Genomic DNA, 56,725 nt, shown 5'->3' with positions numbered 1-56,725 from the left:
AGCGGCAGCCAGCCAGGAAGCCACCACCAGCGCCAGCGGAGAAGCGGTACACCTCAGCCAGGAGGCACAGCAGTTGCAGAAGATCAGCGACAAGCTGCGCGACGAGCCGGTGGTCAACAGTGCCCGTGTGGCCCAGTTGAAGCAGGCGATCGCCGACGGCAGCTACCAGGTCGATGCCGGCCGGGTCGCCAGTAAACTGCTCGATTTCGAAGCCCAGCGCTGACCGTTCGGCGCGCTGACTTCACGGACGCTAGAAAAGCCAAGAGTTAGCCATGCACGACACCACCTTGCTGCAACTGATCGAAGATGACATCGCCCCGATGCAGGAACTGCTCGACCTCTTGCAGAAGGAGGCCGTGGCACTGCATGGGCGCGACATGGCGTTGCTGGAGACCATCCTCGCCCGCAAGCAGTCCTTGATCGTGTTGCTGGAGCAGCAAGGCACGCGGCGCAACAACCTGCTCACCAGCCTGGGCCTGAGCGCCAACCGCGCCGGGGTGGAAGCGCTGGCAGCGCAATCGCCGAACGGTGCACTGCTGCTGCAGCAACTCGACGTGATCAGCCAGTTGATGCAAGCCTGCCAGCAGCTCAACGAGACCAATGGGCGGATCATCCAGGTGCAGCAGAACGCCACCAACAACCAGATCCGCATCCTCATGGGCGGCGACTCTCCGTCGCTCTACGACAGCCGCGGCAGTACCTCGCCGCTGGTCAAGCCACGGGCGCTCAGCCAGGTTTGATTTTTTCTATCAAGGCACGGAACATACTGGCAAAATGCCGTTAATTGCGTGTGTCGCTTTTGCCTGGAGAACGATAAAGCCGTGTTCAATGAATCCGATGCCCCGCAGCCGCCAAAGGTGCTGAACACCCCTTTGGAGATTGCGGCCAACTTGCGGCAGTTGCAGGAAAGCCATGACCCCCTGATCATCACCTTCCACGACCGTAGCCAGCGTTTCCAGAGCTACGTGGTGCACGTGGACCGTGACAGCAACACCCTGGCGCTGGACGAGATGATTCCCCGCGACGGCGAGAAGTACATCGAGAACGGCGAACACTTCCGCGTCGAAGGTTTTCACGATGGCGTGCGCATTGCCTGGGAGTGCACCCACGCCCTGCGGATCAGCGAAGTCGATGGCCACCGCTGCTACCGCGGCGCCATGCCCCTGGAAATGACCTACCACCAGCGCCGCAACGCATTCCGCGCCGCGCTGAAGCTGTCGCAGTTGGTCGACATCATCCTCGATGGTACCCACCTCAAGGGCAATGGCGCGCTGCGCGGCAAGCTGCTGGATATCTCTGCCACCGGCTGCAAGCTGCGCTTCGACGGCAATGTCGAGGAGCGCCTGCAACTGGGCCAGGTGTACGAGCGTTTCAAGGCGGGCAACCCGCTGGGCCTGGTGGATACCATGGTCGAACTGCGCCACCTGCATTATGAAGAGCGGATCAATACCACGTTCGCCGGCATACGCTTCCATAACCTCAGCGGGCAGGCCCAGCGCAAGATCGAGAGCTTCGTGTACCAGTTGCAACGCGAGGCGCGGCGGTTCGACAAGGACGACTATTGATCGTCGGCTGCAAGACAACAACGCCACCTTTCGAGGTGGCGTTTTCATTTGTGTTCTTACAGCGCCGGCCTCTTCGCGGGCGCGCCCGCTCCCACCGGGACGGCGCAGCCCTCAGGCTTGATGCGGTCCTTGTGGGAGCGGGCATGCCCGCGAAGAGGCCAGCACTGGCTTACACCGACTTGCTGACCTCTTGCGGCTCAGCCGCCGGTTGCCCGGTCCCATTCTCTTCCGCCTCGGTGTCCTCCGCGGCCACCGGTGCCTGCATCACGTCCTGCACGGTCTGCTCATCCACCCGTGGGTCGAGTGCCGCCGACAACGGCGAACCGGCCGCCGGCATCGCCACGTGGCCCAACGGCGCATCCTGTACCTGGTGCAACCCGGTGACCGCTTTCGGCCGGATGCGCCATACCAGCACCAGCGCGAAGAACACGAAGAAGGCATACAGCATCTGCGCCCCCAGCAGCTTCATCAGCACCCCCGCCGCCAGCGGCCCGATGCACGCCCCCACGCCATAGGTCACCAGCAGCATCGCGGTCAACGACACCCGCCGCTCGCTCTCCACATGGTCGTTGGAAAACGCCACCGCCAGCGGGTACAGGCAGAACTGCAGCAACGAGATCAGGAAGCCCACGCCAAACAGCAATTCCAGCGGCACGCTGGGCAGTACCGCCAGCGGTGCCGAAGCCAGCGCCAGGCCCACCGCCACGCTACGGATCAGCACCGCCCGGTCGTAGCGGTCGGACAACCAGCCCAGCGGCCACTGCACCAGCAGGCCGGCGAAAATGCAGCTACCCATGAACAGGCCGATCTGCTCGGTGCTCAGCCCCTGGCTGGAGGCATACAACGGCGCCAGGCCATAGAACGAGCCGACGATCAGGCCCGAGCCCAGCACCGTGCTGAGCGACTGCGGCACCCGCTTGAGGAAGAACTTCGGCTCCATCGGCGCCGGGCGCAAGGGCGCCGGGTGGATCCGCCGGGTCATCGCCACCGGTACCAGGCACAGGGCAAAGCACATGGCCACCAGCATCAGCAATTCGGGGCCCAGTTGCGGGTGCACCACCAGGATCAGCTGGCCGAGCACCAGGCCCAGGTAAGAGGCGATCATGTAGCCGCTGAACACTGCGCCGCGATGCTTCACATCGGCCTGCTCGTTGAGCCAGCTTTCGATGACCATGTACTGGCACATCATCCCCAAGCCGACGATCATCCGCAGCCCGACCCAGGCCGGCAACCAATTGGTCAGGCCGTGGCCGAGCACTGCCGCGCCGACGATACCGGCGCAGGTGGCATAGGCACGGATGTGCCCGACCCGGCCAATCAGGCGGTGGCCGACCTTGCCGCCGACCGCCAGGCCAAAGTAGTTGGCCGCCATCAACGCACCTACCCACAGGCTGTCGACGTGGTCAGCCGCCAGGCGCAGGGCCAGGTAGGTACTGAGCAGGCCCGAGCCGATCAACATCATCAGCGCGGCGAAATACAACGACTGAAACGGCTTCCATATATTTCGCATACGTACCGTAAAGCTCCCTGGTCAGGTGACGATTGGGTGCAAGAAGCATAAGGGCAAAAACTGCCTGGCGCAGGCCCCGATAGCGATTTTGCCGCTACGGGGCGTGTCCAGTGTCGGTTGTGTCGCGATCAGGCCTGTGCCGCCAGCACTCGGCGCTCCCAGGGCGTGATCTCATCGAGGAAATCGGTCAGCTCGAGGGTCTTGCTGGCAATGTAGCCTTCGATGAACTCGCTGCCGAACAGTTCCCGTGCCAACGCGCTGCGCTTGAGCCGCTCCAGCGCGGCATGCAAGGTGCACGGCAGGGCCAGGTGCTCCGGCACGGCGAACTCGCCCTGGATCGCTGGCGACGGCTGCAGGCACTGCTGGATGCCGTGCAGCCCGGCGGCCAGGCTCGCGGCAATGGCCAGGTACGGGTTGGCGTCGGCGCCGGGCAGGCGGTTTTCCACCCGCCGCGCCAGCGGCGCACTGGCCGGGATGCGCAGGCCTGCGGCGCGGTTGTCTTCGGACCAGCAGGCATTGTTCGGTGAGGCATAGGGGTGGCACAGGCGCTGGTACGAATTGACGTTGGGTGCAAACAGCGCAGTGAAGTCGGCCAGGCAGGCCTGCTGGCCGCCGATGAAGTGGTAGAAGGTTGCGCTGGGCTGGCCTTGCTCATCGCTGAACACGTTACGCCCGCTGGCCACTTCCACCAGGCTCTGGTGAATATGCATGGAACTGCCCGGCGTGCGCGCCAGCGGCTTGGCCATGCACACCACGGTCAGGCCGTGCTTGAGCGCCACCTCCTTGAGCAGGTGCTTGAACAGCATGGTCTGGTCGGCCAGCAGCAGCGGGTCGCCGTGCAGCAGGTTGATCTCGAACTGGCTGACGCCCATTTCATGCATGAAGGTGTCACGCGGCAGGCCCAGCGCGACCATGCACTGGTCTACCTCCTTGAAGAATGGGCGCAGGCCGTTGTTGGAACTGACACTGAATGCCGAATGGCCGAGTTCGCGGCGGCCATCGCTGCCGACCGGCGGCTGGAACGGCTGCTGCGGATCGGGGTTGGGCGCGAAGACGAAGAATTCGAGCTCGGTCGCCACTACCGGTGCCAGGCCCAGCGCTGCGTAGCGGGCGAGCACTGCCTTGAGCTGGCCGCGGGTGGACAATGGCGAAGGCCGACCGTCCAGTTCGTTGGCATCGCATATGGCCAGGGCGCGGCCATCGTCGCTCCACGGCAGGCGGTGGACCTGGCTGGGGTCGGCTACCAGCACCAGGTCGCCATCGTCACTGCCATAGTACCTGGCCGGCGGGTAGCCCCCCATGATGCATTGCAACAGTACCCCCCGGGCCATCTGCAGGCGACGGCCTTCGAGAAAGCCCTCGGCGGTCATCACCTTGCCGCGCGGAACGCCATTGAGGTCGGGGGTGACGCATTCGATCTGCTCGATGCCTTGAAGGCGTTCGGCAGCCGAGTGGTGGGCGGTGGTACTCATGACGTTTGTCCTTGTTGTAACAGGCTGGCACCAACATAGGCTGTGGGTGTTTAAAATATCAAGCACATTGCTTGTCCCCCCCGGCGGACCGCCACCGCACATGCAGTTGCCCAGCCAGGGCTGGCGGAAACAACCAGGCCTTCAGCAAGCGCTTCCAGACGCTTTCCCAGCGATCGCTAGCTTAGGGTGACAGCTCATTCCTTCGAGCTGGAGCTCTCATGATTCACGCCAATTTCACTGCCGAACTGCATTGCCGCCATGGCCAGGTCGTTATCGCGGACACTTCGTTTTCCACGCACCCGTTCACCAGTGCCGACGAGGACGGTTGGTTGAGCACCGAGGCTGCGCGTACCCGTGATGGACGAAACGAGTTCAAACCGGTGCGTTTCCATTTTGCGTTCATCAAGCATGACGCAAATCGTACGCTCTACTACATCAACAGCGCCGAACACTGGGATTACACAGGCGCGCGACTCGAACGCAACAGCGATGGATGGCTGGGGCTCTATGGAACCCATGTGCTCGGAAGGGTCATAGACAGCGTGAACCCGGTGAACCTATTCAGTGCCACGCAATACTGGAAGATAGAAACGCTGTCGCCTTGGGATGGCGAGCTGCAGAGCGCCGAAAGCACTGCTTTTTACCTGCGCGACCAATACGGACATCGGGTAGCGCACACCCGGCCACCGGCTGATAACGTCGCCCTCAACCGGGGCCATTTCCTCAACGCCAGCGAGCTGCCGGGCGAGGTGCTGGAGTTCCGGCTGCGCAACATTCAGCTGGGCTGACACGCGCACCGGCCCTGAACCTGATGGTTGCTGGCGGCATCGCACTCGCTTGCCGCTCAGCAAACATCAACGCCCCCTTGCTACTCGCGCAGCGTCAGACCATTGGCGGGCAATGGCAGAGCTGTCTTGTAGCGAACCTGTTTCAAGGCGAAGCTGGAGCGGATGTTCGCCACCCCCGGCAACCGCGTCAGGTAATCGAGAAACCGCTCCAGCGCCTGGATGCTCGGCAACAGCACCCGCAGCAGGTAATCGGGGTCGCCGGTCATCAGGTAGCACTCCATCACCTCGGGCCGTTCGGCAATTTCTTCCTCGAAGCGGTGCAGCGCCTGCTCTACCTGCTTTTCCAGGCTCACATGGATGAACACGTTGACGTCCAGCCCCAGCACCTCGGGCGACAGCAAGGTCACCTGCTGGCGTATCACCCCCAGTTCTTCCATGGCCCGCACCCGGTTGAAACAGGGCGTCGGCGACAGGTTCACCGAGCGCGCCAGTTCGGCGTTGGTGATGCGGGCATTTTCCTGCAGGCTGTTGAGAATGCCGATATCGGTACGATCGAGTTTGCGCATGAGACAAAATCACCGGTTTTTTGTGTTTATGCGGAATGTTTATCTGCCCCGCTCGGCAAAGGCAATCAACTTGAGAGAAAAATTCTCCTGCCGGCCCACTAAGATGTAGGGGACGCTGACTTACCAGTCACAAGCCGGTACTCAGCGGCGGCCGCTTCAAAGCTCACAAAAACAAATACCCGAGCGAGCGTAAAAAGCATGAACGAGTACGCCCCCCTGCGTTTGCATGTGCCCGAGCCTACCGGCCGGCCAGGCTGCCAGACCGATTTTTCCTACCTGCGCCTGAACGATGCAGGCCAAGTCCGTAAACCGCCTGTCGATGTCGACGCTGCCGACACTGCCGATCTTTCCTACAGCCTGATCCGCGTGCTCGATGAGCAAGGCAACGCGCAAGGCCCATGGGCTGAAGACATCGACCCGCAAGTCCTTCGCCAAGGCATGCGCGCCATGCTCAAGACGCGGATCTTCGACAGCCGCATGGTGGTTGCCCAGCGCCAGAAGAAAATGTCCTTCTACATGCAGAGCCTGGGTGAAGAAGCCATCGGCAGCGCCCAGGCCCTGGCGCTGAACCGCAGCGACATGTGCTTCCCGACCTACCGCCAGCAGAGCATCCTGATGGCCCGCGACGTATCGCTGGTCGACATGATCTGCCAACTGCTGTCCAACGAGCGCGACCCGCTCAAGGGCCGTCAGCTGCCGATCATGTACTCGGTGCGCGATGCCGGCTTCTTCACCATCAGCGGCAACCTGGCGACCCAGTTCGTGCAGGCGGTCGGCTGGGCCATGGCCTCGGCCATCAAGGGTGACACCAAGATCGCCTCGGCATGGATCGGCGACGGTGCCACCGCCGAGTCGGACTTCCACACCGCACTCACCTTCGCCCACGTGTACCGCGCCCCGGTGATCCTCAACGTGGTCAACAACCAGTGGGCGATTTCCACCTTCCAGGCCATCGCCGGTGGCGAGTCGACCACCTTCGCCGGCCGTGGCGTGGGTTGCGGTATCGCCTCGCTGCGGGTAGACGGCAACGACTTCGTCGCCGTGTACGCCGCCTCGCGCTGGGCCGCCGAGCGCGCCCGCCGTGGCCTCGGCCCGAGCCTGATCGAGTGGGTCACCTACCGTGCCGGCCCGCACTCGACCTCGGACGACCCGTCCAAGTACCGCCCTGCCGACGACTGGAGCCACTTCCCGCTGGGTGACCCTATCGCTCGCCTGAAGCAGCACCTGATCAAGATCGGCCACTGGTCCGAGGAAGAACACCAGGCCACTACTGCCGAACTCGAAACCGCGGTCATCGCCGCGCAGAAGGAAGCCGAGCAGTACGGCACCCTGGCCAACGGGCACATCCCCAGTGCCGCCTCGATGTTCGAGGACGTGTACAAGGAAATGCCCGATCACCTGCGCCGTCAGCGCCAGGAACTGGGGGTTTGAGATGAACGACCATAACAACAGCATCAAACCGGAAACCGCCATGGCCACCACTACCATGACCATGATCCAGGCCCTGCGCTCGGCCATGGATGTCATGCTCGAGCGCGACGACAATGTGGTGATCTACGGCCAGGACGTCGGTTACTTCGGCGGGGTGTTCCGCTGCACCGAAGGCCTGCAGAACAAGTACGGCAAGTCCCGCGTGTTCGACGCGCCGATCTCCGAAAGCGGCATCGTCGGCACCGCCGTGGGCATGGGTGCCTACGGTCTGCGCCCGGTGGTGGAAATCCAGTTCGCCGACTATTTCTACCCGGCCTCCGACCAGATCGTCTCGGAAATGGCGCGCCTGCGTTACCGTTCGGCCGGCGAGTTCATCGCCCCGCTGACCCTGCGCATGCCCTGCGGTGGCGGTATCTATGGTGGCCAGACCCACAGCCAGAGCCCTGAAGCGATGTTCACCCAGGTGTGCGGCCTGCGCACCGTGATGCCGTCCAACCCCTATGACGCCAAAGGCCTGCTGATCGCCTCGATCGAATGCGACGACCCGGTGATCTTCCTCGAGCCCAAGCGCCTGTACAACGGCCCGTTCGACGGCCACCACGACCGCCCTGTCACCCCCTGGTCGAAACACCCGCAAAGCGCCGTGCCCGATGGCTACTACACCGTACCGCTGGACAAGGCCGCCATTACCCGCCCCGGCAACGACGTGACCGTGCTGACCTACGGCACCACGGTGTACGTGGCCCAGGTGGCCGCCGAAGAAACCGGCGTCGATGCCGAAGTGATCGACCTGCGCAGCCTGTGGCCGCTGGACCTCGACACCATCGTCGAGTCGGTGAAGAAGACCGGCCGCTGCGTGGTGGTGCACGAGGCCACCCGCACCTGCGGCTTCGGCGCCGAACTGGTGTCGCTGGTGCAGGAACACTGCTTCCACCACCTGGAGGCGCCGATCGAGCGCGTCACCGGCTGGGACACCCCCTACCCTCACGCGCAGGAATGGGCTTACTTCCCAGGGCCATCGCGGGTAGGTGCGGCATTGAAAAAGGTCATGGAGGTCTGAATGGGCACGCACGTCATCAAGATGCCGGACATTGGCGAAGGCATCGCGCAGGTCGAGTTGGTGGAATGGTTCGTCAAAGTCGGTGACATGATCGCCGAGGACCAGGTCGTGGCCGACGTCATGACCGACAAGGCCACCGTGGAAATCCCCTCGCCGGTCAGCGGCAAGGTGCTGGCCCTGGGCGGCCAGCCGGGCGAAGTGATGGCGGTCGGCAGCGAGCTGATCCGCATCGAGGTGGAAGGCAGCGGCAACCATGTGGATGTGCCGCAGGCGAAACCGCTCGAGGCACCCGCCGCCCCAGTGGTCAGCAAACCGGAACCCCAGCAGCAAGCAGCACCAGCAGCGTACCAGGCGCCCGCCCACCACGAGGCAGCCCCGATCGTGCCGCGCCAGCCAGGCGACAAGCCGCTGGCTTCGCCAGCAGTGCGCAAGCGCGCCCTGGATGCCGGTATCGAACTGCGTTACGTGCATGGCAGCGGCCCGGCCGGGCGCATCCTGCACGAAGACCTCGACGCCTTCATGAGCAAGCCGCAGAGCGCTGCCGGACAAGCGCCGAATGGCTACGCCAAGCGCACCGACAGCGAGCAGGTGGCGGTGATCGGCCTGCGCCGCAAGATCGCCCAGCGCATGCAGGACGCCAAGCGCCGCGTCGCGCACTTCAGCTATGTGGAAGAGATCGACGTCACTGCCCTGGAAGCCCTGCGCCAGCAACTCAACAGCAAGCACGGCGACAGCCGTGGCAAGCTGACCCTGCTGCCGTTCCTGGTTCGTGCGCTGGTCGTGGCGCTGCGCGACTTCCCGCAGATCAACGCCACTTATGACGACGAAGCCCAGGTCATCACCCGCCATGGCGCGGTGCATGTGGGCATTGCCACCCAGGGCGACAATGGCCTGATGGTACCGGTGCTGCGCCATGCCGAAGCAGGCAGCCTGTGGGCCAATGCCAGCGAAATTTCGCGCCTGGCCAACGCTGCGCGCAACAACAAGGCCAGCCGCGAGGAACTGTCGGGCTCGACCATCACCCTGACCAGCCTGGGCGCCCTCGGCGGTATCGTCAGCACGCCGGTGGTCAACACCCCGGAAGTGGCGATCGTCGGCGTCAACCGCATGGTCGAGCGACCGGTGGTGATCGACGGCCAGATCGTCGTGCGCAAGATGATGAACCTGTCCAGCTCGTTCGACCACCGCGTGGTCGATGGCATGGACGCCGCGCTGTTCATCCAGGCCGTGCGCGGCCTGCTCGAACAACCCGCCTGCCTGTTCGTGGAGTGAGCATGCAACAGACTATCCAGACTACCCTGTTGATCATCGGCGGCGGCCCTGGCGGCTACGTGGCGGCCATCCGCGCCGGGCAACTGGGCATCCCCACCGTGCTGGTGGAAGGCCAGGCGCTGGGCGGTACCTGCCTGAACATCGGCTGCATCCCGTCCAAGGCGTTGATCCATGTGGCCGAACAGTTCCACCAGACTTCACGCTTTACCGAACCATCGCCGCTAGGCATCAGCGTTGCCTCGCCGCGCCTGGACATCGGCCAGAGCGTGGCCTGGAAGGACGGCATCGTCGACCGCCTGACCACCGGCGTGGCCGCCTTGCTGAAAAAGCATGGGGTCAAGGTGATTCATGGCTGGGCAAAGGTCCTCGACGGCAAGCAGGTCGAGGTCGATGGCCAACGTATCCAGTGCGAGCACCTGTTGCTGGCCACCGGCTCCAGCAGTGTCGAACTGCCGATGCTGCCGCTGGGCGGGCCGATCATTTCCTCGACCGAAGCCCTGGCGCCGAAAACCCTGCCGCAGCACCTGGTGGTGGTGGGCGGTGGCTATATCGGCCTGGAATTGGGCATTGCCTACCGCAAACTGGGCGTGCGGGTCAGCGTGGTGGAAGCGCGCGAGCGCATCCTGCCGACCTACGACAGTGAGTTGACGGCGCCGGTTGCCGAGTCGCTGAAGAAGCTGGGCATCGCCCTGCACCTGGGCCATAGCGTCGAAGGCTACGAAGGCGGCTGCCTGCTGGCCCGGGATGGCCAGGGCGGGCAGCTGCGCCTGGAAGCCGACCAGGTGCTGGTGGCCGTCGGCCGCCGACCGCGCACGCAAGGCTTCAACCTGGAATGCCTGGACCTGAAGATGAACGGCGCAGCCATCGCCATCGACGAACGCTGCCAGACCAGCATGCGCAACGTATGGGCCATCGGCGACGTGGCTGGCGAGCCGATGCTGGCGCACCGGGCCATGGCCCAGGGCGAGATGGTCGCCGAGATCATCGCCGGCAAGGCCCGCCGCTTCGAGCCCAGCGCGATTGCCGCGGTGTGCTTCACCGACCCGGAAGTGGTGGTGGTCGGCAAGACCCCGGAACAGGCCAGCCAGCAAGGGTTGGACTGCATCGTCGCGCAGTTCCCGTTCGCCGCCAACGGCCGGGCCATGAGCCTGGAATCGAAGAGCGGTTTCGTGCGGGTTGTCGCGCGCCGTGACAACCACCTGATCCTCGGTTGGCAGGCCGTTGGCGTGGCGGTATCCGAGCTGTCGACGGCGTTTGCCCAGTCGCTGGAGATGGGCGCCTGCCTGGAAGATGTGGCCGGTACCATCCATGCCCACCCGACGCTGGGGGAAGCGGTACAGGAAGCGGCATTGCGCGCCCTGGGCCACGCCCTGCACATCTGACACTGAAGCGGCCGAGGCCGACTTGGCCCGCTGCGCCCCGAGGCGCCGCGGGTCTTTTTTCGTGCCAGAACCGGCCCTGTCGCCGGCACGCTGGCGACAGGGCCGGTTCTGGCAAAGCCGGTTACTCGGCTATGGCATTCTTGCCGGCATCCTTGGCCCGGTACAGCGCCTGGTCGGCACGCGCCAGCAGTGCATGCTGATCTTCTCCCAGCTGCCACTGCACCACGCCATAGCTGATGGTCAGCCGGCAATCGCCCACCGGCTCCACCTGGGCCACCACATGGCGTAACCGTGCGGCCAGCTCCAGGCCCTGCGCCAATGCAGTCTGTGGCAGCACGATGACGAACTCGTCGCCACCCCAGCGTGCCAGCAGGTCGCGCTCACGCAGGCAACTGCGCAGGCTGTCGGCCACCCGCACCAGCGCGGCATCACCCTGGGCATGACCGTAGCGGTCATTGATTGGCTTGAAATCGTCCAGGTCCATGGCTATCAGGGCCAATGGTTGGCGAAAGCGCTGCGCCCGCTCGCATTCCAGTCGCAGGGTCTTCTCCAGCCGGTAGCGGTTGGCAACGCGGGTCAACGCATCGCGCTCTGCCAGCTCGCGGTTCTCCTCCAGTTGGCGCTGCAACTGCTGGTTCACCCAGGACAGCTCACGGGTACGCTCGGCCACCTGGCTTTCCAGCGACAGGTTCCTTTGCTCCAGCTGCGCCACCAGGCGCTTGCCGGCATCGATATTGCGGTGGGCGCCGAGCATGCGCGCCACCGAGCCGTCTTCGTTACGGGCAATGATGTAGCCGCTGTCTTCGATCCACAGGTAGCTGCCATCGTGGCAGCGGCAGCGGTACTCAACCAGGTAACGCTCGTTGCGCTGGTTGATGTACGCCTCGAAATGCGCCATTACCCGTGAATAATCCTCCGGGTGAATCACGCTTTCCCAGGTGAGTACCGAATTGGACAGGGAATGGCTGGGGTAGCCGAGCATGGCGTACCAGCCCGGGTTGCGATAGACGTAGCCGGTGTTGGCATCCCAGTCCCAGATACCGTCGCTGACCAGATCGAACAAGGTGTGCAACTGTTGCTCACTGAAGCCGGCAGGTACCGGCCCGGTTTGCTGACTCATCGAAGCTCTCCCTGATGCCCAGCAACTGCGCTCCGACCAAGGGGCTGCCGACCACGTGGTAATTGCCGCAAGCGGCAAGGTCATTTCTGTGACGAGCAGCATAGGCCCTGCGTGCTGCCATCGGAATAGCACTCAGGTTGGATTTTTTATCGAGTTGACGACTGACATGGCTGCTATGACGCAAGCCGATAGCCAACGCTGCAATACAGCTTCAGAGGGGAAGGAGAAATGGCGTCCCAGGCAGGAATTGAACCTGCAACCTTCCCCTTAGGAGGGGGATGCTCTATCCAATTGAGCTACTGAGACGCTGGCACCGGCAGCGAGCGCTGCACAGCGGGACGGCCAGCATGTTAACCAGCATGCTGGCGTTTGTCATGCCTCAAGCAGGCTTTTTCGCGTAATCCTTTTCTGCCCATGCTACACCTGCGGCAGCACACCTTCATCACGCAACAGCGCGAACAACGCTTCTACCGTTGACGCCAGGGCGGTGGAGTTGTCCAGCACGTGCAGCGATGGATCGGTCACCGCCTGCAAGCGGGCATTACGAGCCAGGCGCTGCTCGATTTCCTCAGCGCTTTCCCGGCCGCGAGCCAGCAAGCGCTGGCGCAACACCTCGGGCCGGACCTGAACCAGCACCGCCAGAAGGCCCGGATAGCGCTGGCGTGCCTCGGCCAGATACGCGCGCGAGCCGTTCACCAGCACCGCCCTGCCCTGCGCCAGCCAGTCGTCCACCTGCCGAGGGATGCCGTAATCCAGGCCATTGGCTTGCCAGTGCATGGCAAACCCGCCCTGCGCACGCAACGCCTCGAACTGCTCGGCCGTGACCCCGTGGGCAGCTTCGCCCTTGGCTTCGGCCGAACGGGTAATGACCCGGCGGGCGACTTCCACCCCGGCAGCAGCCAGTCGCTCACGTGAAGCGTCGATCAGGGAATCTTTCCCGGAACCCGACGGTCCTATCAGGTATATCAGCCGGCCGGTCCCTGATCGGCGGTCGCTTGCGTCATGTTGCATAGCCACTATGCTCTATGAAAGGAAACCGGCGCATTCTAGGGCTTTTCTCCGGCTTTTGCTGCGTTTTACCAGTTTTTGACGGCAAAAGACTGACAGTTTGAATAGCCTGTGCATGTAAAACTTTTCAAACCAGTGCTCATTTCTGATAATTGGTACTGGCATAAAGCCTTTATCCAGATCAGTATTTGTCACAGAATTGACGCCAAGGAAACGGCGACCATGAGGCAAGATGAGCATCCATTTTTCACTGGCGGTTGAACATTTTGTCGTCGCCACGGTCGTACTTCCACCCCGTGCGGCCAATTTGAGAACCGCTTCCCCTGAACCAAAATCCGGTCAATTTATATGCGCCCAATGAAACAGGCTATTTATTCGAGCCGCACCGCTGACAAGTTCGTCGTCCGCCTGCCAGACGGGATGCGTGAGCGCATTGCCGAGGTAGCGCGCAACCATCACCGCAGCATGAACTCCGAGATCATCGCACGCCTGGAACAGAGCCTTATCCAGGAAGGTGCGCTGGGTGACGAGTTGAGCATGCGCATGGACAGCCCAGAACTGTCCCTGCATGAGCGCGAGCTGCTGCAACGCTTCCGCCAGCTGTCCCACCGCCAGCAGAATGCGCTGGTCGCCCTCATCGCTCACGATGTGGAAATGGCCGCCGACGCCTCCTGAGGCGCTCGGCGAACATGAAAAAAAGCCAGCGTAAGCTGGCTTTTTTGTGGGCGCATGATCCTGCAAGAGATGCGGTCTTTGTAGGAGCGGCCTTGTGTCGCGATGGGCCGCAAAGCGGCCCCAAAAATCCATGCAGCGCCGCTGAAGTCCTGGGCCGCTTTGCGGCCCATCGCGACACAAGGCCGCTCCTACAGGATCGCGTAGGCCGCAAAGAGCGGGTTACAGCAGGAACAGCGTGGCCAGGCCGAGGAAGATAAAGAAGCCACCACTGTCGGTAACCGCAGTGATCATCACACTGGAGCCCATTGCCGGGTCGCGGCCCAGGCGCGTCAAGGTCATTGGAATCAACACCCCCATCAAGGCTGCCAGCAACAGATTCAAGGTCATTGCCGCGGTCATCACCAGGCCCAGCGACCAGCTACCATACAGCCAGAACGCCACCACCCCGATCACCCCACCCCAGATCAGGCCGTTGAGCAGCGATACCGCCAGCTCCTTGCGCATCAGGCGGCTGGTGTTGCCGGGCGACACCTGGTCCAGCGCCATGGCGCGCACGATCATGGTGATGGTCTGATTGCCGGAGTTGCCACCGATACCCGCCACGATCGGCATCAGGGCGGCCAGCGCCACCAGTTTCTCGATCGACCCTTCGAACAGGCCGATCACCCGCGAAGCGACAAAGGCGGTAATCAGGTTGATCGCCAGCCAGGCCCAGCGGTTGCGCAGCGAACGCCAGACCGAGGCGAAGATGTCCTCCTCCTCGCGCAGACCGGCCATGTTCAGCACTTCGCTTTCGCTTTCTTCACGAATCAGGTCGACCATTTCGTCGATGGTCAGACGGCCGATCAGGCGCTCGTTCTTGTCCACTACCGGCGCAGACACCAGGTCATAACGCTCGAAGGCTTGTGCCGCATCGTAGGCATCTTCCTCGGGGTGGAAGGACACCGGGTCGGTCGCCATGACCTCCGCCACCTTCTTCTCCGGGTCGTTGACCAGCAGGCGCTTGATCGGCAACACGCCCTTGAGGATGCCGTCATAGTCGACCACGAACAGCTTGTCGGTGTGGTTCGGCAACTCTTTCAGGCGGCGCAGGTAGCGCAACACCACTTCCAGGCTGACGTCTTCGCGGATGGTGACCATCTCGAAGTCCATCAACGCACCGACCTGCTCCTCGTCGTAGCTCAATGCCGAACGCACGCGCTCGCGCTGCTGGGCATCGAGGGTTTCCATCAACTCGTGGATAACGTCACGCGGCAGCTCTGGCGCCAGGTCGGCCAGCTCGTCGGCGTCCATTTCCTTGGCGGCGGCGAGCAGCTCGTGATCGTCCATGTCGGCGATCAGCGATTGCCGCACGGCGTCGGAAACTTCCAGGAGGATGTCGCCATCGCGATCCGAGCGCACCAGCTGCCAGACCGTCAGGCGGTCTTCCAGGGGCAAGGCTTCGAGGATGTAGGCGATGTCGGCGGGGTGCAGGTCATCGAGCTTGCGCTGCAGCTCGACAAGGTTCTGACGGTGAACGAGGTTTTCCACCAGGTCGTGGTGGGCACCTTCCTGACGGTGCGTCAGGTCTTCGACCACGCGCTGGCGTTGCAGCAGTTCGACCACCTGGGCCAGGCGGTCCTGCAGGCTTTCCTGCGCTTTTTTTACTTCTACTTCAGTCATAGGCGAACTCCACTCCCAGCAGCGGAGCACGCCGGGAGAATCAATCGGTCAGATCTTTCTGTACGAATCTTGTTAGCGAGTAACTACTGGGTAAGTCCATGGTGGTTTTCCACAAGCCCCGGCGGGGCTGACGGGCGCAATCATACACTGCTAAAGCTGTCAGATCGCTGAAAATTTTGGCCAGAACAATCGTTTGCGTGATAAAGCTGGGACAACGCTCGAAGCTATCAGTGCGACGGTGGGTCTGGCGGTTAAAGCACATTTGTTGTGCCTGGATGTGTATGCCTGGCGGGGTTGATCTCCGGCCCTACCCGGCCGCAAAGCCAAACGCCACATCTACAGGAGAGCTTAGATCGACATCACCAACAATTCATTGGTGAAGAAAACAAAAAGCCCGCTCAATTGAGCGGGCTTCTTGATGGGGTGTGGCGGACTCAGGAGGATTCGAACCTCCGACCGCTCGGTTCGTAGCCGAGTACTCTATCCAGCTGAGCTATGAGTCCGTGGTGGTATTTTTAGACCAGGTTACCACTGGTGGTTGAAGTAGCTTTGCAAGCAGAGCCACTTCAAAAGTGGCGGACTCAGGAGGATTCGAACCTCCGACCGCTCGGTTCGTAGCCGAGTACTCTATCCAGCTGAGCTATGAGTCCGTGGTTGGTATTTTTAGACCAGGTTACCACTGGTGATTTGAAGCAGCCTTGCAATCAAAGCCACTTCAAAAGTGGCGGACTCAGGAGGATTCGAACCTCCGACCGCTCGGTTCGTAGCCGAGTACTCTATCCAGCTGAGCTATGAGTCCGTGTCTTGCCGCGCATTATAGGTCGCTGAAACATTTTTGCAAGAACTTTTTCGTTTAAAATCAACTACTTAGCGTTCTTACTGTTTGCAGCGCCCTAAGCGAATAATGGCGGTGAAGGGGGGATTCGAACCCCCGATACCCTTATGAGGTATACTCCCTTAGCAGGGGAGCGCCTTCGGCCACTCGGCCACCTCACCGCAACACGAGGCGAATATTAAACACAGCCTTCCTCGTTTGCAACCCTTTTTTTGAAAAAAACTTCAAAAAAATTAAAGGCTTGGCTCCTCGTCCTTCTCCTTCTTGATCCGCAGGTAGATTTCCTCGCGGTGAACGGCCACTTCTTTCGGGGCGCTGACGCCGATACGCACCTGGTTGCCTTTGACGCCGAGCACCGTCACGGTGATCTCGCCGTCTCCAATGATCAGGCTCTCGGCGCACCGACGAGTCAGAATCAACATAGCTTTCTCCTTACGCGAAACATACAGGGATAACAGTCTTGGGTGTCGCGGCCTGGCCGTGGACGACGGCTCGGGCCTTGGTTGCCCGCCACGCAGGCTTGGACAGGGCCTGCGTGGCAAGCAGAAACGCGAAGGGCGCGGCAAGCCGCGCCCTTCCAGGCAGCGATTTACTCGCTCTGTCGTGCCGGAGCGTCGAGTTCGAACGCGGTGTGCAGCGCGCGCACGGCCAGCTCCAGGTACTTCTCTTCGATCACCACCGAAACCTTGATCTCGGAGGTGGAGATCATCTGGATGTTGATGCCCTCCTTGGCCAGGGCTTCGAACATGCGGCTGGCAACACCGGCGTGCGAACGCATGCCTACGCCAACGATCGAGACCTTGGCGATCTTGGTATCGCCAATCACTTCACGGGCACCGATTTCACGCGCGGTGTTTTCCAGCACGCTCTGGGCCTTCTCGTACTCGTTGCGGTGTACGGTGAAGGTGAAGTCGGTGGTGTTATCGTGGGCAACGTTCTGCACGATCATGTCGACCTCGATGTTCGAGGCGCTGATCGGGCCGAGGATCTTGAAGGCCACGCCCGGAGTGTCCGGCACGCCGCGAATGGTCAGCTTGGCTTCATCACGGTTGAAGGCGATACCGGAAATGATCGGCTGTTCCATGGATTCCTCTTCATCAATGGTAATGAGGGTACCCGGACCCTCCTTGAAGCTGTGCAGCACGCGCAGCGGAACGTTGTACTTGCCGGCGAACTCCACCGAACGGATCTGCAGCACCTTGGAACCGAGGCTGGCCATTTCCAGCATCTCTTCGAAGGTGATCTTCTCCAGGCGACGGGCCTGCGGCACGACGCGCGGGTCGGTGGTGTAGACGCCGTCGACGTCGGTGTAGATCTGGCACTCGTCGGCCTTCAGCGCCGCCGCCAGGGCCACGCCGGTGGTGTCGGAGCCGCCACGGCCCAGGGTGGTGATGTTGCCGTGCTCGTCGACGCCCTGGAAGCCCGCTACCACGACCACGCGGCCTTGCTTGAGGTCGGCACGGATCTTCTGGTCGTCGATCTGCAGGATGCGCGCCTTGTTGTGCGCGCTGTCGGTGAGGATGCGCACCTGGTTGCCGGTGTAGGACACTGCTGGCACACCACGCTTGATCAGGGCCATGGCCAGCAGGGCAATGGTGACCTGCTCACCGGTCGACACGATCACGTCCAGCTCGCGGGGAACCGGCTGATCGCTGATCTGCTTGGCCAGGTCGATCAGGCGATTGGTTTCACCGCTCATGGCCGACAACACAACCACCAGGTCGTCGCCCGCCTCACGGTGTTTCTTGACCTTATCGGCTACCTGCTCGATCCGCTCGATGGAACCGACAGAGGTGCCGCCAAATTTCTGTACGATCAACGCCATTTCAATGGTGCCTCAGCCCATTCAGGGCCCCAAAAAACAATCCAACATGGGTCGGCCAGCGACTAGACCACTGGCCGACCCATCTCAAAGTCCCTGCTCTGCGAATGGCACGGCCAGCGCCAGGGCCTGGTCCAGTGCAGCGACGTCGACGCCACCACCCTGGGCCATGTCCGGACGGCCACCGCCCTTGCCACCCACCGCCGCAGCGGCTTGTTTCATCAGATCGCCAGCCTTGAGTTGGCTGGAGAGGTCCTTGGTCACACCGGCCACCAGCACGACCTTGCCCTCATGCTCGCTGCCCAGCAGGATCACTGCGTGGCCGAGCTTGTTCTTCAGTTGATCGACCAGCGCCAGCAAGGCCTTGCCGTCCTGCCCGTCCAGGCGGGCGGCGAGCACCTTGGCGCCCTTGACCTCAACGGCCGCGTTGGAGAGATCATCCCCGGCGGCGCTGGCGGCCTTGGCCTGCAGCTGTTCCAGCTGCTTCTCCAGCTGGCGGTTGCGCTCGAGCACAGCCGACAGCTTGTCGATCAGGTTGTCACGGTTGCCTTTCACCAGTAGCGCGGCTTCCTTGACCTGCTCTTCGGCAGCGTTCAGGTAGGCCAGCGCCGCTGCGCCGGTCACCGCTTCGATACGGCGCACGCCAGAGGCCACGCCGCCTTCGCTGATGATCTTGAACAGGCTGATGTCACCGGTGCGCTTGGCGTGGATGCCGCCGCACAGCTCCACCGAGAAATCGCCGCCCATGCTCAGCACACGCACGGTGTCGCCGTACTTCTCGCCGAACAGCGCCATGGCACCCTTGGCCTTGGCGGTTTCGATGTCGGTCAGCTCGGTTTCCACCGCAGTGTTCTTGCGCACTTCGCGGTTGACGATGTCTTCCAGGGCCTTGATCTGCTCCGGTTTCACCGCCTCGAAGTGGCTGAAGTCGAAACGCAGGCGCTGGCTGTCGACCAGCGAGCCCTTCTGCTGTACGTGCTCGCCCAGCACCTGGCGCAGCGCTTCATGCAGCAGGTGGGTGGCCGAGTGGTTCAGCGAGGTGGCGTGCTGCACCTCGGCATCGACCTTGGCCTCGACCGGCGAACCGATCAGCAGTGCACCGCTGGCGACCACGCCGTGGTGCAGGAAGGCGCCGCCAGTCTTGGTGGTGTCGCGCACGTCGAAACGTGCAGCGCCGGCCTGCAGGTAACCGGTGTCGCCCACCTGGCCGCCGGACTCGGCGTAGAACGGCGTGCGGTCGAGCACGACCACGCCCTGCTCGCCTTCACCCAGCTGGTCGACGGCCTGGCCGTCCTTGTACAAGGCGATGACCTTGCCCTGGCCTTCGGTAGCGTCGTAGCCGAGGAACTCGGTGGCGCTGTCGACCTTGACCAGGCTGTTGTAGTCCATGCCGAAGGCACTGGCCGAGCGGGCACGCTCACGCTGGGCGTCCATCTCGCGCTCGAAGCCGGCTTCGTCGATGGTCAGCTCGCGCTCGCGGGCGATGTCGGCAGTCAGGTCCATCGGGAAGCCATAGGTGTCGTACAGCTTGAACACCACGTCGCCCGGTACCACGTCGCCCTTCAACTGCGCCAGGTCCTGCTCGAGGATACGCAGGCCCTGCTCCAGGGTCTTGGCGAACTGCTCTTCTTCGGCCTTGAGCACGCGCTCGATGTGCGCTTGCTGGCTGTTCAGCTCCGGGAAGGCTGCGCCCATTTCGGCGACCAGCGCGGCCACGATCTGGTAGAAGAAGCTGCCCTTGGCACCCAGCTTGTTGCCGTGGCGGCAGGCGCGGCGAATGATGCGGCGCAGTACGTAGCCACGGCCTTCGTTGGACGGCAGCACGCCGTCGGCGATCAGGAAGCCGCACGAACGGATATGGTCGGCCACCACTTTCAGCGAAGCCTGGCCGTCATTGCTGCAGCCGATGGCCTTGGCCGCGGCGGCCAGCAGGTTCTGGAACAGGTCGATCTCGTAGTTCGAATGCACGTGCTGCAGCACGGCGCTGACACGCTCCAGGCCCATGCCGGTATCCACCGACGGCGCTGGCAGCGGGTGCAGCACGCCATCGGCGGTGCGGTTGAACTGCATGAAGACGTTGTTCCAGATCTCGATGTAGCGGTCGCCGTCTTCTTCCGGCGAGCCGGGTGGGCCGCCCCAGATGTCCGGGCCGTGGTCGTAGAAGATCTCGGTGCACGGGCCACACGGGCCGGTGTCGCCCATGGTCCAGAAGTTGTCGGAAGCGTACGGGGCGCCCTTGTTGTCGCCGATGCGCACCATACGCTCGGCAGGCACGCCGACTTCCTTGGTCCAGATGTCGTAGGCTTCGTCGTCAGTGGCGTAGACGGTGACCCAGAGCTTTTCCTTGGGCAGGTTCAGCCACTTTTCCGAAGTCAGGAAGGTCCACGCGAAGGTGATGGCGTCGCGCTTGAAATAGTCGCCGAAGCTGAAGTTGCCCAGCATCTCGAAGAAGGTATGGTGGCGCGCGGTGTAACCGACGTTTTCCAGGTCGTTGTGCTTGCCGCCGGCGCGCACGCACTTCTGGCTGCTGACAGCACGGGTGTAGGCACGCTTCTCCGCACCGAGGAAGCAGTCCTTGAACTGGTTCATGCCGGCATTGGTGAACAGCAAGGTCGGGTCGTTGTTCGGGATCAGCGAACTGGAGGCGACTCGGGTATGTCCCTGCTCTTCGAAGAAGCGAAGGAAGGCTTCACGGATTTCTGCGCTTTTCATAGGTTCTTCCACGGAAACGGCAGCCCTGTTGGGCAAACGCGTCGACGAAACGACGGCAAAGGGCCGCATTATATCGGTCCTGCGGTCTCGATGCAGTGTGTTTATACGATAGAAACCATCGTTTGGACGGTTTTTCGGGCTATGCAAACGAAAACGACATGGCCGGATGCTAAAGCCTGCCTTTCGCCACTGGCAAGCCAATTACCGCTCAGGGGGAGGGAAAATGGAACAGGCGGTGAATTAAAAGAGTTTCATGGGCTGCCATTGCGAGCAAAGGCCTGTGTAGGAGCGGCCTTGCGTCGCGATGGGGCGCGTAGCGCCCCCGGCAACATGGGCGGCCAGGCTGAAATTGCTGGGGCCGCTGCGCGCCCCATCGCGACGCAAGGCCGCTCCTACACCAAACCGTTGTCCATTAGCGCTAGCCGAGGCGCTGCCCTGAATCGGGCACGATCAGGATGCCGGCGCGCAAGCCGTTCCTGACCTTGGGGTTGGGGAAGATGATACGCGCCCCTTCCTCCTCGACCACCCAGCGCGTCTCCGCCAGGTCTTCGGCCAGCAGGTAACCCTTGCTCAGCTCGGAGAAGTTCTCGATGTCCGCCGGCAGGTGCAGGTGGAAACTGTCGCTGTGCTTGATGATCTCGCGGGAAACACTGAACAGCTGCAAGCCATCCAGCGAACCTTCGCCTTCCGGCTCGGTGTGCTCGATGATCTGGATCAGGCGCTGTTCCAGCCTGTCGAGGTTGACCAGCTCGTTCTGGCCGAACGGGCGGGCCTTGCCCAATTCCAGGGTAAAGGCTTCGGCTTCCAGTTGCTCATAGGTGAAGGCACTGAAGGTGATGGACGACTTGCTCTGCAGCAGCACCGCCTGCATGCCGGCTGCCGCCAGGCGTGCCAGCTCGCGGCGGGAATGCTTGCGTCCCTCCTTGTAGGGATACAAGGCGAACTGCTCGATCTTCGAGCCGCGAATGGCCGTATGCAGGTCGTAATGCAGGCGGCTGCGCCCCGGCTTGCTGAAAAACACCCGGGCGAACTGTTCCAGCTCCGCGGCACGCAAGGCCTCGAAGCCACTGGACAGCTCGTGGCGGCCGTTGAACAGGCGGTTGATGTCCTGCTCGATGAAGCGCTCACCCTTGCGGATCGCCGCAGGGTTACCGAACAGGAACAGCACCCGCGCCCGGGGAATGATCTTGCCATTGGCCACGCCGTGCAGCAGGCGCTCGAGCAACTCGATCGGCGCCGTTTCGTTGCCGTGGATACCGGCGGACAACAGCAAGTCGAGCCCGCAATCGTCGCTTTCGGCTGGGCGCACTTCCAGCGCGCCCTCCCCTAGCCAGCGCAAACGCACGCCCTTGGGGGTCACTTGGGTCTTCTCGGCCGGTTCGTGATCGGTGAGGGTCAGCTCAAGCAATTTGCCAAGGGCGAGCATAGGGACTTCCTTAGTGGTGGTGGCCGCAGTCGGGGCCATGGACGTGATCGTCGTCTTCGCCAAGCTCCGCCGGCTCCATTTCCAGTTGCAGGCTGACCAGGTTGGTGGCCATCGGCCGCAGCAACAGGTTGGCATACTCGGTGTCGTCTTCCTCGACATCCACGCCGATCAACAGCTGGCCACGGCCATCCTGCTGAATCCACACTTCCTTGCCTTGCCAGACCACGGCAAAGCGGGTGCAGGAAGTCTCCAGCTGGGTGCCGTCTTCATCTTCGAGGATCAGGCGCAGGGCGTCGGTCATTGCAAAGTCTCTCTTCAAGGTTGGCGTTGGAACGGATACACCGAGCCCAACTTCAGGATCTGGGTCAACTCATCCAGCGCCGTACGGCATTCCAGCAACAGCTGCGGGTCGGCCAGGTCCGCTTCGCCAAGGCGGTCGCGGTAGTGCTTGTCGACCCACTGCACCAGGGTGTCGTACAGCGGGGCGGTCATGATAACGCCTTGGTTGACCGCTGCCAGTTCCGTTTCCTGCAACGCCACGCGCAAACGCAGGCAAGCCGGGCCACCGCCGTTCTGCATGCTCTGCTTGAGGTCGAACACCTTGACCTCCTTCACCGGGCCGCCCTGGCTGGTCAGCTGGCCCAGGTAGGCCCAGACCCGCTCATTGTTGCGACACTCTTCCGGCACCACCAGCAGCATGGAACCGTCCTCGCGGCTGAGCAGCTGGCTGTTGAACAGGTAGGAACGCACCGCGTCCTCCACCGTCACCGCTGCGCGTGGCACGCAGATGGCCTGGAAGTTGCCACCCTTGCTGGCCAGTTTAGCTCGCAGCTGGCCAAGTACCGTGTCGGTCTGGAGGAAAGCATCTTCGTGGTAGAACAGCACTTCGCCGTTGCCCACCGAGATCACATCGTTGTGGAACACGCCCTGGTCGATCACGGCCGGGTTCTGTTGAGCGTAGACCACGCCATCGTCGCTCAGGCCATGCAGCCTGGCCACCGCCTGCGAAGCTTCCAGGGTTTGCCGGGCCGGGTATTTCTGCGGCGCCGGGTAGCGGCTGTCGAACGCACTGCGGCCATAGACGAAGAACTCCACGCCAGCCTCGCCGTAGCTACGGCAGAAGCGCGTGTGGTTGGCCGCGCCCTCGTCACCGAACTGGGCCACGGCTGGCAGCGCCGCATGGTGGGCAAAATGCCGCTCATCGTTGAACATGGCCCCGAGCACGCGGCTGGTGGTCGGGTGCTCGATGCTGCGGTGGTACTTGCAGTTGAGGTTGGCAGCGGTGAAGTGCACGCGGCCATCGGCCGTGTCGGCACTAGGGCTGACGGTGGCGGCGTTGGCCACCCACATGCTCGAGGCCGAGCAGCTGGCCACCAGTAATGGCATGGCTTCCCTGGCAGCGCGCTGGATCACTTCGGCATCGCTGCCGCTGAAGCCCAGGCGGCGCAGCGCCGCCACATCCGGGCGCTCCTGCGGCGCCAGTACGCCCTGCTTGAATCCCATGTCGGCCAGCGCTTTCATCTTCGCCAGGCCCTGGCGCGCGGCTTCGCGCGGGTTGGACCCTTGCTGGCTGTTGCTCTGCGAAGCCACGTTACCGTAGGACAGGCCGCCGTAATTGTGGGTAGGCCCCACCAGGCCATCAAAATTCACTTCATAGGATTTCATCGGCTAGGCTCCGAGACCTGTTGTTATAGGGTGACACCCGGCGTGAGGGTCGCCGGCAAGGCAAGGCTGGCGGTCTCCAGCGAGGCCACAGGGTAAGCGCAGTAGTCAGCGGCGTAGTAGGCGCTGGCGCGGTGGTTGCCACTGGCGCCGACACCACCGAACGGCGCGCTGCTGGCGGCGCCGGTCAGCTGTTTGTTCCAGTTGACGATGCCAGCGCGGCTGCGCAGCCAGAAATACTGGTAGCGGGCACGGGAGTCGGACAGCAAACCGGCAGCCAGGCCGTACTGGGTGTTGTTGGCCTCTTCGATGGCGGCATCGAAGTCGGCGTAGCGAATCACCTGCAGCAGCGGGCCGAAGAATTCTTCGTCCGGCCGCTCGCTGACGGCACTGACATCGAGGATGCCCGGGGTCAGCAGCGCGGCATCGGCCTGCGGCTGGGTCATTTCCAGCAGCTTCACGGCGCCCTTGGCAACCAGCTCGGCCTGGGCCGCCAGCAGCGCGCGCGCCGCCTGCAGCGAAATCACCGAACCCATGAACGGCGCCGGCTGTTGGTCGAACGCCCCCACCGTGATGGTCTTGCACACCTCGACCAGGCGCGCGATCAGCGCATCGCCCCAGCTGCCTTGTGGTACCAGCAGGCGACGGGCGCAGGTGCAGCGCTGGCCAGCGGAAATGAAGGCCGACTGGATGATGGTGTATACCGCAGCGTCGAGGTCCTTGACCTGGTCCACCAGCAGCGGGTTGTTGCCGCCCATCTCCAACGCCAGGATCTTGTCCGGGCGGCCGGCGAACTGCTGGTGCAGCAGGTTGCCAGTACGGCTGGAGCCAGTGAAGAACAGGCCGTCGATACCCGGGTTGGCGGCCAGCGCCACGCCAGTTTCACGCGCGCCCTGCACCAGGTTCAGCACACCCGCCGGCAGGCCGGCGGCAATCCAGCAGTTGACGGTCAGCTCGGCGACCTTGGGGGTCAGCTCGCTGGGCTTGAACACCACGCAGTTACCCGCCAGCAGGGCTGGCACGATATGGCCATTGGGCAGGTGGCCAGGGAAGTTGTACGGGCCGAACACCGCCACCACACCGTGGGGCTTGTGCCGCAGCACTGCCGTGGCATCGGCCAGCGGGCCACTCTTCTCGCCGGTGCGCTCGCGGTAGCTTTGCACCGAGATCGCCACCTTGTTGATCATGCTGGTGACTTCGGTGGCCGACTCCCACAGCGGCTTGCCGGTTTCCTCGCCGATGCACTGGGCCAGCGCTTCGGCATGCGTCCTGAGCTGCTCGGCAAACTTTTCCAGCACCTCGATACGCGCGTCCAGGCTCAGTTGCGCCCAGGCCGGGAATGCTTGACGGGCGGCCTGCACGGCGGCGTCTACCTGGCTGGCGTCAGCGCCCTGGCCTTGCCAGACGACAGACTGCGTTACCGGGTTGAGCGACTGCAGGGTTTCACCCTGGCCGGCCTGCCAGTTGCCGGCGATGTAATGCGTGGTCATTTATTTGGCCTCCCGGCTTGCCGACAGCGGCACCGCGCGCACATTGTCGCCAGCACCCATGCGCAGGCGCTTGGCCGTCAGGGGGTCGACCACCAGGGTACCGGCAGCCAACCGCGCAGGTGCAGCCGTGATGCGGCAGTCGTCGCGCTTGCGGTTGTGAATGATGTAAGGCGTGGCGTCATCGCCCGGCGTGCCCACGGCCAGCACCAGGGTCTGGCTTTCGCGCACGGCGCGGATCTTGTCGGTATCGCACTCGATGGCAGGGCCAGCGTCGAAAATGTCGACGTAGCCCTGGTAGTTGAAACCTTCCTGCTTGAGCATGGCCAGCGCCGGCTCGGTGTCCTTGTGCACGCGGCCGATCACGTTGCGGGCCGCCTCGGACAGGAAGCAGGTGTACAGCGGGAACTTGGGCATCAGCTCGGCGATGAACGACTTGTTGCCCACGCCGGTGAGGTAGTCGGCCTGGCTGAACTCCATCTTGAAGAAGTGCCGGCCCAGGCTTTCCCAGAACGGTGAACGCCCCTGCTCATCGGACATGCCGCGCATTTCGGCGATGATCTTCTTGCCGAACAGCTCGGGGAACTCGGCCATGAACAGCATGCGCGCCCGCGACAGCAGGCGGCCATTGAGGCCCGAGCGGTAGTCGCTGCGCAGGAACAGCGAGCACAGCTCGGAGTTGCCGGTCAGGTCGTTGGCCAGGAACAGGGTGGGGATTTCGCGGTAGATCTTCAGCTCCTGCGAGGCGCTGACGGTCAGCCCGACCCGGTAGTTGTACCAGGGTTCGCGCAGGCCGACGGCACCGGCAATGGCACTGATGCCCACCACCAGGCCTTCGTCGTTTTCCAGCACGAACAGGTAGTCGGTGTCGGCGCGCTCGGCTTCGCCACGGAAGCTTTTTTCCGCCCAGCCAACCCGATGCCCCAGGCGCTCTTCGTTGGCCGGCAGCGTGGTCAGCCCGGTGGTGCCGGTGCTGCGTGCCAATTCGATCAACGCAGGCAAATCGCTGCTGCGTACAGGACGAACGATCATGCTATCTCCTTGTGCGACGGCGGCGGCCGGCGCGAAACTCTGCTAACGCATCAATCCGCAAACGTCTGTTGCCAGACCTCAGACCGCGACCAGGCGCACGCTGGCGCCCTCGCCCACCCCCAGCGCATCGGCGGCCGCCAGGCTCAGGCTGACCGGCTTGCCGGGCACCCAGTCCAGGTCCAGCAGCACTGCGCGGTAGTCCTGCAGCAGGCCGTTGCACACCAGGTACGGGCGCCCGCCTTTGACCGGGGCGTCCTCGAGCTTCACCGGCACTACCCGGCTGTGGGCGATCGAACGGATGCCCGAAGTACGCGCATGCAGGGTTGGGCCGCCATCGAAGATGTCGATGTAGTGCTCGGTTTCGAAGCCTTCGCGCATGAGAATGTCGAAGGTGATCTGCGCCCGCGGATGCACCTGGCCCATCGCCTCCTGCGCCAGGTCAGGCAGCAGCGGCACGTAGATCGGGTAGTGCGGCATCAGCTCGGCGAGGAAGGTACGGCTCTTCAGGCCGCACAGGCGCTCGGCGTCGGCGTAGTTGAGGTCGAAGAAGTTGCGACCGATGGCATCCCAGAACGGTGATTCACCCTGCTCGTCGCTGTAGCCGACGATCTCGGTCACCACCGAATCGGCGAAACGCTCCGGGTGCGAAGCCATGAACAACAGGCGACCACGCGAATTGAGCTCGGCCCAACCACTGTTCACCAGCTCCGGCAGTACATAGAAGCTGGTCAGCAGGCTGTTGCCGGTCAGGTCGTGGCACAGCGACAGCACGTGGATCTTGTTGTGGATCTTCAGCTCGCGCGAGGCGTGCACGAAGGTTTCGTTACGAAAGCTGTAGAACGGCTCGGAGTAGCCGGCCGAAGCGACGATAGCCGAGCAGCCTGCCAGCTTGCCGGTTTCGCTGTCTTCAAGGACGAAGAAGTAGCTTTCCTCGCCGTTGAAGCTGACCTCGGCGGCGAAGGAAGTCTCGGAAGCGGCGATCTTGTCGCCCAGGCGAGCAGCGTCGTCCGGCAGCGAGGTGACACCAATGGGGCTGTCTGCAGCCATGCGCTGCACTTCGTTCAGATCAGCCATTTGCGCGGGGCGCATCACCAGCATGGTGTCACTCCTTTGGAATACGGGCCGCTCACGGCGGCACGAAAAAACGGCAGGTGCACCGGCACCTGCACGGGAATCGGGTATCGCCGGCCAGCACGCAGCGCGGGAGCCGGCGAAGGGACCTCAGGCCGTTCAGGCCTGGGTCAGGGTGGCCACGGCGCGCTCGAAGCGATCCAGGCCTTCATCGATATCGGCGTCTTCAACCACCAGGCTTGGGGCAAAGCGGACCACATCCGGGCCGGCCTGCAGCACCATCACGCCTTCTTTCTCGGCGGCGTTGAGCACATCCTTGGCCTTGCCTTTCCAGGCGTCGGCGAGCACGCAGCCCAGCAGCAGGCCAACGCCACGCACCTGGGTGAACAGCTGGTACTTCTGGCCGATCTGCTCCAGGCGCACCTTGAAACGCTCGTGCTTGGCCTTGATGCCAGCCAGGGTTTCCGGGGTGTTGACCACGTCCAGCACTGCGCAGGCGACGGCGCAGCCCAGCGGGTTGCCGCCATAGGTGGTGCCGTGGGTGCCGACGGCCAGGTGCTTGGCCAGCTCGGTGGTGGTCAGCATGGCGCCGATCGGGAAGCCGCCGCCCAGGCTCTTGGCGCTGGTCAGGATATCCGGGGTCACACCGTAGTGCTGGTAGGCATACAGCGAACCGGTACGGCCCACGCCAGTCTGCACTTCGTCGAAGATCAGCAGGGCATTGTGCTCGTCACACAGTTTGCGCGCGCCTTCCAGGTAGGCCTTGTCGGCCGGCACTACGCCACTCTCGCCCTGGATTGGCTCGATCACCACGGCGCAGGTCTTGTCGGAAATCTGTGCCTTCAGCGCTTCCAGGTCGTTGTAGGGCACATGGCTGATACCGGTGATCTTCGGGCCGAAGCCGTCGGAATACTTCGGCTGGCCACCGACGCTGACGGTAAACAGGGTACGGCCGTGGAAGCTGTTCACGGTGGCAATGATTTCGTGCTTTTCCGGGCCGAAGCGGTCATGGGCAACGCGCCGGGCCAGCTTGAAGGCGGCCTCGTTGGCCTCGGCGCCGGAGTTGCAGAAGAACGCCCGGTCGGCAAAGGTGGCATCCACCAGCTTGTGAGCCAGGCGCAGGGCCGGCTCGTTGGTGAATACGTTGGATACGTGCCAGAGGGTGTTGGCCTGCTCGGTCAGGGCCTTGACCAGTGCCGGGTGGCAGTGGCCCAGGGCGTTGACCGCGATGCCACCGGCAAAGTCGATAAGCTCGCGACCCGACTGGTCCCAGACGCGGGAGCCCTCGCCTCGCACAGGAATGAAGGCCGCCGGGGAATAGTTGGGGACCATGACCTGGTCGAAATCGGCACGTTGCACCGGGGCTTGCTCAACGGACATCTGAGTCTCCTGATGAGGAACGCTGGCCTGGAAGTGGCGAGCGATGGGGGGATTGTAAGGACTGATCCGCGCCTGTCCTTGCGGCCAAGCGACAACTTGTTACAGCGCAAAACCCTGTTTGCACAAGGTTTTCGGCAATGCGACAAACACTGTCGCAATCGCGCAGTGTACGGGAGAGAGGGGGCTGGGTGAACGGGTGTACACATATAGAAGCGTGGTTGCCTGTACCGGCCGATTCGCGGGCACGCCCGCTCCCACCTGGACCGCACAGGCTTCAAACATCGCGGGTGAACCCGCTCCCACAGGACCTGTGCAAGATTCGAACGTTGTGCGGCCACTGTGGGAGCGGCTTCAGCCGCGAAAGTGCCGGCACAGGGTAAGGAAATATCAGCCTTTTTCGGCAGGCGCCGAACTCAGTTCGAACGGGCTGCTGCTACGCCGCTGGTTGCGATCCTCCCGCGGCGTTGCGCCAAAGAAGTTGCGGTAGGCACTGGAAAAATGCGGCCCCGAAGAGAAACCGCAGGACAGCCCGATCTGGATGATCGACTTGCTGGTCTGCATCAGCATCTGCCGCGCCTTGTTCAGCCGCAGCTCCAGGTAGTACTGGCTCGGCACGCGGTTGAGGTACTGCTTGAAGATGCGCTCCAGCTGCCGGCGTGACACGCACACATGCTGGGCAATTTCGTCGGTGGTCAGCGGCTCTTCGATATTCGCTTCCATCAGCAGCACTGCCTGGGTCAGCTTGGGGTGGCTGGAGCCAAGGCGATTCTGCAACGGAATGCGCTGGCGCTCTCCCCCTTCGCGGATGCGTTCGACCACCAACTCCTCCGACACCGCCCCGGCCAGTTCCGCACCATGATCTCGCGCCAGCACCGCCAGCAGCAGGTCGGTCACTGCCATGCCACCACAGGCGGTCAGGCGGTCGCGGTCCCAGTCGAACAGGTGGCTGGTGGCGATGACCTTGGGGAAACGCTCGGCAAAATCATCCTGCCAACGCCAATGCACCGCCGCCCGATAACCGTCGAGCAGGCCCAGCATCGCCAGGGGATAGACCCCGGCCGACAGCCCGCCGATCATGCAGCCGCTGCGCGCCAGCTGCTTGAGCGCCGCCACCAGGGGGCCCGCCACCGCCGCCGGCGGCTCGTCAGCCAGCAGGAACAGCTTCTGGCAACCGTCAAGGCGGCCATTCCACGGCTCGCCCGGCAGGCGCCAACTGCCCTCCTGCGCCGGCTCCGCCTGCAGGAACAGCAGCTCGTAGACCACCTCCGGGTGCACCCGCTGCGCCACCTGCAACACTTCCTCGGCCAGCGCCAGGGTCAAGGGCCTGGTATTGGGCCAGATGAGAAAACCGATTCGCTGGGTGGTCATAGGGTGCGGTCCGAAACCTGAGGTCGTTCGAGTCTGTGCGCCGGGTCAGGCTGCGCTCGCCGCGCAGCATGCCCTATTATGGTGCAGAAATGCAGCTTTTACTTCAGGCTCCCGGAGAGGAACTGCTTGAGGCGCTCCGACTGCGGATTGGCCAGCACCTGGCGCGGGCAACCGGTTTCTTCGACCAGCCCCTTGTGCAGGAACACCAGCTGGTTCGACACCTCGCGGGCAAAGCCCATTTCGTGGGTTACCACGACCATGGTCCGGCCTTCCTGGGCCAGGGCCTGCATGACCTTGAGCACATCGCCCACCAGCTCCGGGTCCAGCGCCGAAGTCGGCTCATCGAACAGCATCACTTCCGGCTCCATCGCCAGCGCCCGGGCAATGGCCACCCGCTGCTGCTCGCCGCCGGACATGTGCCCGGGGAAGGCGTCCTTGCGGTGCGCCACACCGACCTTGGCCAGGTAGTGCTCGGCCTTTTCCAGGGCTTCCTTGCGGCTCACCCCGAGCACATGCACCGGCGCTTCGATGATGTTCTCCAGCGCGGTCATGTGCGACCACAGGTTGAAATGCTGGAACACCATCGACAGGCGCGAGCGCATGCGCTGCAACTGACGCGGGTCGGCGGCCTTGAGCGCACCGTCCTTGCCCGGCACCAGCTTGAGTTCTTCATTATTGAGCAGGATCTTGCCGGCGTGCGGCTGCTCCAGCAGGTTGATGCAGCGCAGGAAGGTCGACTTGCCCGAACCGCTGGAGCCGATGATGCTGATGACATCGCCTGCCTTGGCCGACAGGGACACGCCCTTGAGCACTTCATGGCTGCCGTAGCGCTTGTGCAGGTCTTGGACTTCGAGTTTGTACATGCTGTCGATTCTCACAAAGCGGTCAGTGCTTGCGCGGCGCCAGGTAGCCGAGCCAGCGGCGTTCGGCCATCTTGAACAGGCGCACCAGGATGAAGGTCAGGCACAGGTAGAACACGCCCGCCGTGATATAGGCCTCGAAAGGCAGGTAGTACTGGGCATTGACCGTGCGCGCAGCACCGGTGATGTCGATCAGGGTGACGATCGACGCCAGGCTGGTGGTCTGCAGCATCATGATCACTTCGTTGCTGTACTGCGGCAGCGCCCGGCGCAGGGCCGACGGCAGCAGGATGCGCCGGTACATCTTCATGCGCGACATGCCCACGGCCTTGGCCGCCTCGATCTCGCCATGCGGCGTGGCCTTGAGGCTGCCGGCGATGATCTCGGCAGTGTAGGCGCTGGTGTTGATGCCGAACGCCAAGCAGGCACAGAACGTGGCGCTGGACAACAGCGGCCACAGGACGCTTTCGCGCACCGCCTCGAACTGCGCCAGGCCGTAGTAGATCAGGAACAGCTGCACCAGCATCGGCGTGCCGCGGATCACATAGGTGTAGAGCCAGGCCACCAGGTTGATTGCCGGCTGCTTGGACACCCGCATCAGGCCCAGCGGAATGGCCGCCAGCAGGCCGAAGAACAGCGAAATGGCCAGCAGCTTGAGCGTGGTCAGCAGGCCGCCGAAGTACATCGGCAACGCCTCCCAGACGACGTTGTAGTCGAAGATCATAGTTCAGCCACCTTGACGCCCACCGAATAGCGGCGCTCGAGATACTTCAGGGCCAGCAGCGAGACACTGGTCAGTACCAGGTACAGGGCCGCCACCGCGAGGAAGAAGGTGAAAGGCTCGCGGGTGGCATCGGCCGCCTGCTTGGCCTTGAACATCATGTCCTGCAAGCCGACCACCGAGATCAGCGCGGTGGCCTTGGTCAGCACCAGCCAGTTGTTGGTGAAACCTGGAATAGCCAGGCGAATCATCTGTGGCACCTGGATGCGGAAGAACACCTGGCGATTGCTCATGCCATAGGCCACGCCCGCTTCGGCCTGCCCCTTGGGAATGCCCAGGAACGCGCCACGGAAGGTTTCCGACAGGTACGCGCCAAAGATGAAGCCCAGGGTACCGATACCCGCGATCAGCGGATTCAGGTCGATGTAGTCTTCATAGCCCAACAGCGGCGCCACCCGGTTGATGATGTCCTGCCCGCCGTAGAAGATCAGCAGGATCAGGACCAGGTCCGGAATGCCACGGATCACCGTGGAATACAGATCGCCCAGCCAGGCCAGCCAGCGCACCGGCGACAAGCGCAGCGCCACACCGATCAGGCCGAGCACGATGGCCAGGGCCATCGACGACAGGGCGAGCTGCAGCGTCAGCCACGCCCCGTCGAGGATGACTGCCCCGTAGCCTTTCAACATGATGAGGTCCTCGACCTAGAGAATGAAAAATGGTGCAAACCTCAGAGTTTCTGCTGTTTGCACCATTGCACAGGTGAAACCCGACGTCTTAGTTCGAGTCTGGACCGTAGATATCGAAGTTGAAGTACTTCTTCTCGATTTCTTTGTACTTGCCATTGGCGCGGATGGCGTCGATGGCCTTGTTGATGCGCTCGCGGTTGGCGTCGTCACCCTTGCGCACGGCAATGCCGATGCCGTCACCGAAATACTTGGCGTCGGTAAAGGACGGGCCGACGAAGGCAAAACCTTTGCCAGCGTCGGTCTTCAGGAAGCCGTCTTCCAGCAGGGTGGCGTCAGCCACGGTACCATCGAGGCGACCGGCTGCCACGTCCAGGTAGATTTCGTTCTGGGTGCCGTAAGGCACCACGGTGGCACCCTTGGCGCCGAGCACTTCCTTGGCGAAGCGGTCGTGGATCGAACCGCGCTGCACGCCGATCTTCTTGCCCTTGAGTTCATCCAGGCTGTCGCTGACGGTGGTACCTTCCTTCATCACCAGGCGCGCCGGGGTCAGGTAGTAGCGCTTGGTGAAGTCGACCGATTTCTTGCGGTCGTCAGTGATCGACATGGACGACAGGATGGCGTCGATCTTGCGCACCTTCAGCGCCGGGATCAGGCCGTCGAATTCCTGCTCGACCCAGGTGCACTTGGCTTTCATCTCTTCGCACAGCGCGTTGCCGATGTCGTAGTCGAAACCGGCGATGCTGCCATCAGGTTGCTTGAAGGCAAAGGGTGGGTAGGCGGCCTCGATACCGATTTTCAACGGTTTTTCATCGGCCTGCGATACCAGGGAAAACACGGACAGCGCCAGGGCGCCAAGCAGTGCGAGCTTCTTCATCAGGTAACTCCATCGGTACGGGGCAATACAAGGCAGGTAACGGCTGCCCGATATGCGAATGGGTACAACGCGAGCCGCGCAGGGTATCGACCAAGGTCGCAGACCACGAGCGTGTGAGTGGCATTCTAGCGACAGCCCGGTAGTCGATATTTCTTCAAAGCGACAACTACTTACAGAAGCGCCTGAAACCGCTGCGGGCGATGTTGACAGCCAGTGCAAAATATGCAAAAGCGCAAGAAATAGAACCTATAGACCTAGCAATTCCCGGGCCTATTATTGGCAAAGCCTTGTAGTACGGCAAGTGTAGCGTGTTGCGCGGGGAAAAATGCCGGCGAAATGCACCGAAACGAAGCGGAATTGTTTCCTGGCGCCCCGATGCCGTGCGCCAACGGTGACAGAACAGTTACCGATGAATGTCGGGTAACAGTAAAGCAAAAACCCCGCCGGTTGCCCGGGCGGGGTTCTTGCTGCAGGCGCGCGCCCCTGCAGGAGCGGCCTGCGTCGCGATGGGGCGCGAAGCGGCCCCAGGATTTCAGCTTCGCAGCCTCAATTGCCGGGGCCGCTTCGCGCCCCATCGCGACGCAAGGCCGCTCCTACAAGGGATCGCGTACAGGCCCATTATCAGGCCGAAGCCAGGCTCATCGCCTTGTGGGTATCGATCAGGTGCTGCACCACCCCCGGGTCGGCCAGGGTCGAGATGTCACCCAGCGCGCCGTATTCGCCCGTGGCAATCTTGCGCAGGATGCGGCGCATGATCTTGCCCGAACGGGTCTTCGGTAGCCCCGGCGCCCACTGGATCACATCCGGCGAGGCGATCGGGCCGATTTCCTTGCGCACCCAGTTCTTCAGCTCCAGGCGCAACTGCTCGCTGGGCTCGATGCCGGCATTGAGGGTGACATACACATAGATGCCCTGCCCCTTGATGTCATGCGGCACGCCCACCACCGCCGCCTCGGCCACTTTCGAATGCGCCACCATGGCGCTTTCGATCTCGGCAGTGCCCATGCGGTGACCGGACACGTTGAGCACGTCATCCACGCGGCCGGTGATCCAGTAGTAGCCATCTTCGTCGCGGCGCGCGCCGTCGCCGGTGAAGTACATGCCACGGAAGGTCTTGAAATAGGTGTCGACGAAGCGGTCGTGGTCGCCATACAGCGAACGCGATTGCCCCGGCCAGGAATCGAGGATCACCAGGTTACCTTCGGCGGCACCTTCGATCAGGTTGCCCAGATTGTCCACCAGGGCCGGCACCACGCCGAAGAACGGACGGGTGGCCGAACCCGGCTTGAGGCCAGTGGCACCTGGCAGCGGGCTGATCAGGATGCCGCCGGTTTCGGTCTGCCACCAGGTATCGACGATCGGGCAACGTTCCTTGCCCACGGCCTTGTAGTACCAGTTCCAGGCTTCGGGGTTGATCGGCTCGCCCACCGAGCCCAGCAGACGTAGGCTGGAGCCGTCGGCCCCGGCCACCGCGGCCTCGCCTTCGGCCATCATTGCGCGGATGGCAGTTGGTGCGGTGTAGAGGATGTTGACCTTGTGCTTGTCGATGATCTTCGACACGCGGGTGATGTCCGGGTAGTTCGGCACGCCTTCGAACAGCAGCGTGGTGGCGCCGTTGGCCAGCGGGCCGTAGACGATGTAGCTGTGGCCGGTGACCCAGCCGACGTCGGCGGTGCACCAGTACACCTCGCCCGGGCGGTAGTCGAACACGCGCTCATGGGTCAGCGCGGCGTATACCAGGTAACCGCCGGTGGTGTGCAGCACGCCCTTCGGCTTGCCGGTGGAGCCAGAGGTGTAAAGGATGAACAGCGCTTCCTCGGCGCCCATCTCCTTCGGTGCGCAGTGGCTGGAAGCCACTTTCATCAGGTCTTCGTACCAGATGTCGCGGTGCTGGTGCCAGGCAATCTCGCCACCGGTGCGCTTGCACACGATGATCTTCTGCACGCTGTTGGTTTCCGGGTTGGTCAGTGCCAGGTCGACGTTGGCCTTGAGCGGGGTACGGCGGCCGCCGCGCACGCCTTCGTCGGCGGTGATGACCACCTTGGACTTGCAGTCGATGATCCGCCCGGCCAGCGCTTCGGGGGAGAAGCCACCGAACACCACCGAGTGGATCGCACCGATACGGGCACAGGCCAGCATGGCGACCACGGCCTCGGGGATCATCGGCATATAGATGGTGACCACGTCACCGCGGTGCACATCCTGGCCACGCAGGGCGTTGGCAAACTTGCAGACCTGCTCGTGCAGTTCGCGGTAGGTGATGTTGCGGTGCTCGGAAGGATCGTCGCCCTCCCAGATGATGGCCAGCTGGTCGCCGCGCTCTTCGAGGTGGCGATCCAGGCAGTTGGAGGAAACGTTCAGAGTGCCGTCGGCGAACCATTTGATATCGACATGGTGGTCGTCGAAGGAGGTCTGCTTGACCTTGGTGAACGGCTTGATCCAGTCGATACGCTGGGCCTGCTCGCGCCAGAAGCCGTCCGGGTTGATCACCGACTGCTGGTACATGGCCTTGTAGGTGGCCTCGTCGGTCAGCGTGGTGGCCGCAACCTCGGGACGAACGGGATACAGTGGAGCCGCACTCATCTGTGTTACCTCGGTGTAATAGTTGTTTTTGTATGGGACCGTTTGTAACTGTACCAGAGCGACAAAAGCCATTCGACGTTGGTAGTAATTTGGTACGCCCGTACAGCACGGACGCTCTAGCATGGGCTTTACAGCCGTGACGAAGCGACTATTGGCGGGTTGCCCAGACGATTGTTACAGATTCTGCCAAAACACTTTATCAAAAGCCCCACTGTTTCAGCCTTGGCGACAACCCTAAAATTCATCTCGCCAGCAACGGCAAGGCGATTAACAACTGGTAACAGCCCCCACGAAGGCAAGCGTTAATCCCCGTCTTATCCCGATAGTTAAACCAGCAATACTCGCGGCGCCAAAAGCGCCGCGCGCCCCCTCACGACCTTAGACAGGTAAATAGAAAATGAAAGCTTTACTGGTATTGGTACTTGGCAGTCTTTGCGGCGCGGCGATGGCCGGCGAAGGCAAAGATGCCGAGCAGATTCCGGTTGAACAGTACAACTACGCGCAGCACCTGGACATTGCCCGCGTCATTTCCATGAGCGAAGTGCCCAATGTATGCGAAGTGGTGCCAGCCCGCATGACCTATGAAGACTCCAAGGGCCAGAAGCACATTCTCGAATACCGCGTGATGGGGAACGGCTGCTCGAACGGCTGATACCTTGTGAATTGGGGGCCCTGCGGGCCCCATTCGCGACCCAAGGCCGCTCCTACAGGTACCGCGCAATGTTTGAAGCCTGCGCAGTACTTGTAGGAGCGGCCTTGTGTCGCGAAAGGACTGCGCAGCAGTCCCGCCTTTTATAAAGCCTGATTAATCTGCAGACTTGCCAAGCGAGTAATCCCTCAACTTGTTGGCAATGGTCGTATGCGAAACACCCAGTCTTTTACCTAAAGCCCGACTACTCGGGAATTCCCCCATCAAACTTTCCAGCACCGCCTTCTCAAAGCGCCCGACAATCTGCGAAAGATCCCCGTCCAGCGAAAACTCACCCAACGGTTGCCGCGCGCCATAATCCGGCAAGCGAATATGTTCGCTCTTGACCACGCCGCCATCGCATAACGAAACCGCCTGGAACAATACGTTTTCCAGTTGCCTTACATTGCCCGGCCAATGGTACTGGGCAAGTTTGTCCATCGCCGCCGGCGCCAGGCGCGGCATGGCACAACCGATCTGCCGGCTGGCCTGGTCGAGAAAGTGCTGCACCAGCCCTTCCAGGCCGTCCATGCATTCGCGCAACGGCGGAATGTGCAGCGACAACACATTGAGCCGGTGGTACAGGTCCTGGCGGAACTCGCCACGCGCGCACAATTCGGACAAATCCACCTGGGTCGCGCAGATCACCCGCACGTCCAGGTACACCTCTTCATCACTGCCTACGCGGCGGAAGCAGCCGTCCTGGAGAAAGCGCAGCAACTTCACCTGCAGGCGCGGGCTCATCTCCCCTACCCCATCAAGGAACAGCGTGCCACCGGCGGTCAGCTCCAGCAGCCCCAGCTTACCCTCGGCCCGCGCACCTTCGAAGGCCCCGGGGCCGTAACCGAACAGCTCGGTCTCGGCCATCGACTCGGGCAAGCCGGCGCAGTTCAGCGCCATCAGCGGCGACTGCCCGCGCGGGCTGGCCAGGTGGCAGGCACGCGCCAGCAACTCCTTGCCGGTGCCTGTCTCACCCTCGATCAGCAAGGGCGCATCCAGTGGTGCCATGCGCCGCGCCTCGCGGACCACGGCAGCCATGACCCGCGAACTCTGGAAGATGCTGTCGAAACCGCGCAGCTCCTGCTTGCGCACATTGTAGATACGCTCGCCGATGCGGTCGGCGCGGTGCAGGGTCAGCACTGCACCGGCCAGCGCCTCGCTGTCGTCGTGCTCGGACTGCAGCGGCGCGATATCGGCCAGGAACACATCGCCCTTGACCTTGATACGCAGGCCGTTGATGCGCGATTTGTTGGCGCGCACCAGCTCCGGCAGGTCGAAGTCTTCGACATAGCGCGCCAGCGGCATGCCCGGCACCTCGTCCACCCGCACACCCAGCAACTGGGCTGCCGCGCGGTTGGCGGCGACGATGCTGCCGCCCATGTCGATCGACAGCACCGGGAAGTCCAACGCGCCCAGCAGCGCGTTCAGCTCCATGTGGCGACGTTCGCTGGGCATCAACCCCACGCGCTTGACGCCGAACACCCCGGCGATGGCCTCGAACTTGGGCCGCAGCGCCTGGAACTGCAAATTGATCAGGTTGGGGCAATGCAGGTAGATGGCGTTGCCATGGTCACCGCCCACCTCGCCGCGCAGCACGTTGATGCCGTACTCCACCAGCAGGTTGAGGATGTCGCGCAGGATGCCAATACGGTTCTGGCAATGCACTTTGATACGCATGAGGGCTCTCGAAGCGCCGAGGTTTTTCACTACAGCGCAGAAAAGTCGTAAAGATAAGCTGACAAAAACCGCCTAGGCATCAGCCAGATGCCTCGGATTTTCCGACACCTGCTGGGTTTTGTAAAATATTCGTTACGAAAACGCCGCAAGAAGCCCATCCCGCCTATCTCCTACCCCCGTGCAAAGCAGCCGGCGAAGGGATATTCCTTAGGCATGTCCTGCACATAACAAGAAAAGCCCTCACCAGGAGAGCCACATGAAACAGACGCAATACGTGGCACGCGAGCCCGATGCGCACGGTTTTATCGACTACCCGCAGCAAGAGCATGCGGTATGGAACACCCTGATCACCCGCCAGCTGAAAGTGATCGAAGGCCGCGCCTGCCAGGAATACCTGGACGGCATCGACCAGCTCAAGCTGCCGCATGACCGGATTCCGCAACTGGGCGAGATCAACAAGGTGCTGGGCGCCACCACGGGTTGGCAGGTTGCCCGGGTGCCGGCACTGATCCCCTTCCAGACCTTCTTCGAGCTGCTCGCCAGCAAGCGCTTCCCGGTCGCCACGTTCATCCGCACCCCGGAAGAGCTGGACTACCTGCAAGAGCCCGACATCTTCCACGAGATCTTCGGCCACTGCCCGCTGCTGACCAACCCCTGGTTCGCCGAATTCACCCATACCTACGGCAAGCTCGGCCTGGCCGCGACCAAGGAGCAGCGCGTGTACCTGGCGCGCCTGTACTGGATGACCATCGAGTTCGGCCTCATCGAAACCGCCCAAGGCCGCAAAATCTATGGTGGCGGCATCCTCTCGTCGCCGAAAGAAACCGTCTACAGTCTGTCTGCCGAGCCGGAGCACCAGCCCTTCGACCCGATCGAAGCCATGCGCACCCCGTACCGCATCGACATCCTGCAGCCGCTGTATTTCGTGCTGCCGAACATGAAGTGCCTGTTCGACCTGGCCCACGAAGACATCATGGGCATGGTTCATCAAGCCATGCAGTTGGGCCTGCACGCACCGAAGTTTCCACCCAAGGTCGCCGCCTGAGCGACCTTGCCGATAACAACTCGAACCGGAAAACACCACATGAATGCCTTGAACCAAGCCCATTGCGAAGCCTGCCGCGCCGACGCCCCGAAAGTCACTGACGAGGAGCTGGCCGAGCTGATTCGCGAGATCCCGGACTGGAACATCGAAGTACGCGATGGCCACATGGAACTGGAACGCGTCTTCCTGTTCAAGAACTTCAAGCACGCCTTGGCGTTCACCAATGCCGTGGGCGAAATCGCCGAAGCCGAAGGCCACCACCCGGGCCTGCTGACCGAGTGGGGCAAGGTCACCGTGACCTGGTGGAGCCACTCGATCAAGGGCCTGCACCGCAACGACTTCATCATGTGCGCGCGCACTGACAAGGTGGCGGAGACGGCTGAAGGCCGCAAGTAACCGCTTGGGAATCGGGGCCGCTTCGCGCCCCTTCGCGGGCGTGCCCGCTCCCACAGGGACCGCGATAACCAAGGATTTACGCGGTCCCTGTGGGAGCGGGCACGCCCGCGAAGGGGCGCGAAGCGGCCCCAGTTTTTGCAGGGAAAATGTCCGCTGTTCGCCCGCAAAACCGACCGGCGACCGGCAAAAAAACCAAACTGTCATCCAGACTTGTGTATCCTGCCCCAGCTTTGCGAAGCTTCAAACGCGCCTGGCGCAGACTTTTCACTCACACTTGCGAGGAACGACGAGATGCATGAAATCCCGAATCTTCCCTTCCCAAGCCTGAACCCAGAAGAGCCAACCGTAACCGTTCATGCCGAACCGGCAGCTGCCGTCGAGCAGGATGGTGACGATCAATCCAGCGCTGACCAGGACTAACCGCGCATCCCCGACTGTGTGAAAACGGCTGACCTGCGGGCTACCCCCGTCATCACGTTTTCACACCGTCCAGAACCCACGTAGGCCCCCATGCCCGACTCACCGCGCCCCCTTGCGGTCACCCTGCAAGTCGTCTCCATCGTCCTCTTCACCTTCATCGGCTACCTGAACATCGGCATCCTTCTGGCCGTATTGCCCGGCTATGTGCACAACGACCTGGGCTTCGGCGCCGTGGTCGCCGGCCTGGTGATCAGCGTGCAATACCTGGCCACCCTGCTCAGCCGCCCCACGGCCAGCCGCATCATCGACAACCATGGCAGCAAGAAAGCAGTCCTGTATGGCCTGGCCGGGTGCGGCCTCAGCGGGGTGTTCATGCTGGCCTGTGCCGTCCTCACCCACCTGCCCTGGCTGAGCCTGGCCAGCCTGCTGGCCGGCCGCCTGGTACTGGGCAGCGCCGAAAGCCTGGTGGGTTCGGGGTCGATCGGCTGGGGGATCGGCCGGGTCGGTGCCGAACACACCGCCAAGGTCATCTCCTGGAACGGCATCGCCAGCTACGGCGCGCTGGCCATCGGCGCCCCGCTGGGCGTGCTGATGGTCAAAGGCCTGGGGCTGTGGAGCATGGGTGCGAGCATCATCCTGCTGTGCGCGCTCGGCCTGCTGCTGGCCTGGCCCCGGCAGGCGGCGCCGATCGTCAGCGGCGTGCGCCTGCCGTTCCTGCGGGTGCTGGGCAAGGTGTTCCCACACGGTTCGGGGCTGGCCCTGGGCTCGATCGGCTTCGGCACCATCGCCACCTTCATCACCCTGTACTACGCCAGCCGCGGCTGGGCCAATGCAGCGCTGACCCTGAGCCTGTTCGGCGCCAGCTTCATCAGCGCACGGCTGCTGTTCGGCAACCTGATCAACCGGATTGGCGGGTTCCGCGTGGCGATCGCCTGCCTGTCGGTGGAAACGTTCGGGCTGCTGATGCTGTGGCTGGCGCCGAGTGCCGAACTGGCGCTGGCAGGCGCCGCACTGAGCGGGTTCGGCTTCTCGCTGGTGTTCCCGGCGCTGGGGGTAGAGGCGGTGAACCAGGTGACAGCGGCCAACCGCGGGGCTGCGGTCGGGGCCTATTCGCTGTTCATCGACTTGTCGCTGGGGGTGACCGGGCCGCTGGTGGGCGCGGTGGCGGCGGGGTTCGGCTTTGCTTCGATGTTTCTGTTTGCAGCGGCAGCGGCGGCTTGCGGGTTGCTGTTGAGCCTGTATCTGTACAGGCAGGTGCGGCGTCAGCGGGGTCTCTAACAACAGGGGTGCTTTGCACCCCTTTCGCGACACCAGGCCGCTCCTACAGGTACCGCGCGCTTGATCTGAGGCGCAGCTCACGCTTGCTGTAGGAGCGGCCTGGTGTCGCGATGGGCTGCAAAGCAGCCCCCGAGGCCCGGAAACCTAGCGCTGGACGTACTGCAACACCACTTCCAGCGGGTGGCGCATCTGCCGCTCGCTCATGCGCTTGACCTGGCTACGGCAGGAATACCCCGTCGCCAGCGGCTCGCCTTCCTTGTCCAGCTTGGTCGCCCAGCTCTGCTCGAAGATGGTCCGCGAGGTTTCCTGGTTACGCGCCTCGTGCCCATAGGTACCGGACATCCCGCAGCAGCCAGTGGCCTCGGTCACCAGCTTAAGCCCCAGGCGGGCGAACACCTGCTCCCACTGGCGGGTGCTGGCCGGCACGTTGGTCTTCTCGGTGCAGTGCGCCATCAGGCGGAAACTGCCCGACGCGCTCGCTGCCTGCTCCGGCAACACGTCCATCAGCCACTCCTGCGGCAACAATACCTTCGGGCAGCCGTCCAGGCCCGGGACTTTCTGGTACTCCTGGCGGTACACCAGGGTCATCGCCGGGTCCAGGCCCACCAGCGGCACGCCGCAGTCAGCCAAGGCCTTGAGCTGGGTGGCATTGCGGATCGCCGCCTTGGCGAACGCACCGAGGAAACCCTGCACATGCAGCGGCTTGCCGTTGGCGCTGTACGGGGCCAGGAACACGCGGTGGCCCAGGCGGTGCGCCAGGTCGATGAAAGCCGACAGCAGTGGCGTTTCGAAGTAGCGGGTGAAGGCGTCCTGCACCAGCACGATGCTGCGTTCACGCTGGGCCGGGGTCAGTTCACGCAGGGCTGGCACACTGGCCACGCCGACACGGCAGCGGGCCAGGGTAGCCTGGAAGTTGAAGCGGCTGAGCAACGGGCTGTCGACCATGCCCACCTTGTCGGCCAGCAGCCGGCTCACCCACTTCGAGCCCATCACCGCGTTGTACAGCCCTGGCGCGTGGGCCAGGTACGGGATGGTGAACTCCAGCGAGCCGATCAGGTAGTCACGCAGCGGGCGCTGGTAGCGGCCGTGGTACAGCTCGAGGAAGCGCGAGCGGAAGTCCGGCACGTTGACCTTGATCGGGCACTGCCCGGCGCACGACTTGCACGCCAGGCAGCCGGCCATGGCGTCGTACACCTCATGGGAGAAATCTGCCTGCCCCTGGCTGCGTGCGCGGTTGTTGCGCAGGCGTGCCGGCAGGCCCTTGAGCCAGGACACTCGATTGCGCGCCGCAGCCAGCACATCGATGTTCGCCTCGCCCTGCAGGCGCAGCCACTCACGCATCAGCGAGGCGCGGCCCTTGGGTGAATGCTGCCGTTCGCGGGTGGCCTTCCACGACGGGCACATGGCATCGTTGGGGTCGTAGTTGTAGCAGGCGCCGTTGCCGTTGCAGTGCACGGCGCTGCCGAAGTCCTGCCACACGCGCTCGTCGATGGTGCGGTCGAGATCGCCGCGCAGGGTCACGCCATCGACCCTGGTCAGGCCCTCGGCGCTGTCCGGCGGGGTGCAGATCTTGCCGGGGTTGAGCTGGTTGTGCGGGTCGAAGGCGCCTTTCAGGCGCTGCAGCGCCGGGTACAGCTCACCGAAGTACTCGGGCACGTACTCCGAACGCAGGCCCTTGCCGTGCTCGCCCCACAGCAGGCCGCCGTAGCGCCTGGTCAGCGCCGCCACGGCATCGGAGATCGGCTTGACCAGCGCGGCCTGGGCCGGGTCCTTCATGTCCAGCGCCGGGCGCACGTGCAGCACACCGGCGTCGACGTGGCCGAACATGCCATAGGCCAGGCCGTAGCCATCGAGCAGCGCGCGGAACTCGGCGATGTAGTCGGCCAGTTGCTCCGGCGGTACTGCGGTGTCCTCGACGAACGGCTGCGGGCGCACTTCGCCCTCGACGTTGCCCAGCAGGCCCACCGAACGTTTACGCATGGTATAGACCCGGGTCACCGCCTCGGCGCCCTCGGCCAGGGTATGGCCCAGGCGCTCGACACTGGTGTCGCTCTGCAGGTGCTGGATGAACGCCTGCACCCTGGCGTTGACCTCAGCCGGCTCGTCGCCGCAGAACTCCACCAGGTTGATGCCCAAGGTCGGGCGCTCGGGGTCGGCCGGGAAGTATTCGGCGACGCTATGCCAGACGATGTCCTTCATCGCCAGCATCAGCACCTTGGAGTCGACGGTCTCGATCGACAGCGGCTTGTGTGCCATCAGCGCATTGGCATCGCGCAGGGCATCCATGAAGCTGCTGTAGCGCACATTGACCAGCACGGCGTACTTGGGGATCGGCAGCACATTGAGCTTGGCTTCGACCACGTAGCCCAACGAACCCTCGGCGCCGCACAGCACGCTGTTGAGGTTGAAGCGGCCTTGTTCGTCGCGCAGGTGCGCCAGGTCGTAACCGGTCAGGCAGCGGTTGAGCCTGGGAAACGTGGTGTCGATCAGGTCTGCCTGGGTTTCCTGGATCTCCCGCGCCATGCGGTACACCTCGCCGACCCGGCCGGGCGCGGCACAGGCCTGCTCCAGCGCGGCATCGTCGATCGGCAGACTGTGCAGGCGCTCGCCACCGAGCAGCACGCTGTGCAGCTCCAGTACGTGGTCGCGGGTCTTGCCATAGGTGCAGCTGCCCTGGCCACTGGCATCGGTATTGATCATGCCGCCGACGGTGGCACGGTTGGAGGTGGACAGCTCGGGGGCGAAGAACAGCCCGTGCGGCTTGAGCGCGGCGTTGAGCTGGTCCTTGACCGTACCCGCCTGCACCCGTACCCAGCGCTCCTCGACGTTGATTTCGAGGATCTTGTTCATGTGCCGTGACAGATCGACCACGATACCGTCGGTCAGCGACTGGCCGTTGGTGCCGGTGCCTCCGCCACGCGGGGTCAGCTTGACCTGGCGGAAGCGCGGCTCGCCCATCAGCGTGGCGACCCGCACCACGTCGTCGGCGTCCAGCGGGAACACCGCTGCCTGCGGCAAGCGCTGGTAGATCGAGTTGTCGGTGGCCAGCACCGTGCGGGTAGCGTAGTCGGCACTGATCTGGCCACGGAAGCCGCTGTTGCGCAGGGCTTCGAGGAATTCGGGGTAGTTGGCGCTCGGGGCGACGGTCGGCAGCTGGGCGATCATCGAAGGATGGCCTCTTGATATAGGCTAATTCACGGGATTCCTGTCGTCCCGGCATGAGTGAAGGCATGCAGGGATGACGTATAGGCCAATGTTCCTGTAGTTTCACTTCCGGGGCAAACGGATAATCCTGCCGCTATCGATGACTTCCATGAATGAATTACCGCCACCTCACCCCGTCGATGTCGCTGCTGCTGGCTTTCGAGGCCGCCGCCCGACATGAAAGCTATACCCGCGCCGCCGCCGAACTGTCGCTGACCCAGAGCGCAGTCAGCCGCCAGGTACAGGCACTGGAACAACAGCTGGGGCTGACCCTGTTCCGCCGCGAGGGGCGCCAGGTGCAACTCACCGATGTCGGGCGCCTGTACCAGCGCGAACTCAGCGAAGCCCTGGGGCGCATCCGCAGTGCCACCCTGCAGGCATTGGCCTATCAGTCGGGGGTCGGCACCTTGCGCCTGGCCACCCTGCCCACCTTCGGCTCGAAGTGGCTGCTACCACGGCTGCACGCGTTCTACAGCGCCCACCCGGGCATGCTGGTGCACATTCATTCACGCATCGAAGCCATCAATTTCGACACCAGCGAGATCGACGCCGCCATCGGCGTGGCCAGCCACGACCTGCCGGGGTTGGTCTGCCATCGCCTGCATGCCGAGCAGCTGGTGGTGATCCTGCCGCCGGAAGCTGGCGCGGATGGCCAGGGCTGGAGCCCGGCCCGGATCAGTGAAGAGGTACTGCTGAACGTGGCCAACAACCCGCATGCCTGGGGCGAGTGGTTCTCGCACCATGGCCTGGCGCACCGGGCGATGCGCCTGGGGCCGAGCTTCGAGCTGACCTCGCACCTGATCCAGGCGGTACGGGCCGGTATCGGCATCGGCCTGGTGCCGCGCATCCTGGTGGAAGAAGAACTGGCCAAGGGCGAGCTGTACAGCCCCGGCGAGGCGTTTGCCAGCCAGCGCAGTTATTACCTGATCTACCCGCCGAGGAACGAAGCGTTGCCATCGTTGCGGGCATTCAGAAGCTGGTTGCTGGAACAGATCTGACCTCTGCTGCTGGCTTGCCGGCGACAGGGCCGCGACAGGCAAGAAAAAACCCGAAGCCAGGTACCTGACTTCGGGTTTCCGATTACTGCATGGCGTCTTATTTGGCCATGCCGGTAGCCGCTACAGCGGTATTCATCCTGCGACGCGGCTTGACCATGTAGATCACGAACATCGCAAACAGCCAGATCGGGATCGCATACACCGACACGCGGATACCCGGGATCATCAGCATGATGCCCAGGATCAGCACCACGAACGCCAGGCACAGGTAGTTGCCATAGGGGTACCACAAGGCCTTGAACAGCGGCTGCTGGCCGGTGCGGTCGAGGTGCTGGCGGAACTTCAGGTGCGAGTAGCTGATCATCGCCCAGTTGATCACCAGGGTGGCCACCACCAGCGACATCAGCAGCTCCAGGGCATTCTGCGGCATCAGGTAGTTGAGCAGCACGGCAACGAAGGTCACCACGGCCGATGCCAGGATCGAACGCACAGGTACGCCACGCTTGTCGACCTTGGCCAGCGATGCCGGGGCGTCGCCCTGTTCGGCCATGCCCAGCAGCATGCGGGCGTTGCAGTAGGTGCCGCTGTTGTATACCGACAATGCCGCAGTCAGGACCACGAAGTTCAGCAGGTGCGCCGCCACGTCACTGCCCAGCAGCGAGAACACCTGAACGAACGGGCTGCTGCCATAGCTGCCACCCGAGGCAGCTATGCTGGCCACCAGGTTGTCCCACGGGGTCAGCGACAGCAGGACCACCAGGGCGCCCACATAGAAGATCAGGATGCGGTAGATGACCTGGTTGATCGCCTTGGGGATCACGGTCTTCGGCTTGTCGGCCTCGGCAGCGGTAAAGCCAAGCATTTCCAGGCCACCGAAGGAGAACATGATGAACGCCAGGGCCATCACCAGCCCGCTGACACCGTTCGGGAAGAAGCCACCATGCGACCACAGGTTGGCCACGGTCGCCTCGGGGCCGCCGCTGCCACTGGTCAGCAGGTAGGCACCCAGGCCGATCATGCTGACGATGGCCACCACCTTGATGATGGCGAACCAGAATTCCGCTTCACCGAAGAACTTCACGTTCATCAGGTTGATGGCGTTGATCAGCACGAAGAACGCCGCCGCCGTGACCCAGGTCGGGATCTCCGGCCACCAGTAGTGGACATATTTGCCGACTGCCGACAGCTCCGACATGCCCACCAGGATGTACAGCACCCAGCAGTTCCAGCCCGACAGGAAGCCGGCGAAACCGCCCCAGTAGGTATGGGCGAAATGGCTGAACGAGCCGGCCACCGGCTCTTCGACGATCATCTCACCAAGCTGGCGCATGATCATGAAGGCGATGAAGCCGCAGATGGCGTAGCCCAGGATCATCGACGGGCCGGCGGATTTCATCACCCCCGCCGAGCCGAGGAACAGCCCGGTACCGATCGCACCACCCAGGGCAATCAGCTGGATGTGGCGGTTCTTCAGGCCCCGCTTGAGCTCGCCTGAATGCATGTTTTGTCCACTCATGAACGAAGTCACCTGCATTGTTTTTATCTGTGACGGAATCGGACCCACCGCGCTCGTGGCGCAGCGGAATGGGCAAGGTGGTTACCTTGGGTTTCCTGAACGCTGCAGCCGCCGGGGCGGGTCAACCAGGGGTGATCAGGAGTGCGCGGTACGCAAAGGAGTCACAGGTAAAACGCGGCGCACTGTATACCCCTGCAAACGCGCAGGCGTCAACGCACTGCATCGTTTCCTTGGGAAAAAACGCAGCGATCCTGTGGTGTAGGCCTTCAAAGGCGGAGTGATCGGCGTACATGGCGCCTCCATTTGTTGTTTTGTCAGCCTGGCTCTGTGGACAGGCTTTTGCACACGGCAATGGCGGCTATAACACCGTGGGGGCGGGGGTTTGGGCAAGGGTGGTCGGAGCCTGGGGGCAGGCTTGGGCACAGTGGCGACGGCAAGCAATGTTTACAAGGCCGTGGAAAATCTGAAATCAGGGCTGAATTCGGCGGTATCTGTATAGATTTTTTTACAAGGCGGTTCGAGAACTTGCCAGTCGTCCGAAAAATTCTTTTTGTTCAATGTCTTGGGGCCGCTTTGCGGCCCATCGCGACGCAAGGCCGCTCCCACAGGTACCGCGTCGATAGGGCATCAGCAGCGGCCTTGTGTGGCGATGGGCTGCGCAGCAGGCCTGAATCCCACAGGCATAAAAAAACCAGCCCGAAGGCTGGTTCTCGTCACCGCTAGGGTCGATCAGCCACGCGGCTTGCCGCGACCACGGCCTGCCGGCTTGTCAGCGTCAGGCTTGCCCGGACGCTTGCGCATCTCGCTCGGGCGCTCGGCAACCGTGCTGCCACGGCTGCTCTTGCGCGGCGCTTCTTCACGCGGCTGGCGCACCGGGCGTTCTTCGCCAGCGCCGCCTTCGTGGGCCGGGCGCAGGCTGCGCACGCGCTCGCCACGGCCCAACGGGCGGGTCGACTTGCGCTGCAGGCGCTCCAGCTTGTCCTTGGCCTTGAGCTTCATGGCAGGCAGCGCTACCGGCTGCAGACCCACTTCAGCGGCGAGGATGTCGATTTCGCCCTGGGTCATTTCACGCCAACGGCCCATCGGCAGGTCGGAATTGAGGAACACCGGGCCGAAACGCACGCGCTTCAGGCGGCTGACCACCATGCCCTGGGACTCCCACAAGCGACGCACCTCGCGGTTACGGCCTTCCATCACCACGCAGTGGTACCAGTGGTTGAAGCCTTCGCCACCCGGCGCCTTCTGGATGTCGGTGAACTTGGCCGGGCCGTCTTCCAGCATCACGCCGGCCTTCAGGCGCTCGATCATCTCGTCATCGACTTCGCCGCGCACACGCACCGCGTACTCACGGTCCATCTCGTAGGATGGGTGCATCAGGCGGTTGGCCAGCTCACCATCGGTGGTGAACAGCAGCAGCCCGGTGGTGTTGATGTCGAGGCGGCCGATGTTGATCCAGCGGCCTTCTTTCGGCCGTGGCAGGCGATCGAATACGGTCGGGCGGCCTTCCGGGTCGTCACGGGTGCAGATCTCGCCATCGGGCTTGTTGTACATGATCACCCGGCGGGTGGCCTCGGCGGCCTCTTCGCGCTTGATCAGCTTGCCATCCACGGCGATGGCATCGTGCAGGTCGACGCGCTGGCCAAGGGTGGCCTCGACGCCATTGACCTTGATACGGCCCTGGCTGATCCAGGCCTCGACGTCACGCCGCGAGCCAACGCCGATACGCGCCAGCACTTTCTGCAGCTTTTCGCCGGACGGAGGGGTGGGTTGGCTATCTTGCAGGTCTTGCTCACTCATCTGGGCACCTCCCGGTGTAGGAATGAAATATGGGTTCCTGGCGACGAACGCGCCAAAAGGCCGCGCATCATACGCGGTTCGGCGGCGGAACGCACTGGAGGGTAGAGGGTTTTGTGGGCTTTGCCAGGGGTTTCTGCCCAATGGTGATGCGTTGCCTGTACCGGCCCTTTCGCGGCGGTTCGGCGCCCCGACTCGCCCGCTCCCACAGGGGATATCACAGCTCCTGAGGGCTGCGCAGTACCTGTGGGAGCGGGCGAGTCGGGGCGCCGAACCGCCGCGAAAGGGCCGGTACAGGCAACAAAGAAATCAGGGTAGTGACTTGCCCTCTTCTTCCACCGAGGCCTCAGCCTCTTCCTCGCGCAAATCATCAAAATCGGTCTTCAGCCCTTCTTCCATGGCATCCAGCTCCACCAGCAGGCTACGGAAGCTGGTCTCCTCCTTCGGTTCGGCAACCGCTTCCTCCTCGCCAAGGCTGGCATCGGCCAGCGCCTGCAGGTGCGCCGGCACCGGTGCGTCATCCGCGTCGAGCAGCGGCTCGGGCTGCATTTCCCGCAGCTCGGCCAAGGCCGGCAGCTCGTCCAGGCTCTTCAGGTTGAAATGGTCGAGAAAGCCCTTGGTGGTGGCGAACATCGCCGGCCGCCCGGGCACTTCGCGGTAGCCGACCACGCGGATCCACTCGCGCTCCATCAAGGTCTTGATGATATTGCTGTTCACCGCCACGCCACGCACATCCTCGATCTCGCCACGGGTGATCGGCTGGCGATAGGCGATCAAGGCCAAGGTTTCCAGCAGCGCCCGCGAATAGCGCTGCGGGCGCTCTTCCCACAGACGCCCGACCCAGGGGGCAAAGTCTTCGCGAATCTGCAGGCGGTAGCCGCTGGCCACCTCCTTGAGCTCGAAGGCACGGCCAGCGCACGACCTGCCCAGCAGTTCCAGGGCCTGCTTGAAGACCTTGGGTTCCGGCCGCTCGGCCTCTTCGAACAGCTCGTACAGGCGCTCCAGCGATTGCGGCTTGCCCGAAGCCAGCAGGAAGGCCTCGATCAGCGACGCCAGGTCACGGGGTTCATTCAGGTTCATCAGGTTCTTCTACAAGCGCCGGGCGAAGCCGCACGTGGATGGCGGCGAAGGGTTCATTCTGCACCAGTTCGATCAGCGATTCCTTGACCAGCTCAAGGATTGCCATGAAGGTCACCACCACGCCCAGCTTGCCCTCCTCGGCGGCAAACAGCTCGACGAACGGCACGAAGCCGCCGCCTTTCAGGCGCTCCAGCACCTGGCTCATGCGCTCGCGGGTGGACAGGGTCTCGCGGGTGATCTGGTGGCTTTCGAACAGGTCGTTGCGGCGCATCACCTCGGCCATGGATACCAGCAGCTCTTCCAGGCTGACCTGGGGCAACAGCTTGCGCACCTTGGCCTGCGGCGCCTCCAGGCGTGGTACCACGACCTCGCGGCCAACCCGAGGCATTGCGTCGATGCCTTCGGCGGCCGCCTTGAAACGCTCGTACTCCTGCAGGCGGCGGATCAGTTCGGCGCGCGGGTCGCCTTCCTCTTCCTCGACATCGGCCGAACGTGGCAGCAGCATGCGCGACTTGATCTCGGCGAGCATGGCCGCCATCACCAGGTATTCGGCAGCCAGTTCCAGGCGCACGCTCTTCATCAGTTCGACATAGCCCATGTACTGGCGGGTGATTTCCGCCACCGGGATGTCGAGAATGTCGATGTTCTGCTTGCGGATCAGGTACAGCAGCAGGTCCAGCGGGCCTTCGAAGGCTTCGAGGATGACTTCCAGCGCGTCCGGCGGGATGTACAGGTCCAGCGGCAATTCGGTCAGGGCTTCGCCATAGACCAGCGCCAGCTGCAGCTGGCGCGGCGCCTCGGCCTGCTCGGACAGTGCCTCGGGTGTTTCTACCTGGCTCACGCGTTGACCAGGAACGGCGTGGGGTCGCCGCAGCCTTCACGGATCAGCTCCGGCTCGTCGCCGGACAGGTCGATGATGGTCGATGCCTTGAGGTCGCCGAAACCACCGTCGATCACCAGGTCGACATGGTGCTCCAGGCGCTCGCGGATCTCGTAGGGGTCGGTCATCGGCTCGTCGTCCCCAGGCAAGATCAGGCTCACGCTCATCAGCGGCTCGCCCAGCTCGGCGAGCAAGGCCAGGGTGATGGCATGGTCAGGCACGCGCAGGCCGATGGTACGGCGCTTTTCGTGCAACAGCAGGCGTGGCACTTCGCGGGTGCCATTGAGGATGAAGGTGTAAGGCCCCGGCACATGTGCCTTGAGCAGGCGGAAGGTGCCAGTGTCGACCTTGGCATACAGCCCCAGCTGCGACATGTCACAGCACATCAGGGTGAAATTGTGGGTCTTGTCCAGGCCGCGCAAGCGCCGCACCCGCTCGATCGCGGCCTTGTCGCCAATCTGGCAACCCAGGGCGTAGGCCGAGTCGGTCGGATACACCACCACGCCGCCCTTGCGGATGATTTCCACCGCCTGGCGGATCAGCCGCGGCTGCGGATTCTCCGGATGAATCTGGAAAAATTGGCTCACGTAGTCGTCCTGTTCATACCGCCAAAGGCTGTTCATGGCTGAATCGGCGCCACAAAGGTGGCAGGTCCTCGGGCAAAGGCCGGTAGGCACCGATCTCGCCCCAGGTGCCGGGGCCGTGGAAGTCACTGCCAGCGCTTGCCAGCAGGCCGAACTCACGGGTGAGGATGGACAGGGTGCCCACCTGCTCGGCCGGCATCATCCCGTTGACCACTTCGATTGCCTGCCCGCCTGCCTGAATATAGTCGGCAATCAGCCTTCTGCGCTTGCTGCGGGTCAGTTCGTAGTGCATGGGGTGCGCCAGGCTCACCCAAGCGTTGGACTGGCGCAGGGTGGCGACGGTTTCATCGAGGCTTGGCCAGTGCTGTTTGACATCGCCCAGCTTGCCGGCGCCCAGCCACTTGCGAAACGCCTCGCCGCGGTCCTTGACGTGCCCGGCACGCACCAGGTATTCGGCAAAATGTGGCCGCGCCGGGGCGTTGCCGCTGTCGCCCAGTTCGTGCTGCACGGCACGGGCGCCGTCGAGGGCACCGGGCATGCCCTTGGCCGCCAGCCGTTTGTCGATTTCTTCCGCGCGCAGCCAGCGGCCCCGGTGCAACGCTTCGATGGCCGCCAGCAAGGGCGGCGCGTCGAGCGGGAAATCGTAACCGAGCACATGGATGGTTGCGCCGCCCCAGGTGCACGACAGCTCCACCCCACTGACCCAGTGCATGCCCTTGTCGTGGCAGGCCTGGCGCGCTTCGGGCAGGCCTTCGATGGTGTCATGGTCGGTCAGGGCCAGCGTTCGCACCCCGTGCTCATGGGCCCGGGCGACCAGTGCCGAGGGCGACAGGGCGCCGTCGGAGGCCGTGCTGTGACAGTGCAGATCAACATTCATGGAGGAGCGCTTTCGCTGGAATCGATGTTTGTTATTATGCCGTCACATCCCGATTCTGGCTGCCATTGTGAAACAATTCATCGATTTCATTCCGCTGTTGCTGTTCTTCATCGTCTACAAACTCGACCCGCGCCCCCTGGAAGTCGCCGGCCACAGCATCGAATTCGGCGGAATCTACAGCGCCACGGCCATGCTCATCATTAGCTCGCTGGTGGTCTATGGCGCCCTGTTCCTGCGCCAGCGCAAGCTGGAGAAGGGCCAGTGGCTGACCTTGGTGGCGTGCCTGGTGTTCGGCGGCCTGACCCTGACCTTCCACAGCGAAACCTTCCTCAAATGGAAAGCCCCGGTGGTCAACTGGCTGTTCGCCCTGGGCTTCGCCGGCAGCCACTTCATCGGTGACCGGGTGCTGATCAAGCGCATCATGGGCCATGCCCTGAGCCTGCCCGACACCATCTGGACCCGCCTGAACCTGGCCTGGATCGGTTTCTTCCTGTTCTGCGGCGCGGCCAACCTGTTCGTCGCCTTCACCTTCCAGGACTTCTGGGTCGACTTCAAGGTGTTCGGCAGCCTGGGCATGACCGTGCTATTCCTGGTGGCGCAGGGCGTGTACCTGTCGCGCCACCTGCACGACGACCCTTCTACCTCCAAACCCAAGGATTGACATGCTCTACGCCATCATCGCCAGCGACGTCGCAAACTCCCTGGAAAAGCGCCTGGCCGCACGCCCGGCACACATCGAACGCCTGCAGCAACTGAAGGACGCTGGCCGCGTGGTGCTGGCCGGCCCGCATCCGGCCATCGACAGCAACGACCCGGGTGCGGCAGGCTTCAGCGGCAGCCTGATCGTTGCCGAGTTCGAATCGCTGGCTGCGGCACAGAGCTGGGCCGATGCCGATCCGTACATTGCGGCCGGCGTGTACGACAGGGTCGTGGTCAAGCCGTTCAAGCAAGTACTGCCCTGATCTGAGACCGCGTCGGCTTCTTCGCGGGCTTGCCCGCTGCCACAGGTAACCCACCAACCTCAGGCCCTGTGGTGTCCCTGTGGGAGCGGGCAAGCCCGCGAAGAAGGCCACGCGGTACTGGCAGTTATACGATTGCCATCAGTCTGCGGTATCTTTGCCACTGGCGGGCCGATTTAGCCGCCGTCAATGGTTGAATTGAGTGAGTCATGAGCGAGCTGTTACTGATTGATGATGACCAGGAGCTGTGCGAGCTGCTCGGCAGCTGGCTAACCCAGGAAGGGTTTACCGTGCGCGCCTGCCACGATGGCAAGAGCGCCCGCCAGGCCTTGGCCACGCATGCCCCGGCGGCCGTGGTGCTGGACGTGATGCTGCCCGACGGCAGTGGCCTGGAACTGCTCAAGCAGTTGCGCAGCGAGCATGCCGAACTGCCGGTGTTGATGCTCTCGGCCCGTGGCGAGCCGCTGGACCGTATCCTTGGCCTGGAACTGGGCGCCGACGACTACCTGGCCAAGCCCTGTGACCCACGTGAACTCACCGCCCGCCTGCGCGCCGTGCTGCGCCGCAGCCATCCCGCCGCCGCCAGCAGCCAGGTGGAACTGGGTGACCTGGTCTACAGCCCTGCCCGTGGCGTGGCCAGCATCGATGGCCGCGAAATGACCCTGACCCTGTCCGAGAGCCGCATTCTCGAAGCGCTGCTGCGCCAACCCGGCGAGCCGCTGGACAAGCAGGAACTGGCGCAGATCGGCCTGGGCCGCAAGCTGACCCTGTATGACCGCAGCCTGGACATGCACGTCAGCAACCTGCGCAAGAAGATCGGCCCGCACGCCGATGGCCGGCCACGCATCGTTGCCCTGCGCAGTCGCGGCTACTACTACTGCCTCTGAGCATCTTTACCGAGCCTTTACCCTGCGCTGACGGCGCTTGACGGTGATCTCCCTAGACTGTGCTCATCCGGTAACCACCGGCCTATGAAAGGAGAGACACCATGCGCAAGACCCTTATCGCCCTGATGTTCGCCGCTGCCCTGCCGACCGTGGCCATGGCCATGCCTGAAGACGGCCCGCACCACGACGGCCCGCATCACCGCGGTGATGCGCCGTTCCACCAGCTGGACCTGAGCCGCGACCAGCGCCAGCAGGTCGGCAAGCTGATGCGCGAACAGATGAAGCAGCGCCACGACATCACCGAGCGCTATCTGTCCAAGCTGCCAAGCGCCGAGCAGAAGGCCATGCACGATGAGCTGCAGGCCAACCGCGACAAGACCGACAGCGCGATCCGCGCCCTGCTCAAGCCGGAACAGCAGAAGAAATTCGACGAGCTGCAGAAGGAACGCAGCGCACAGCAAGCCGAGTGGCAGGAGTTCCAGGCCTGGAAAGCTGAAAAAGGCAACAAGGCCCAGTAAGCTGTCCAGCCGATGCCCGGCCCGCCCTAGGCTCTGTGTGAAAAGCCTTGATACTCGGTGATGCTGCGTTGAAAACAGCCTCGGAATGCTCATTTACAACCCGTAAACTCCGCTTCCTCGGCTGTTTTCGCCTTGCCTGACCTTCGTCTCAAGACTTTTCACACAGAACCTAGCGCGGGCCGGGCTTTTCCCGTTTAGGAGGTGCACTTGCGTTCACTGTTCTGGCGCATCCTGGCCAGTTTCTGGCTGGCCATCGCCCTGGTCGCGGGCCTGTCGATCCTGCTGGGCCACATGCTCAACCAGGACGCCTGGATACTCAGCCGCCACCCCGGCCTGAATACCCTGGCCAGCAAGTGGGCCAGGCACTACGAGCAGGAAGGCCTGGCCTCGGCGCAACACTTTCTGGAACGGCGCAAAGAGCGCTTCAAGATCGACGTGCAAGTGCTCGACGAGAGTGGCGAAGCCGTGGTGCCCGGTACCTTCCCGCGCCGCGCGGCGGCGCTGGAGGCGCGCCAGCACAATGACCAGCGGCGCCTGCCGTGGCGACGGCTGACCGAGGAATACACCAGCCCCGATAGCGGCCAGACCTACCTGCTGATCTACCGTATCCCGCACCCGGCGCTGGATGCCTGGCACCGCGAGAGCCTGTTGTGGCCGCTCAGTGCGCTGGGCATTGCGCTGGTGGTGCTGACCCTGTTCAGCCTGCTGGTGACCCTGTCCATCACCCGCCCGCTCAGCCGCTTGCGCAGTGCCGTGCACGACCTCGGCCAGACCAGCTACCAGCAGAACAGCCTGGCGCAGCTGGCAGCGCGACGCGACGAGTTCGGCGTGCTGGCCAAGGATTTCAACAAGATGGGCGCGCGTCTGCAAAGCACCATCGGCAGCCAGCGCCAGTTGCTGCGCGACGTGTCCCATGAATTGCGCTCACCGCTGGCCAGGCTGCGCATCGCCCTGGCCTTGGCCGAGCGCGCCGAGCCTGCGCAGCGGCAGGCACTGTGGCCACGGCTGACCCGCGAATGCGACCGGCTGGAGGACCTGATCAGCGAAATCCTCGCCCTGGCGCGCGTCGATGCCGAACAGGCGCATGCCGAGCCGGTCGACCTCAATGCCCTGCTCGGCAGCGTGCGCAAGGACGCCCTGCTCAGCGCCCCGGAGCAGGACGTGCGCCTGGAGGCGCAGCCGGGGTTGACCCTGCTGGGCTGGCCAACCCTGATCGAACGCGCGGTGGACAACCTGCTGCGCAACGCCCTGCGCTTCAACCCGGTGGGCCAGCCGATCGAGCTCAGTGCCGTGCGCGAGCAGGACCGTATCGTGGTGAGCGTGCGCGACCATGGGCCCGGGGCGGCAGCCGAGCATCTGCAACAGTTGGGCGAGCCGTTCTTCCGCGCACCGGGGCAGCAAGCGCCGGGGCATGGGCTGGGGTTGGCGATTGCACGCAAGGCGGCGGAGCGTCATGGCGGCAGCCTGGCGCTCGACAATCATCCACAGGGAGGCTTTGTGGCCAGGCTGGAGTTGCCTGTAGCTGAAGTGACGGGTAGTTGATTGATGTAAATGCTGCAGGCCTCTTCGCGGGCTCGCCCGCTCCCACAGGTACTACACAGGCCTTGAAGGCAGTGTTGTACCTGTGGGAGCGGGCGAGCCCGCGAAAGGGCCAGTTGCCTTGATACTGCAATCAGCCCAAGGCTGCGTTACTCGCCCCAGGCACTGACGAAATCAGCGGTTTCCAGAATGGGCGCCGTACGCGGCTCGGTCAGCGGCGTACCGACATACAGGTAGCCAATCAGCTCCTCGTTCGCGGCCAGCCCCAGGCCCTGGTGCACATGGGCATCGTAGGCCATGTCACCGGTCCGCCATACCGCGCCGATCCCTTGCGCATGCGCCGCAATCAGGA

51 protein-coding genes and 5 tRNA genes (2 of these 56 only partly in view) are annotated in these 56,725 nt (G+C 63.4%); 20 read left to right on the top strand and 36 right to left on the bottom strand.

Translation table 11 applies throughout. From position 1 onward, the window contains the following. The 3 genes from flgM to JKP78_RS21315 form a co-directional block, all read left to right on the top strand. Nucleotides 1–223 carry the 3' portion of a flagellar biosynthesis anti-sigma factor FlgM gene (gene flgM / locus JKP78_RS21325; RefSeq protein ID WP_170031176.1) on the top strand. It extends 86 nt beyond the left edge of the window, so only the last 223 of its 309 coding nucleotides appear in the window; its start codon lies beyond the left edge, outside the window; it ends in the stop codon at nt 221–223. 49 nt (nt 224–272) lie between these two features. Next, a complete protein-coding gene (locus JKP78_RS21320; RefSeq protein ID WP_186688702.1) occupies nt 273–740 on the top strand; it encodes a flagella synthesis protein FlgN in 468 nt (155 codons plus the stop codon). 81 nt (nt 741–821) lie between these two features. Beyond that, nucleotides 822–1,565 (top strand): flagellar brake protein, encoded by a 744-nt coding sequence (locus JKP78_RS21315; RefSeq protein ID WP_186688700.1) that lies wholly within the window; start codon nt 822–824, stop codon nt 1,563–1,565. A 169-nt stretch (nt 1,566–1,734) separates the two neighbouring features. Here JKP78_RS21315 and JKP78_RS21310 read toward each other — a convergent pair whose 3' ends face one another. Then, nucleotides 1,735–3,075, bottom strand: a complete 1,341-nt coding sequence (locus JKP78_RS21310; RefSeq protein ID WP_200627548.1) for an MFS transporter — start codon at nt 3,073–3,075, stop codon at nt 1,735–1,737. Between the two features lie 128 nt (nt 3,076–3,203). Beyond that, a complete protein-coding gene (locus JKP78_RS21305; RefSeq protein ID WP_186688857.1) occupies nt 3,204–4,445 on the bottom strand; it encodes a glutamine synthetase family protein in 1,242 nt (413 codons plus the stop codon). 320 nt (nt 4,446–4,765) lie between these two features. Here JKP78_RS21305 and JKP78_RS21300 point away from each other — a divergent pair, with 320 nt between their 5' ends. Continuing rightward, on the top strand, nt 4,766–5,335 hold the full coding sequence (locus JKP78_RS21300; protein ID WP_186688675.1) for a hypothetical protein: 570 nt from the start codon (nt 4,766–4,768) through the stop codon (nt 5,333–5,335). An 80-nt stretch (nt 5,336–5,415) separates the two neighbouring features. Here JKP78_RS21300 and bkdR read toward each other — a convergent pair whose 3' ends face one another. After that, complete coding sequence (gene bkdR, locus JKP78_RS21295) at nt 5,416–5,901, bottom strand: Bkd operon transcriptional regulator BkdR (protein WP_186688672.1); 486 nt, start codon at nt 5,899–5,901, stop codon at nt 5,416–5,418. A 198-nt stretch (nt 5,902–6,099) separates the two neighbouring features. Here bkdR and JKP78_RS21290 point away from each other — a divergent pair, with 198 nt between their 5' ends. The 4 genes from JKP78_RS21290 to lpdA are packed head-to-tail and all read left to right on the top strand — an operon-like array spanning nt 6,100 to nt 11,046. Continuing rightward, nucleotides 6,100–7,332, top strand: a complete 1,233-nt coding sequence (locus JKP78_RS21290; RefSeq protein WP_186688669.1) for a 3-methyl-2-oxobutanoate dehydrogenase (2-methylpropanoyl-transferring) subunit alpha — start codon at nt 6,100–6,102, stop codon at nt 7,330–7,332. A 1-nt stretch (nt 7,333) separates the two neighbouring features. After that, nucleotides 7,334–8,392, top strand: a complete 1,059-nt coding sequence (locus tag JKP78_RS21285) for an alpha-ketoacid dehydrogenase subunit beta (RefSeq protein WP_186679606.1) — start codon at nt 7,334–7,336, stop codon at nt 8,390–8,392. After that, nucleotides 8,393–9,664 (top strand): dihydrolipoamide acetyltransferase family protein, encoded by a 1,272-nt coding sequence (locus JKP78_RS21280; RefSeq protein ID WP_186688654.1) that lies wholly within the window; start codon nt 8,393–8,395, stop codon nt 9,662–9,664. It abuts the gene before it with no gap. 2 nt (nt 9,665–9,666) lie between these two features. Further along, on the top strand, nt 9,667–11,046 hold the full coding sequence (lpdA, locus tag JKP78_RS21275) for a dihydrolipoyl dehydrogenase (RefSeq protein WP_186688651.1): 1,380 nt from the start codon (nt 9,667–9,669) through the stop codon (nt 11,044–11,046). Nucleotides 11,047–11,167: 121 nt separating this feature from the next. Here lpdA and JKP78_RS21270 read toward each other — a convergent pair whose 3' ends face one another. The 3 genes from JKP78_RS21270 to phnN form a co-directional block, all read right to left on the bottom strand. Continuing rightward, nucleotides 11,168–12,166 (bottom strand): sensor domain-containing diguanylate cyclase, encoded by a 999-nt coding sequence (locus JKP78_RS21270; protein WP_200627546.1) that lies wholly within the window; start codon nt 12,164–12,166, stop codon nt 11,168–11,170. A 229-nt stretch (nt 12,167–12,395) separates the two neighbouring features. Beyond that, nucleotides 12,396–12,472: transfer RNA gene (locus JKP78_RS21265), tRNA-Arg, on the bottom strand. A 111-nt stretch (nt 12,473–12,583) separates the two neighbouring features. Next, nucleotides 12,584–13,177, bottom strand: a complete 594-nt coding sequence (gene phnN / locus JKP78_RS21260; protein ID WP_200627544.1) for a phosphonate metabolism protein/1,5-bisphosphokinase (PRPP-forming) PhnN — start codon at nt 13,175–13,177, stop codon at nt 12,584–12,586. Nucleotides 13,178–13,522: 345 nt separating this feature from the next. Here phnN and JKP78_RS21255 point away from each other — a divergent pair, with 345 nt between their 5' ends. Then, the gene (locus JKP78_RS21255) at nt 13,523–13,849 is read left to right on the top strand and encodes an Arc family DNA-binding protein (RefSeq protein ID WP_060480503.1); all 327 of its coding nucleotides are present in this window, start codon (nt 13,523–13,525) and stop codon (nt 13,847–13,849) included. A gap of 219 nt (nt 13,850–14,068) precedes the next feature. Here the strand turns inward: JKP78_RS21255 and mgtE are convergent, their stop codons facing one another. The 21 genes from mgtE to acs form a co-directional block, all read right to left on the bottom strand. Then, entirely contained in the window at nt 14,069–15,511 is a 1,443-nt protein-coding gene (mgtE, locus tag JKP78_RS21250) for a magnesium transporter (RefSeq protein WP_170031207.1), read from the bottom strand. A gap of 426 nt (nt 15,512–15,937) precedes the next feature. Next, a tRNA-Arg gene (locus JKP78_RS21245) sits at nt 15,938–16,014 on the bottom strand. A 70-nt stretch (nt 16,015–16,084) separates the two neighbouring features. Further along, nucleotides 16,085–16,161 (bottom strand) — tRNA-Arg (locus JKP78_RS21240). Between the two features lie 72 nt (nt 16,162–16,233). Then, nucleotides 16,234–16,310 (bottom strand) — tRNA-Arg (locus JKP78_RS21235). A gap of 106 nt (nt 16,311–16,416) precedes the next feature. Continuing rightward, nucleotides 16,417–16,507 (bottom strand) — tRNA-Ser (locus JKP78_RS21230). 72 nt (nt 16,508–16,579) lie between these two features. Further along, nucleotides 16,580–16,768 carry a carbon storage regulator CsrA gene (csrA, locus tag JKP78_RS21225; protein ID WP_003254503.1) on the bottom strand — a complete coding sequence of 63 codons (189 nt, stop codon included), beginning with the start codon at nt 16,766–16,768 and terminating at the stop codon, nt 16,580–16,582. Nucleotides 16,769–16,935: 167 nt separating this feature from the next. Then, on the bottom strand, nt 16,936–18,171 hold the full coding sequence (locus tag JKP78_RS21220) for an aspartate kinase (RefSeq protein ID WP_170031209.1): 1,236 nt from the start codon (nt 18,169–18,171) through the stop codon (nt 16,936–16,938). A gap of 84 nt (nt 18,172–18,255) precedes the next feature. Next, nucleotides 18,256–20,880, bottom strand: a complete 2,625-nt coding sequence (gene alaS, locus JKP78_RS21215) for an alanine--tRNA ligase (RefSeq protein WP_200627542.1) — start codon at nt 20,878–20,880, stop codon at nt 18,256–18,258. 418 nt (nt 20,881–21,298) lie between these two features. Then, complete coding sequence (gene astE, locus JKP78_RS21210; RefSeq protein ID WP_170031213.1) at nt 21,299–22,306, bottom strand: succinylglutamate desuccinylase; 1,008 nt, start codon at nt 22,304–22,306, stop codon at nt 21,299–21,301. 10 nt (nt 22,307–22,316) lie between these two features. Beyond that, nucleotides 22,317–22,607, bottom strand: a complete 291-nt coding sequence (locus JKP78_RS21205) for a topoisomerase II (RefSeq protein ID WP_003254508.1) — start codon at nt 22,605–22,607, stop codon at nt 22,317–22,319. A gap of 14 nt (nt 22,608–22,621) precedes the next feature. Then, a complete protein-coding gene (astB, locus tag JKP78_RS21200) occupies nt 22,622–23,971 on the bottom strand; it encodes an N-succinylarginine dihydrolase (protein WP_200627540.1) in 1,350 nt (449 codons plus the stop codon). A 23-nt stretch (nt 23,972–23,994) separates the two neighbouring features. Continuing rightward, complete coding sequence (astD, locus tag JKP78_RS21195) at nt 23,995–25,458, bottom strand: succinylglutamate-semialdehyde dehydrogenase (RefSeq protein ID WP_170031217.1); 1,464 nt, start codon at nt 25,456–25,458, stop codon at nt 23,995–23,997. Then, nucleotides 25,459–26,487, bottom strand: coding sequence for an arginine N-succinyltransferase (gene astA / locus JKP78_RS21190; protein WP_063912885.1), 1,029 nt, complete (start codon nt 26,485–26,487; stop codon nt 25,459–25,461). Between the two features lie 78 nt (nt 26,488–26,565). Then, complete coding sequence (gene aruF, locus JKP78_RS21185; RefSeq protein ID WP_186688634.1) at nt 26,566–27,585, bottom strand: arginine/ornithine succinyltransferase subunit alpha; 1,020 nt, start codon at nt 27,583–27,585, stop codon at nt 26,566–26,568. A 132-nt stretch (nt 27,586–27,717) separates the two neighbouring features. Next, on the bottom strand, nt 27,718–28,938 hold the full coding sequence (locus tag JKP78_RS21180) for an aspartate aminotransferase family protein (RefSeq protein ID WP_200627538.1): 1,221 nt from the start codon (nt 28,936–28,938) through the stop codon (nt 27,718–27,720). Nucleotides 28,939–29,325: 387 nt separating this feature from the next. Further along, nucleotides 29,326–30,306: a transcriptional regulator ArgR gene (gene argR, locus JKP78_RS21175; protein ID WP_186688630.1), complete on the bottom strand. Its 981-nt coding sequence runs from the start codon at nt 30,304–30,306 to the stop codon at nt 29,326–29,328. A gap of 98 nt (nt 30,307–30,404) precedes the next feature. Further along, on the bottom strand, nt 30,405–31,169 hold the full coding sequence (locus tag JKP78_RS21170) for an ABC transporter ATP-binding protein (protein ID WP_170031224.1): 765 nt from the start codon (nt 31,167–31,169) through the stop codon (nt 30,405–30,407). Nucleotides 31,170–31,191: 22 nt separating this feature from the next. Beyond that, nucleotides 31,192–31,890: an ABC transporter permease gene (locus JKP78_RS21165; protein ID WP_186688628.1), complete on the bottom strand. Its 699-nt coding sequence runs from the start codon at nt 31,888–31,890 to the stop codon at nt 31,192–31,194. Beyond that, the gene (locus JKP78_RS21160; protein ID WP_012273568.1) at nt 31,887–32,576 is read right to left on the bottom strand and encodes an ABC transporter permease; all 690 of its coding nucleotides are present in this window, start codon (nt 32,574–32,576) and stop codon (nt 31,887–31,889) included. The genes JKP78_RS21165 and JKP78_RS21160 overlap by 4 nt, the downstream gene beginning before the upstream one ends. 88 nt (nt 32,577–32,664) lie before the next feature. Beyond that, nucleotides 32,665–33,450, bottom strand: a complete 786-nt coding sequence (locus JKP78_RS21155; protein WP_186688625.1) for an ABC transporter substrate-binding protein — start codon at nt 33,448–33,450, stop codon at nt 32,665–32,667. 621 nt (nt 33,451–34,071) lie between these two features. After that, on the bottom strand, nt 34,072–36,033 hold the full coding sequence (gene acs, locus JKP78_RS21150) for an acetate--CoA ligase (protein ID WP_170031230.1): 1,962 nt from the start codon (nt 36,031–36,033) through the stop codon (nt 34,072–34,074). 397 nt (nt 36,034–36,430) lie between these two features. Between acs and JKP78_RS21145 the strand changes: the two genes are divergently transcribed. Beyond that, complete coding sequence (locus JKP78_RS21145; protein WP_170031232.1) at nt 36,431–36,685, top strand: DUF2790 domain-containing protein; 255 nt, start codon at nt 36,431–36,433, stop codon at nt 36,683–36,685. Between the two features lie 153 nt (nt 36,686–36,838). On the opposite strand, the gene JKP78_RS21140 is transcribed toward JKP78_RS21145, so the two are convergent. After that, nucleotides 36,839–38,398 (bottom strand): sigma-54-dependent transcriptional regulator, encoded by a 1,560-nt coding sequence (locus JKP78_RS21140; protein ID WP_170031234.1) that lies wholly within the window; start codon nt 38,396–38,398, stop codon nt 36,839–36,841. Between the two features lie 256 nt (nt 38,399–38,654). On the opposite strand from JKP78_RS21140, the gene phhA reads away from it, so the two are divergent. The 4 genes from phhA to JKP78_RS21125 all read left to right on the top strand — a co-directional run bounded on the left by phhA (nt 38,655) and on the right by JKP78_RS21125 (nt 41,537). Next, nucleotides 38,655–39,443, top strand: a complete 789-nt coding sequence (gene phhA / locus JKP78_RS21135) for a phenylalanine 4-monooxygenase (RefSeq protein WP_186688623.1) — start codon at nt 38,655–38,657, stop codon at nt 39,441–39,443. A 39-nt stretch (nt 39,444–39,482) separates the two neighbouring features. Next, nucleotides 39,483–39,839: a 4a-hydroxytetrahydrobiopterin dehydratase gene (locus JKP78_RS21130; protein ID WP_003254532.1), complete on the top strand. Its 357-nt coding sequence runs from the start codon at nt 39,483–39,485 to the stop codon at nt 39,837–39,839. Between the two features lie 291 nt (nt 39,840–40,130). Further along, nucleotides 40,131–40,259, top strand: a complete 129-nt coding sequence (locus JKP78_RS25245; protein ID WP_256098753.1) for a hypothetical protein — start codon at nt 40,131–40,133, stop codon at nt 40,257–40,259. 90 nt (nt 40,260–40,349) lie between these two features. Next, nucleotides 40,350–41,537, top strand: a complete 1,188-nt coding sequence (locus JKP78_RS21125) for an MFS transporter (RefSeq protein WP_200627536.1) — start codon at nt 40,350–40,352, stop codon at nt 41,535–41,537. Between the two features lie 144 nt (nt 41,538–41,681). Here the strand turns inward: JKP78_RS21125 and ydiJ are convergent, their stop codons facing one another. Then, nucleotides 41,682–44,702 (bottom strand): D-2-hydroxyglutarate dehydrogenase YdiJ, encoded by a 3,021-nt coding sequence (ydiJ, locus tag JKP78_RS21120; RefSeq protein ID WP_200627534.1) that lies wholly within the window; start codon nt 44,700–44,702, stop codon nt 41,682–41,684. 152 nt (nt 44,703–44,854) lie between these two features. On the opposite strand from ydiJ, the gene JKP78_RS21115 reads away from it, so the two are divergent. Further along, nucleotides 44,855–45,739 carry a LysR substrate-binding domain-containing protein gene (locus JKP78_RS21115; protein ID WP_170031242.1) on the top strand — a complete coding sequence of 295 codons (885 nt, stop codon included), beginning with the start codon at nt 44,855–44,857 and terminating at the stop codon, nt 45,737–45,739. Nucleotides 45,740–45,836: 97 nt separating this feature from the next. Here JKP78_RS21115 and JKP78_RS21110 read toward each other — a convergent pair whose 3' ends face one another. The 6 genes from JKP78_RS21110 to JKP78_RS21085 form a co-directional block, all read right to left on the bottom strand. Further along, complete coding sequence (locus JKP78_RS21110; protein WP_186688616.1) at nt 45,837–47,255, bottom strand: amino acid permease; 1,419 nt, start codon at nt 47,253–47,255, stop codon at nt 45,837–45,839. A gap of 729 nt (nt 47,256–47,984) precedes the next feature. Beyond that, the gene (gene rluB, locus JKP78_RS21105; protein ID WP_200627532.1) at nt 47,985–49,052 is read right to left on the bottom strand and encodes a 23S rRNA pseudouridine(2605) synthase RluB; all 1,068 of its coding nucleotides are present in this window, start codon (nt 49,050–49,052) and stop codon (nt 47,985–47,987) included. Nucleotides 49,053–49,358: 306 nt separating this feature from the next. Beyond that, entirely contained in the window at nt 49,359–50,129 is a 771-nt protein-coding gene (gene scpB / locus JKP78_RS21100) for an SMC-Scp complex subunit ScpB (RefSeq protein ID WP_200627530.1), read from the bottom strand. Next, on the bottom strand, nt 50,116–50,841 hold the full coding sequence (locus tag JKP78_RS21095; RefSeq protein ID WP_170034247.1) for a segregation and condensation protein A: 726 nt from the start codon (nt 50,839–50,841) through the stop codon (nt 50,116–50,118). The genes scpB and JKP78_RS21095 overlap by 14 nt, the downstream gene beginning before the upstream one ends. Nucleotides 50,842–50,966: 125 nt before the next feature. Beyond that, on the bottom strand, nt 50,967–51,596 hold the full coding sequence (locus tag JKP78_RS21090; RefSeq protein WP_200627528.1) for an L-threonylcarbamoyladenylate synthase: 630 nt from the start codon (nt 51,594–51,596) through the stop codon (nt 50,967–50,969). 13 nt (nt 51,597–51,609) lie between these two features. Further along, a complete protein-coding gene (locus JKP78_RS21085; protein ID WP_200627526.1) occupies nt 51,610–52,470 on the bottom strand; it encodes a PHP domain-containing protein in 861 nt (286 codons plus the stop codon). A 67-nt stretch (nt 52,471–52,537) separates the two neighbouring features. On the opposite strand from JKP78_RS21085, the gene JKP78_RS21080 reads away from it, so the two are divergent. From JKP78_RS21080 to JKP78_RS21060, 5 genes are all read left to right on the top strand, one after another. Beyond that, nucleotides 52,538–53,131, top strand: coding sequence for a septation protein A (locus tag JKP78_RS21080; protein ID WP_200627524.1), 594 nt, complete (start codon nt 52,538–52,540; stop codon nt 53,129–53,131). A 1-nt stretch (nt 53,132) separates the two neighbouring features. Next, on the top strand, nt 53,133–53,432 hold the full coding sequence (locus tag JKP78_RS21075; protein WP_200627522.1) for a YciI family protein: 300 nt from the start codon (nt 53,133–53,135) through the stop codon (nt 53,430–53,432). 206 nt (nt 53,433–53,638) lie between these two features. Then, a complete protein-coding gene (locus tag JKP78_RS21070) occupies nt 53,639–54,316 on the top strand; it encodes a response regulator transcription factor (RefSeq protein ID WP_186676333.1) in 678 nt (225 codons plus the stop codon). A gap of 101 nt (nt 54,317–54,417) precedes the next feature. Then, nucleotides 54,418–54,834: a Spy/CpxP family protein refolding chaperone gene (locus JKP78_RS21065; RefSeq protein WP_200627520.1), complete on the top strand. Its 417-nt coding sequence runs from the start codon at nt 54,418–54,420 to the stop codon at nt 54,832–54,834. Between the two features lie 201 nt (nt 54,835–55,035). After that, nucleotides 55,036–56,376: an ATP-binding protein gene (locus JKP78_RS21060; RefSeq protein WP_200627518.1), complete on the top strand. Its 1,341-nt coding sequence runs from the start codon at nt 55,036–55,038 to the stop codon at nt 56,374–56,376. 146 nt (nt 56,377–56,522) lie between these two features. On the opposite strand, the gene JKP78_RS21055 is transcribed toward JKP78_RS21060, so the two are convergent. Beyond that, nucleotides 56,523–56,725: the 3' portion of a nitroreductase family protein gene (locus tag JKP78_RS21055; RefSeq protein ID WP_200627516.1), read on the bottom strand. 355 nt of this gene lie beyond the right edge of the window; 203 of the gene's 558 nt are visible here — the last part of the coding sequence; the start codon falls outside the window, past its right edge; its stop codon occupies nt 56,523–56,525.

Source organism: Pseudomonas sp. LAM2023, from assembly GCF_016620375.1.
In the GTDB taxonomy this organism is placed as follows: Bacteria; Pseudomonadota; Gammaproteobacteria; order Pseudomonadales; family Pseudomonadaceae; genus Aquipseudomonas; species Aquipseudomonas anuradhapurensis.
Note: the sequence above shows the minus strand (reverse complement) of the source record. Positions and strands in the feature narration are given on the sequence as shown.

Excerpts from the sequence above, each read along its gene's own strand:
- JKP78_RS21205 (WP_003254508.1), bottom strand. The coding sequence starts at position 22,607 with ATGACCGACGCCCTGCGCCTGATCCTCGAAGATGAAGACGGCACCCAG.
- astD (WP_170031217.1), bottom strand. The coding sequence starts at position 25,458 with ATGACCACGCATTACATCGCCGGCAACTGGCAGGCCGGCCAGGGTGAA.
- JKP78_RS21155 (WP_186688625.1), bottom strand. The coding sequence starts at position 33,450 with ATGAAGAAGCTCGCACTGCTTGGCGCCCTGGCGCTGTCCGTGTTTTCC.
- JKP78_RS21110 (WP_186688616.1), bottom strand. The coding sequence starts at position 47,255 with ATGAGTGGACAAAACATGCATTCAGGCGAGCTCAAGCGGGGCCTGAAG.
- JKP78_RS21085 (WP_200627526.1), bottom strand. The coding sequence starts at position 52,470 with ATGAATGTTGATCTGCACTGTCACAGCACGGCCTCCGACGGCGCCCTG.
- JKP78_RS21170 (WP_170031224.1), bottom strand. The coding sequence starts at position 31,169 with ATGTACAAACTCGAAGTCCAAGACCTGCACAAGCGCTACGGCAGCCAT.
- JKP78_RS25245 (WP_256098753.1), top strand. The coding sequence starts at position 40,131 with ATGCATGAAATCCCGAATCTTCCCTTCCCAAGCCTGAACCCAGAAGAG.
- aruF (WP_186688634.1), bottom strand. The coding sequence starts at position 27,585 with ATGCTGGTGATGCGCCCCGCGCAAATGGCTGATCTGAACGAAGTGCAG.
- JKP78_RS21320 (WP_186688702.1), top strand. The coding sequence starts at position 273 with ATGCACGACACCACCTTGCTGCAACTGATCGAAGATGACATCGCCCCG.
- JKP78_RS21280 (WP_186688654.1), top strand. The coding sequence starts at position 8,393 with ATGGGCACGCACGTCATCAAGATGCCGGACATTGGCGAAGGCATCGCG.
- JKP78_RS21145 (WP_170031232.1), top strand. The coding sequence starts at position 36,431 with ATGAAAGCTTTACTGGTATTGGTACTTGGCAGTCTTTGCGGCGCGGCG.
- astB (WP_200627540.1), bottom strand. The coding sequence starts at position 23,971 with ATGAAATCCTATGAAGTGAATTTTGATGGCCTGGTGGGGCCTACCCAC.
- JKP78_RS21115 (WP_170031242.1), top strand. The coding sequence starts at position 44,855 with ATGAATTACCGCCACCTCACCCCGTCGATGTCGCTGCTGCTGGCTTTC.
- rluB (WP_200627532.1), bottom strand. The coding sequence starts at position 49,052 with ATGAGTGAGCAAGACCTGCAAGATAGCCAACCCACCCCTCCGTCCGGC.
- mgtE (WP_170031207.1), bottom strand. The coding sequence starts at position 15,511 with ATGACTGAAGTAGAAGTAAAAAAAGCGCAGGAAAGCCTGCAGGACCGC.
- alaS (WP_200627542.1), bottom strand. The coding sequence starts at position 20,880 with ATGAAAAGCGCAGAAATCCGTGAAGCCTTCCTTCGCTTCTTCGAAGAG.
- JKP78_RS21285 (WP_186679606.1), top strand. The coding sequence starts at position 7,334 with ATGAACGACCATAACAACAGCATCAAACCGGAAACCGCCATGGCCACC.
- ydiJ (WP_200627534.1), bottom strand. The coding sequence starts at position 44,702 with ATGATCGCCCAGCTGCCGACCGTCGCCCCGAGCGCCAACTACCCCGAA.
- JKP78_RS21255 (WP_060480503.1), top strand. The coding sequence starts at position 13,523 with ATGCGCCCAATGAAACAGGCTATTTATTCGAGCCGCACCGCTGACAAG.
- astA (WP_063912885.1), bottom strand. The coding sequence starts at position 26,487 with ATGATCGTTCGTCCTGTACGCAGCAGCGATTTGCCTGCGTTGATCGAA.
- JKP78_RS21310 (WP_200627548.1), bottom strand. The coding sequence starts at position 3,075 with ATGCGAAATATATGGAAGCCGTTTCAGTCGTTGTATTTCGCCGCGCTG.
- lpdA (WP_186688651.1), top strand. The coding sequence starts at position 9,667 with ATGCAACAGACTATCCAGACTACCCTGTTGATCATCGGCGGCGGCCCT.
- JKP78_RS21130 (WP_003254532.1), top strand. The coding sequence starts at position 39,483 with ATGAATGCCTTGAACCAAGCCCATTGCGAAGCCTGCCGCGCCGACGCC.
- JKP78_RS21125 (WP_200627536.1), top strand. The coding sequence starts at position 40,350 with ATGCCCGACTCACCGCGCCCCCTTGCGGTCACCCTGCAAGTCGTCTCC.
- astE (WP_170031213.1), bottom strand. The coding sequence starts at position 22,306 with ATGCTCGCCCTTGGCAAATTGCTTGAGCTGACCCTCACCGATCACGAA.
- phhA (WP_186688623.1), top strand. The coding sequence starts at position 38,655 with ATGAAACAGACGCAATACGTGGCACGCGAGCCCGATGCGCACGGTTTT.
- JKP78_RS21165 (WP_186688628.1), bottom strand. The coding sequence starts at position 31,890 with ATGATCTTCGACTACAACGTCGTCTGGGAGGCGTTGCCGATGTACTTC.
- JKP78_RS21270 (WP_200627546.1), bottom strand. The coding sequence starts at position 12,166 with ATGAGTCAGCAAACCGGGCCGGTACCTGCCGGCTTCAGTGAGCAACAG.
- JKP78_RS21220 (WP_170031209.1), bottom strand. The coding sequence starts at position 18,171 with ATGGCGTTGATCGTACAGAAATTTGGCGGCACCTCTGTCGGTTCCATC.
- JKP78_RS21065 (WP_200627520.1), top strand. The coding sequence starts at position 54,418 with ATGCGCAAGACCCTTATCGCCCTGATGTTCGCCGCTGCCCTGCCGACC.
- csrA (WP_003254503.1), bottom strand. The coding sequence starts at position 16,768 with ATGTTGATTCTGACTCGTCGGTGCGCCGAGAGCCTGATCATTGGAGAC.
- JKP78_RS21305 (WP_186688857.1), bottom strand. The coding sequence starts at position 4,445 with ATGACCGCCGAGGGCTTTCTCGAAGGCCGTCGCCTGCAGATGGCCCGG.
- JKP78_RS21075 (WP_200627522.1), top strand. The coding sequence starts at position 53,133 with ATGCTCTACGCCATCATCGCCAGCGACGTCGCAAACTCCCTGGAAAAG.
- JKP78_RS21140 (WP_170031234.1), bottom strand. The coding sequence starts at position 38,398 with ATGCGTATCAAAGTGCATTGCCAGAACCGTATTGGCATCCTGCGCGAC.
- JKP78_RS21160 (WP_012273568.1), bottom strand. The coding sequence starts at position 32,576 with ATGTTGAAAGGCTACGGGGCAGTCATCCTCGACGGGGCGTGGCTGACG.
- JKP78_RS21300 (WP_186688675.1), top strand. The coding sequence starts at position 4,766 with ATGATTCACGCCAATTTCACTGCCGAACTGCATTGCCGCCATGGCCAG.
- JKP78_RS21070 (WP_186676333.1), top strand. The coding sequence starts at position 53,639 with ATGAGCGAGCTGTTACTGATTGATGATGACCAGGAGCTGTGCGAGCTG.
- JKP78_RS21290 (WP_186688669.1), top strand. The coding sequence starts at position 6,100 with ATGAACGAGTACGCCCCCCTGCGTTTGCATGTGCCCGAGCCTACCGGC.
- argR (WP_186688630.1), bottom strand. The coding sequence starts at position 30,306 with ATGACCACCCAGCGAATCGGTTTTCTCATCTGGCCCAATACCAGGCCC.
- scpB (WP_200627530.1), bottom strand. The coding sequence starts at position 50,129 with ATGAACCTGAATGAACCCCGTGACCTGGCGTCGCTGATCGAGGCCTTC.
- phnN (WP_200627544.1), bottom strand. The coding sequence starts at position 13,177 with ATGCAACATGACGCAAGCGACCGCCGATCAGGGACCGGCCGGCTGATA.
- bkdR (WP_186688672.1), bottom strand. The coding sequence starts at position 5,901 with ATGCGCAAACTCGATCGTACCGATATCGGCATTCTCAACAGCCTGCAG.
- JKP78_RS21180 (WP_200627538.1), bottom strand. The coding sequence starts at position 28,938 with ATGTCCGTTGAGCAAGCCCCGGTGCAACGTGCCGATTTCGACCAGGTC.
- acs (WP_170031230.1), bottom strand. The coding sequence starts at position 36,033 with ATGAGTGCGGCTCCACTGTATCCCGTTCGTCCCGAGGTTGCGGCCACC.